At 54.3% G+C, this 40,436-nt stretch carries 31 protein-coding genes and 1 pseudogene; 20 read left to right on the forward strand and 12 right to left on the reverse strand.

The annotated features are described in order from the left end of the window. The first annotated feature begins 162 nt into the window (after positions 1–162). Positions 163–1,722, forward strand: a complete 1,560-nt coding sequence (gene crtH / locus ACWIUF_RS06605) for a carotenoid isomerase (RefSeq protein WP_448571495.1) — start codon at positions 163–165, stop codon at positions 1,720–1,722. Here the strand turns inward: crtH and ACWIUF_RS06610 are convergent. Together ACWIUF_RS06610 and ACWIUF_RS06615 are read right to left on the reverse strand one after the other, a co-directional pair. Continuing rightward, entirely contained in the window at positions 1,717–2,265 is a 549-nt protein-coding gene (locus tag ACWIUF_RS06610; protein ID WP_448571496.1) for a hypothetical protein, read from the reverse strand. The two genes, crtH and ACWIUF_RS06610, sit on opposite strands and share 6 nt — an antisense overlap. A gap of 392 nt (positions 2,266–2,657) precedes the next feature. Next, a complete protein-coding gene (locus ACWIUF_RS06615) occupies positions 2,658–3,386 on the reverse strand; it encodes a lysophospholipid acyltransferase family protein (RefSeq protein WP_448571497.1) in 729 nt (242 codons plus the stop codon). Between the two features lie 1,114 nt (positions 3,387–4,500). On the opposite strand from ACWIUF_RS06615, the gene ACWIUF_RS06620 reads away from it, so the two are divergent. The 6 genes from ACWIUF_RS06620 to ACWIUF_RS06645 all read left to right on the forward strand — a co-directional run bounded on the left by ACWIUF_RS06620 (position 4,501) and on the right by ACWIUF_RS06645 (position 13,941). Beyond that, the gene (locus ACWIUF_RS06620) at positions 4,501–5,268 is read left to right on the forward strand and encodes a hypothetical protein (protein ID WP_448571498.1); all 768 of its coding nucleotides are present in this window, start codon (positions 4,501–4,503) and stop codon (positions 5,266–5,268) included. 56 nt (positions 5,269–5,324) lie between these two features. Beyond that, the gene (locus ACWIUF_RS06625; RefSeq protein WP_448571499.1) at positions 5,325–5,573 is read left to right on the forward strand and encodes a hypothetical protein; all 249 of its coding nucleotides are present in this window, start codon (positions 5,325–5,327) and stop codon (positions 5,571–5,573) included. Positions 5,574–5,805: 232 nt separating this feature from the next. Continuing rightward, positions 5,806–7,035 carry a murein transglycosylase A gene (gene mltA, locus ACWIUF_RS06630; protein WP_448571500.1) on the forward strand — a complete coding sequence of 410 codons (1,230 nt, stop codon included), beginning with the start codon at positions 5,806–5,808 and terminating at the stop codon, positions 7,033–7,035. A 196-nt stretch (positions 7,036–7,231) separates the two neighbouring features. Then, positions 7,232–9,268, forward strand: a complete 2,037-nt coding sequence (locus ACWIUF_RS06635; RefSeq protein WP_448571501.1) for a cation:proton antiporter — start codon at positions 7,232–7,234, stop codon at positions 9,266–9,268. A 591-nt stretch (positions 9,269–9,859) separates the two neighbouring features. Next, positions 9,860–11,578, forward strand: coding sequence for an ABC-F family ATP-binding cassette domain-containing protein (locus ACWIUF_RS06640; RefSeq protein ID WP_448571502.1), 1,719 nt, complete (start codon positions 9,860–9,862; stop codon positions 11,576–11,578). Positions 11,579–11,793: 215 nt separating this feature from the next. Continuing rightward, positions 11,794–13,941 carry a single-stranded-DNA-specific exonuclease RecJ gene (locus tag ACWIUF_RS06645; protein WP_448571503.1) on the forward strand — a complete coding sequence of 716 codons (2,148 nt, stop codon included), beginning with the start codon at positions 11,794–11,796 and terminating at the stop codon, positions 13,939–13,941. Positions 13,942–14,291: 350 nt separating this feature from the next. Here the strand turns inward: ACWIUF_RS06645 and ACWIUF_RS06650 are convergent, their stop codons facing one another. Next, a complete protein-coding gene (locus tag ACWIUF_RS06650) occupies positions 14,292–15,851 on the reverse strand; it encodes a pentapeptide repeat-containing protein (protein WP_448571504.1) in 1,560 nt (519 codons plus the stop codon). 84 nt (positions 15,852–15,935) lie between these two features. Here ACWIUF_RS06650 and ACWIUF_RS06655 point away from each other — a divergent pair, with 84 nt between their 5' ends. The 3 genes from ACWIUF_RS06655 (at position 15,936) to ACWIUF_RS06665 (ending at position 20,025) form a co-directional block, all read left to right on the forward strand. Next, a complete protein-coding gene (locus tag ACWIUF_RS06655; protein WP_448571505.1) occupies positions 15,936–16,820 on the forward strand; it encodes a prephenate/arogenate dehydrogenase in 885 nt (294 codons plus the stop codon). An 81-nt stretch (positions 16,821–16,901) separates the two neighbouring features. Then, positions 16,902–17,924, forward strand: coding sequence for a glycosyltransferase family 2 protein (locus tag ACWIUF_RS06660; protein ID WP_448571506.1), 1,023 nt, complete (start codon positions 16,902–16,904; stop codon positions 17,922–17,924). Positions 17,925–18,219: 295 nt separating this feature from the next. Next, positions 18,220–20,025 carry an iron uptake porin gene (locus tag ACWIUF_RS06665; RefSeq protein WP_448571507.1) on the forward strand — a complete coding sequence of 602 codons (1,806 nt, stop codon included), beginning with the start codon at positions 18,220–18,222 and terminating at the stop codon, positions 20,023–20,025. Between the two features lie 435 nt (positions 20,026–20,460). Here the strand turns inward: ACWIUF_RS06665 and ACWIUF_RS06670 are convergent, their stop codons facing one another. The 5 genes from ACWIUF_RS06670 to ACWIUF_RS06690 all read right to left on the reverse strand — a co-directional run bounded on the left by ACWIUF_RS06670 (position 20,461) and on the right by ACWIUF_RS06690 (position 25,666). Then, positions 20,461–22,008 carry a RecQ family ATP-dependent DNA helicase gene (locus ACWIUF_RS06670; RefSeq protein ID WP_448571508.1) on the reverse strand — a complete coding sequence of 516 codons (1,548 nt, stop codon included), beginning with the start codon at positions 22,006–22,008 and terminating at the stop codon, positions 20,461–20,463. Further along, on the reverse strand, positions 22,005–22,709 hold the full coding sequence (locus tag ACWIUF_RS06675) for a RecQ family ATP-dependent DNA helicase (RefSeq protein WP_448571509.1): 705 nt from the start codon (positions 22,707–22,709) through the stop codon (positions 22,005–22,007). The genes ACWIUF_RS06670 and ACWIUF_RS06675 overlap by 4 nt, the downstream gene beginning before the upstream one ends. 746 nt (positions 22,710–23,455) lie before the next feature. Beyond that, positions 23,456–23,893: an Hsp20/alpha crystallin family protein gene (locus tag ACWIUF_RS06680; protein ID WP_448571510.1), complete on the reverse strand. Its 438-nt coding sequence runs from the start codon at positions 23,891–23,893 to the stop codon at positions 23,456–23,458. 158 nt (positions 23,894–24,051) lie between these two features. Further along, entirely contained in the window at positions 24,052–24,756 is a 705-nt protein-coding gene (locus ACWIUF_RS06685) for an ATP-dependent Zn protease (protein WP_448571511.1), read from the reverse strand. Between the two features lie 40 nt (positions 24,757–24,796). After that, positions 24,797–25,666, reverse strand: a complete 870-nt coding sequence (locus tag ACWIUF_RS06690; protein ID WP_448571512.1) for a M15 family metallopeptidase — start codon at positions 25,664–25,666, stop codon at positions 24,797–24,799. A 399-nt stretch (positions 25,667–26,065) separates the two neighbouring features. On the opposite strand from ACWIUF_RS06690, the gene ACWIUF_RS06695 reads away from it, so the two are divergent. Beyond that, a complete protein-coding gene (locus tag ACWIUF_RS06695; protein WP_448571513.1) occupies positions 26,066–27,007 on the forward strand; it encodes an AEC family transporter in 942 nt (313 codons plus the stop codon). 10 nt (positions 27,008–27,017) lie between these two features. Here the strand turns inward: ACWIUF_RS06695 and ACWIUF_RS06700 are convergent, their stop codons facing one another. Further along, positions 27,018–27,938, reverse strand: coding sequence for a tetratricopeptide repeat protein (locus ACWIUF_RS06700; RefSeq protein ID WP_448571514.1), 921 nt, complete (start codon positions 27,936–27,938; stop codon positions 27,018–27,020). 178 nt (positions 27,939–28,116) lie between these two features. Then, complete coding sequence (locus ACWIUF_RS06705) at positions 28,117–28,905, reverse strand: DUF1868 domain-containing protein (protein WP_448571515.1); 789 nt, start codon at positions 28,903–28,905, stop codon at positions 28,117–28,119. A gap of 31 nt (positions 28,906–28,936) precedes the next feature. Here ACWIUF_RS06705 and holA point away from each other — a divergent pair, with 31 nt between their 5' ends. From holA to ACWIUF_RS06725, 4 genes are all read left to right on the forward strand, one after another. Continuing rightward, entirely contained in the window at positions 28,937–29,938 is a 1,002-nt protein-coding gene (gene holA, locus ACWIUF_RS06710) for a DNA polymerase III subunit delta (protein ID WP_448571516.1), read from the forward strand. A 123-nt stretch (positions 29,939–30,061) separates the two neighbouring features. Continuing rightward, positions 30,062–30,934 (forward strand): S-methyl-5'-thioadenosine phosphorylase, encoded by an 873-nt coding sequence (locus tag ACWIUF_RS06715; protein WP_448571517.1) that lies wholly within the window; start codon positions 30,062–30,064, stop codon positions 30,932–30,934. 158 nt (positions 30,935–31,092) lie between these two features. Further along, complete coding sequence (ubiE, locus tag ACWIUF_RS06720) at positions 31,093–31,902, forward strand: bifunctional demethylmenaquinone methyltransferase/2-methoxy-6-polyprenyl-1,4-benzoquinol methylase UbiE (RefSeq protein WP_448571518.1); 810 nt, start codon at positions 31,093–31,095, stop codon at positions 31,900–31,902. Positions 31,903–32,177: 275 nt separating this feature from the next. Further along, positions 32,178–33,080, forward strand: coding sequence for a COP23 domain-containing protein (locus ACWIUF_RS06725; protein ID WP_448571519.1), 903 nt, complete (start codon positions 32,178–32,180; stop codon positions 33,078–33,080). A gap of 272 nt (positions 33,081–33,352) precedes the next feature. Here ACWIUF_RS06725 and ACWIUF_RS06730 read toward each other — a convergent pair whose 3' ends face one another. After that, positions 33,353–34,087, reverse strand: coding sequence for an aspartyl/asparaginyl beta-hydroxylase domain-containing protein (locus tag ACWIUF_RS06730; RefSeq protein WP_448571520.1), 735 nt, complete (start codon positions 34,085–34,087; stop codon positions 33,353–33,355). 207 nt (positions 34,088–34,294) lie between these two features. On the opposite strand from ACWIUF_RS06730, the gene ACWIUF_RS06735 reads away from it, so the two are divergent. Next, a complete protein-coding gene (locus ACWIUF_RS06735) occupies positions 34,295–35,011 on the forward strand; it encodes an alpha/beta fold hydrolase (protein ID WP_448571521.1) in 717 nt (238 codons plus the stop codon). A 15-nt stretch (positions 35,012–35,026) separates the two neighbouring features. Here ACWIUF_RS06735 and ACWIUF_RS06740 read toward each other — a convergent pair whose 3' ends face one another. Continuing rightward, the gene (locus ACWIUF_RS06740) at positions 35,027–35,986 is read right to left on the reverse strand and encodes a stage II sporulation protein M (RefSeq protein WP_448571522.1); all 960 of its coding nucleotides are present in this window, start codon (positions 35,984–35,986) and stop codon (positions 35,027–35,029) included. 68 nt (positions 35,987–36,054) lie between these two features. Between ACWIUF_RS06740 and ACWIUF_RS06745 the strand changes: the two genes are divergently transcribed. The 4 genes and pseudogenes from ACWIUF_RS06745 to ACWIUF_RS06760 all read left to right on the forward strand — a co-directional run. Further along, the gene (locus tag ACWIUF_RS06745) at positions 36,055–37,047 is read left to right on the forward strand and encodes a hypothetical protein (RefSeq protein ID WP_448571523.1); all 993 of its coding nucleotides are present in this window, start codon (positions 36,055–36,057) and stop codon (positions 37,045–37,047) included. Between the two features lie 200 nt (positions 37,048–37,247). Continuing rightward, positions 37,248–38,051, forward strand: a complete 804-nt coding sequence (locus tag ACWIUF_RS06750; protein ID WP_448571524.1) for an RDD family protein — start codon at positions 37,248–37,250, stop codon at positions 38,049–38,051. Positions 38,052–38,196: 145 nt separating this feature from the next. Continuing rightward, positions 38,197–40,011, forward strand: coding sequence for a translation elongation factor 4 (gene lepA, locus ACWIUF_RS06755; protein ID WP_448571525.1), 1,815 nt, complete (start codon positions 38,197–38,199; stop codon positions 40,009–40,011). Positions 40,012–40,245: 234 nt separating this feature from the next. Beyond that, positions 40,246–40,436: pseudogene (locus tag ACWIUF_RS06760) on the forward strand (hypothetical protein); the annotation flags it as partial.

Here is a 40,436-nt window from a genome sequence, read left to right on the forward strand (position 1 = left end):
CCCCCAACCCCTATTCCCCAACTGCTCATGCCCCAAGCATCCCGCCACGCTCCCTGACGGTCACCCGCCAGCCCCAGCCCCCCAGAAATGTATCGCACTTGACCCCACACTCCGATAAACTCAAAACAAAGAGCAATCCAATCCAATCGCTACTGAATTTGCATGGTCTTCGCTGCTGCTGACATGGCTGACGCCGATCGTTCGCCCCAACCTGCCTCTGGCTCAAATTTTGACGTTATTGTTATTGGTTCTGGCATTGGGGGCTTGGTGACAGCCACCCAGCTAGCGGCGAAGGGGGCCAAGGTGCTGGTCCTGGAACGCTATCTCATCCCCGGTGGCAGTGCCGGGTATTTTGAACGACAGGGTTATCGCTTTGATGTGGGGGCCTCGATGATCTTTGGCTTTGGCCAGCAGGGAACAACCAATCTTTTAACCCGTGCCCTAGCCGCCGTCAATGTCAGCCTGGAAACGATCCCCGATCCGGTGCAGATTCACTATCACTTGCCAGGGGGCCTCGATCTCCAGGTCCATCGGGACTACGAACAATTTCTTACTGCCCTCACGGCCTATTTCCCCCACGAAGCACGCGGGATTCGCCAGTTCTATGATGAATGCTGGCAAGTGTTTAACTGCCTGAATGCGATCGAACTCCTTTCCCTCGAAGAACCTCGCTACCTGGCCCGTGTCTTTTTCCAAAACCCAGGGGCCTGTCTAGGGTTAGTGAAATATCTGCCCCAAAATGTTGGCGAGGTTGCCCGCCGCTATATCAGCGATCCCGATTTGCTCAAGTTTATTGACATGGAGTGCTACTGCTGGTCGGTGGTCCCTGCCGATCGCACCCCCATGATCAATGGGGGGATGGTGTTCAGCGATCGTCATTACGGGGGGATTAACTATCCCAAGGGCGGGGTGGGCCAAATTGCCCAGAAACTGGTGGAAGGACTGGTTAATGCAGGCAGTCACATTCGCTATCGCTCCCGGGTCACACAAATCCTGACCACCCAGGGACAGGCAACGGGCGTCCAACTGGCCTCTGGGGAGGTCTATTATGCCCGTCGGATTGTGTCGAATGCCACCCGTTGGGATACCTTCCCGGACCTGCTGCCCACGGTACCTATGCCAGCGGCGGAGCAAAAGTGGCAGCGTCGCTATCAAAAATCCCCCAGTTTCCTGAACCTGCACCTGGGCATTGAAGACCCCCACGGCCAAGTCCTGCCCCCCGGTACGGCCTGCCACCACATTGTGCTGGAGGATTGGCAGAAAATGGAGGACCCGGAAGGCACAATTTTTGTGTCTATTCCCACTCTCCTTGATCCCAGCCTAGCGCCGCCTAACTGCCATATTATTCATACCTTTACCCCCAGTTGGCTGGAGGACTGGCAGGGGTTATCGCAACGGGAGTATGAACGCAAAAAGGAGGCCGCCGCCGAACGGGTGATCGATCGCCTAGAGGTGGTTTTCCCGGGCTTGATTGTGACCCAGGACTACCAGGAAGTCGGGACACCGCGTACCCACCGCCGTTTCCTGGGGCGATCGGACGGCACCTATGGCCCCATCCCGCGCCGCCAACTGCGGGGCTTGCTGGGGATGCCCTTTAATCGCACTGCCATTCCGGGGTTGTATTGCGTGGGCGACAGTACGTTCCCAGGGCAGGGCTTGAATGCGGTGGCGTTTTCGGGTTTTGCCTGTGCCCACCGTATTGCCACCGACCTAGGGTTATGACAGGAGCGCCTTGCCGCGCAAATGCACTGTCAAAGGTGACCCGCGATAGGTTCCCGCTATCTCTACCTCACAGCCGTCGGGTTGGTCGGGCGGACACTCCGGGCACACATATACGGCTCCCCGATATTTCAAGTATTTACCCTTTGCATCCAGGGTAGCTTCCGAATTGGCACCCGCGAGTTCTGCCCCTGTGGGCGCTATGGTTGGCTCTGGCCCTCGTGCGTCCGTTACCGGTTCGGGGGGGACGGGTGAGTGAACTTCGACTCCCCGATACTTCAAGCATTTTCCCTTGGCCTCAAGGGCGGCGGCGATCGGGGATGCGGTCGGCTCTGCCACGGGGGACGGAAGGGTTGGCGTCAGCGTCAGTGCATCTATCCCAGTTCCGGCGGGGACCGGGTGACCTTCCACCTTGGGGATCGAGGCGAGGGCGCGTTGGGCTGCGATTAACCCAGCCAATAACAAGAGGAGCAACACGGGCCAGGGCACAGAAACTAAACCGACCACAATAATCGCAACGGCAGCGATCACTGCCAGAACAGTCATTAGCGGCATCAAAAAAGACATTTGCGTAACCTCAGTTCTCGCAATGAGGAGTTGGGGGACTGATCGCTGACGCTAGGTTGGAGCTAAGGGGACGACCCCACATCTGACGGCCCATCCCCCAAGGGTGTCCTAACACTCCCAACCCTGAGTGGTCATGGAATCCGGTGGGTTATGGGCCACTAACCGCGTTCGCGTCGCATCTCCGCAGGAGAATTGCGCAATTCATAATGACGTTTTTATCCAAGATTTATTGACTTGAACTGACTCGAATAAGCATTAATCTCTAACGTCAGCGATCGGTGAGTACTTGGTCCCTAACTGCATAGTACTCCGATTCTTGGGCGTGGATACTGAATTTTCTGGAAAGCTTGACAGATCTGCCCTAACCGGGTTCAGGTGCGATCGAGATCCTGAAGCGCCAGGGCCAGATCGGCGGTTAATTGGGCGGCCATTGGTTTGCGGGGACCGGTTGTATAATGGGCCACGGCTAAGGGGGAGCCAATTTTGATCGTGATCCCACAGTGCCAGTGGGGAATAGTGTGCCCGTACTGCAAACTGATCGGCACGACCTGAACGTTGGCATCGGGTTGTAAAGTCGCGGCCTGGAGGGCCAAGCGGGCCAATCCCGGCTTGAGCGGATGCACCTGCCCATCCCGGAAAATGCCGCCTTCGGGGAAAATCACCAACATATCCTGCTGTTGTAGGATCTCAATCCCGTGGCGCAGGCTGCTCACCCCCGGTTTACGGGTATCGACGGGGAATCCCCCGGTCTGGCGAATGAACCAGCCCTGTACCCCCCGCACTTCGTCCGCCGTCACCATAAAGCGTAGGTCGCGTCCGGTGGTGGCCCGTCCCACCGCATAGGGGATGACTAACCCATCCCACCGCGATCGATGGGTTGGCGCGAGGATCACCGGACCCTGACGGGGGATATTCTCCACCCCAATGACTTGGATTTTCCCAAAGTAGCAGGGAAGGACCAAGTGCCGCCCCAGGCGATAGAGAACGGGGAATAGCCAGGGCGAAATATGCGATCGGCTAGGGACTTCTGGCCCCGGGGTCAGGTTGAGGGGCAGGCTCAGTTGAGGGGTGGGTTGAGGGGTATGCAGTTGCATCATCATGGGATCGGTCTCACACATCCAACCATGCCTAGGGGCTGTTACCCCGCGAACGGCAATGGGTTAACAACTCTCAGCGTAATCATCCCTTGGCCCGATCGTGCCCCCCTCAGGACACTTTCTGGACTGGCTCAGCCCCCCAGAGGGGCGCGACTGGCGTTGATGACTGGCAGCCACCACCCTGCCTTAACTGGAATTAGCCGAAAAAATACGCAGGGGTTAAGGGCATTCTATCCCCATTAGCAATGAGGCAAAACAGTCGGCAATTCTAAATACTTATCATTTTAGCAAATCGTGTCTCTTTAGGCAGAAAATTTTTGAGTAAACCTGGCTGTCTCACCTTGGGGAAGGTAGGTTTTCATCACTCGTCTGTGGGAATTCAGCATGAATTCCCAGGCTTAAGCTATCGGAAAGATCAATGCTGAGCCATTCATCTCGTACTTGGTTAACTTTAGTTAAAATCCCTTGAAGCTTCAGGAGCCTACCTTTATAGTAGTAATTGAAGCGAAGAGCTTCCCTGGCAGATAAACCCCTAGTAAAGGAGAAAGGTCAATTTCAGTTCTATCTGTCTCGTCTGACAACACTTCTTCCGAAAACTAATAGATCCTCGATTACAACAACAGGGAGCAAACTTACAGGTTGATTTTTCGCCTAGTAAGTCTCCGGGTAGTTACGGAAAAGGGGGGATTTGACTTAGCGAGTAGGACAGGAGTGTTGTTGTTTTAAGGTCTTTTGAAAATCCTACTCAGGCTTTGGGTGGCTGCTTGGATTTAGAGCAGAATTATTGAGCGCGATCGCTACCGCGCTAAGCAGCGAGTGTATTTTTAGGTGCCAAAGTCGCCAGGAGGGGGAACCATATTGGGAATCTCGATGAATTGAGGTTGGGCGGCGGAGCTACCTCAACTGCTTAATAATTGCGTGGGCACCGTTGCGAAAATTGATAGTTTTCGAGGTGCCCGATTGATCGATGGGTTGATTGACGCAAATTGCCAGTTACGGGGATTCCGATTAAAATCGGTTCAACTCTGGGTGGCGCTGACAAGAGGGGTTACCTTGGCTCTGGTTGTTAGTCCCACTGCGATCGCTAGTGTGACACGACAATAGGTGGGCGAATGATATGGCGATTATTGCGCTAAAAGCCTGGTATCTGCGGGAGTATGAACCCCTACGGGAATTGGAAAAACGCCCCCACGATTTGCGGCTGAGTAAGAATAGCCTGCTCAAGTCGGCTCTGCGGGCTGATTTTTTGGATGAGGTTGAGGCCGTCAAGCAAGCTGACTGGTTCCAGCACTACCTGGAGGGGGGCATTGTCGAGTTTTATATTGAAGGGAGTGGTGGCTATAGTATTGCCAATATCGATCTGGTTAGCCATGAGATCTACTTCACGAAGCGGGAGGTCATGGCCCACCTGGAACCCAGTATTTTCTTTTGTTACCAAACGGATTACCCTGAATCGGGCGATCGCATCCGCGCTGAACTGGCGAAAACCCTCAAAACCCTGAACGAAAAATCCCGACTGCCCCTAATACTGACCGAATCCCATCGGCTGGGGGAAGGTCCTGTGCGCCTGAATAGCACCCTAATGCGGAAAATTCGGACCAGCCTGTTGTTTATTGCCGATACCACCCCGATCGCCCAACTGCCCAGCGATCCGCCTCAGGTGTTACCCAACCCTGCTGTCTGTGTGGAAATGGGCTATGCCCTCCACAGCAAGCATTCTGAGCAAATTCTGACGGTTCAAATGGAGCGACCGGACCTGCCGGGACAGTTCCCCTTCGATTTGCCCAGCCAGCAACGCCTCTCCTTCAAAACAGCGGCGGAGTTGCACCGCACCCTCCCAGAGGCGATCGTTGCCCAACTAAAACGTTACAATTTGTTCCCCTAGTTCCATCCCCCCGGCATAATAGGGGGCGGAGCATTCAAGCAGGATAAACCGTTACTATGCCTAAGCCATCGGAATTCGCTGTGCATCTGCTGCTCAAGGGCGGGCACCGGGAGGAGGTGCGTTTCTCTACGATTCAAGAGTTTCAAAAGTGGTACAGCAGCGAATTGATGCCCAAGGCCACCTCGGATGATTTCATTACGGTGCCCATCAAGAACCTGCAAGGGGAGTATATGGTGGCGCGTCCTTCCAGTATTCTCGCGATTCGGGTGGAGCCGGTCTTTAGTTCCAGTGTCGATCGCTTCTAGGTGCGATCGATTCTAGGAATCGTGACGAGATATTCATACCCCTGTCTCCCTAAACCCGTGGGGGGGGATGGGCGGATTCATATAGGTTGTTGCCGTTGGGATCTTGGGGGATGGGCGGGTTCATATAGGTTGTTGCCTTTCTGTCCAGATTTTGTGGCAACCCGCCCCTACATCAACCTCAGGATGTCGTTAGGATGCCTTGCCAATTAGGTTTGTCTAGGGTTATGGGTTAATGCATTGCTGGCTGTTACAGAAAAGGGATGCCAAGCGGACGATCGCGACGGTGCTGATCGGCTTGACTGTGTTTATGGCAGGCACGCACCGAGGGGCCGCAGAACCGCCGCTCCGACCCATGCCCTTGAGCGCGATCGCGGCTGATCCCGCTGAAGTTCCCTTGGGACAGGATGATCGTCTTTGGGGCCAACCGGGGCAACCGGGCGATCGCGCCACCCTGCTGCGGGCGATCGAGCATAGCCTGCGGTACTTGGCCAGCGATCGGGCGGTAAATGATTACCAGAAGATCGATCGCACGGCCTTTGGGACGACCTCAGCCACAGCGTTAAGGTCACGGGTTCGGCGCAGTCTGCAACGGTTTCGGCACCTGGTGATGACCCAACCGAATGCGACGGCGTTGCAACGGGCGGTGGCCCAGGAATTTGTGCTGTACCAGGCGATCGGCAAGGATGGCCAAGGGACCGTTGGCTTTACGGGCTATTTTGAACCCACCTACCGCGCCAGTCGGGTGCCCACTGCGGAATATCGCTATCCCTTGTTCCGCCGTCCGCCCAATCTGGAGCAATGGCCTAGCCCCCATCCCACCCGCCTGCAACTGGAAGGGGCCGATGGTTTGCAATTTGCCCAGGGGCCGTTACGGGGGTTGGAATTGGTGTGGTTGCGCGATCGCCTGGAAGCGTTCTTGGTGCAAGTGCAGGGATCAGCCCGTTTACAGTTAACCGATGGTCGCACGCTGACGGTGGGCTATGCCGGACGGACGGACTATCCCTACGTGGGCATTGGCCGGGAATTGGTGAACGCGGGCAAATTTACCCTAGAAGAACTCACCCTCCCGCGCCTCGTCCAGTATTTCCGCGACCATCCTGACGAACTCGATATCTATCTCCCCCGTAATCAACGCTTTATCTTCTTCAAAGAAACCCACGGTGCGCCCGCGACGGGCAGTATTGGGGTGCCGGTTTTGGCTGGACGCTCGATCGCGACGGATAAGACACTTTTCCCACCGGGGGCCTTGGCGCTGATCCACACGCAACTGCCGGAGGTTGAGGCGGGGGGTGGGTTGGCGCAACGCTTGGTCAGCCGCTATGTCCTGGATCAGGATACGGGGGGGGCGATTAAGGGACCGGGACGGGTGGATGTGTTTATGGGGACGGGCCAGGGGGCAGGCGATCGGGCGGGACTCGTTAATGCTACGGGGCAGCTTTATTATTTGTTGCTCCGGGAATAGGTGGGGGATGCCTTTGTGCCTTTGTGCCTTTAGTTTGATTGGGAACCACTAAGACATGAAGAACACCAAGAGACGCGAAGGAATTTTGGGATTCTAGGCAAAGATACTAAGATGGATGACAACCGAACACTTGGAGGATACGGCTCAGGGAGTTGAGTGCTGAACGACCGCCAAGATCGTCAACGATTGGCTACGCATGGAAGTTTCCTTCAACACGACCCTGCTCATGGTCTTAACTGTGATTGCGGGGATTAGCGCCCAAGTCCTGGCCGAGTACCTGCGGGTCCCCGGCATTGTTTTTCTGTTGCTGTTTGGTATTTCGCTAGGACCCAGTGGTCTGGGGATTCTCCATCCGGCCCTGCTGGGCAATGGCCTGGAGGTGATTGTGGCCCTGTCGGTGGCCCTGATCCTGTTTGAAGGGGGGCTGAATCTGGAGTTGCGGGAGTTGGGCCGGGTTTCAACCAGTTTGCGCAATTTGGTGACGATCGGGACCCTGATCACCCTCATTAGTGGTGGCATGGCGGCCCATTGGTTGGGGGAATTTCCCTGGCCGATTGCGTTCCTGTTTGCCTCATTAGTGGTGGTAACGGGACCCACGGTGATCAACCCCCTGTTGCGGCAGGTGAAGGTCAACCGATCGGTGGCAACGCTGCTGGAGGGGGAAGGGGTCCTGATCGATCCGGTGGGCGCAATCCTGGCGGTGGTGGTGCTGGATATTATCCTCAATGGCGATACGGAAATCTGGCCGATCGTCAGTGGGCTACTGTTACGTCTGGGGATTGGCGCGGGGATTGGGGCAGCGGGGGGCTGGCTGCTGGGGATTTTTTTGAAGCGATCGCGGTTTTTAACCGAGGGGCTGGCGAGTTTAGTGGTCCTGGCCTGGTTATGGGGCCTCTTTGGGCTGGCTCAAAGTATTCAAGCGGAGTCAGGGCTGATGGCCACCGTGGTGGCCGGGATTGTGCTTCGGGCATCGGAAGTGCCAGAGGAGCGGCTGATCCGGCGGTTTAAGGGACAGTTGACGATTCTTTGCGTATCGGTCCTGTTCATCCTGCTATCGGCGGATTTATCGATCGCCAGTATTTTTGCCCTGGGATGGGGGGGACCGCTGACGGTTTTAAGCCTCATGTTTCTGGTGCGGCCCCTCAATGTCTGGCTCTGCACCTGGACCAGTAATCTCACCTGGCGACAAAAGCTTTTCCTCAGTTGGGTGGCTCCGCGTGGCATCGTTTCCGCATCGGTGGCCTCCCTCTTTGCGATTTTGCTCACCGAACGGGGGATTAACGGGGGCGACTCGATTAAAGCCCTTGTCTTTCTGACCATTATTCTGACGGTTTTCTGTCAGGGCTTAACGGCAGGGGTCCTGGCGAAAATTTTGGGGATTACTTCGACCCAGGCGACGGGCGCGGTCATTGTCGGGTCGAATCCCGTCAGCCGTCTGATTGCGCGGCTGTTTCAAGAACGGGGCGAGTTTGTGGTCCTGATCGATAGCAATGCAGAAGCCTGTCGCGAAGCCGCTGAGAAAAACCTGCGTTCCTTTGTCAGCAGTGCCCTGGATGCGGAAGCGTTGGAAAAGGCGGGGTTGCCCCAAGTAGGGACCTTCCTCGTACTGACCAGTAATGGCGAAGTGAATGCCGTCGTTGCTGAGAAGGCCATCGAAGAATTCCAACCTCCGCGCACCCTGGCTGTCTTACCCCCTGATGTGGATACAAGCGCTAACACCAACAAGTCAAAGGTACGACAAGCCTTTTTACCCGGTCTGTCCCTCAAGATGTGGAACGACTATATGAACGAGGGCAGCGTCAAGCTGGGGGAAACAGTGTTACGGGAGCAGGGCTTTTTGTTCCAACAGGCCCACCTCAAGGCGCTGATCCGCTCCCAGGAGTTGCTGCCCCTTTTGCTGGAGCGGGAGGACCAACTGCAAGTGATGGCGGCATCGGACGAGTGGCGACCGGGCGATCGCATTATTTACCTGCTCCATGATCCCAAGCCGGTGCTGCTGAAACGCCTTTCCGGTAGCAGCAAGCAGGATTTGATCAACCATCAAGCCGACACGCCCCTGGTACTGGAAAAACTGCCGACGGTGGAAGAGGTCCCAATGAGTTTCCCGTTCCAGGATTTGACCGTGCCCAGTCCGCCACCGCCGAATGACTTGGCTGTTCGCGATGGCGAGGAAAATCCTGCGGTTCCATCGGCAGCGCCACCCCCTACACCTGAGGTTAGCCCCAAAACCTAGGACAGCAAAGATAAGGTTTCGCAATGTTGGTAGTCACGACTTTAGTCGTTGCCGGCTAAAGCCAGCCCTACGAACGTTTGCGGCTACTGAACTGGGTTGTTCCCCAAGATGGGTAATGCGCTCTGGCAGAATTGGCTATTGTCCCTAGGCGATCGCCCAACCTGAGGAATTGGAAAACAATGGCCATCACGACAACAATCGCACGATCGTTTCGACCTCAACGCCATGAGGTGCGGATCGGGGTTTCACGGCCCCAAGACTATGAGGTTCTCGACCTCAGGACAGGCGTTTGCCTGGGGCGCTAATCCGTGAGTCCCCTGCCTGGTCTTGGTTGCGGCTTGATCGGGAGACGCGGTCTTGCCCGGTCTTTCCCTCAGTACCCTGTTGCAGACGTTCACGGGTTACCACGATCGCGTGAGCGGCCTTACCTTTATTCCTCCTAATTTTGGTCTACCGGCTGCCTGGAGGACGACGATACCCCTAGCCCCTCACTCGCTGGGAAAAGGCAGCAAAGTCAGGCGCGTAATGTTGCAGAAAGTTTACAATTGAAAAGGTTTTGCCTACCCTTACCCTTCTTCTGGAGACTGTTGGATGCTGCGCCTGGAACATATCAATAAAACCTACCCCACGGGGGAAGTCCTGAAGGATATCAACTGGGAAGTCAAACCGGGCGATCGCATTGGTCTGGTGGGGGTCAATGGTGCGGGAAAATCCACCCAACTGAAGATCATTACCGGGGAGGTTGAACCTACCGCCGGGGCCATTATCCGACCCGCGAACCTACACATTGGCTATCTGTCCCAGGAGTTTGATGTTGACCCTAGCCGCACCGTGCGGGAAGAGTTGTGGCAGGTCTTCACGGCGGCGAATCAGGCCCAGCATCAATTGACGATGCTCCAGCACCAGATGGAACAGGCATCGCCGGAGGCATTGGAAGACCTCATCCACCAGTTAGATCGGGCACAACGCCACTTTGAAGCTGTGGATGGGTATGGTCTCGCAGCCCGGATTGAAAAGATTTTGCGGGAAATGGGGTTTGAAACAGAGGATGGCGATCGCCTCGTGAGTGCCTTCAGTGGCGGCTGGCAGATGCGCCTTAGTTTGGGCAAAATTCTGCTCCAGGAACCGGACATTCTGCTATTGGACGAACCGATTAACCACCTGGATCTGGAAACGATCGAATGGTTGGAAATCTACCTCAAGGGGTTAACGACACCAATGGTGATTGTGGCCCACGATCGCGAGTTTCTCGATCGCCTCTGTACCCAAATTGTGGAAACAGAGCGGGGGGTTTCAACCACCTACCTGGGGAATTACACCGCCTATTTGCAACAAAAAGCAGATCAGAAAGAGGCCCAACTGAGTGCCTTTGAACGCCAGCAAAAGGAATTAGAAAAGCAGCAAGTCTTCATCGATCGCTTCCGGGCCAGTGCCACCCGCAGTACCCAAGCCAAAAGCCGAGAGAAACAACTGGACAAGGTGGAGCGCATCGAGGCCCCTATTGCTGATCTCAAAACCCTGCATTTCCGCTTTCCTCCGGCTCCCCGCAGTGGGCGCGTTGTGGTCAAAATCGACGATCTGGTGCATACCTATGGCGACAAAATTCTGTTCCTAGGGGCGAACTTGTTGGTGGAACGGGGCGATCGCATTGCCTTCCTGGGTCCCAATGGCTGCGGCAAGTCAACCATTCTACGCATGATTATGGGAATGGAGGCCCCCACTGAGGGCAAGGTGGAACTGGGGGAACATAATGTCATACCCAGTTATTTTGAGCAAAACCAGGCCGAAGCCCTCGATCTCGAAAAAACGGTCCTGGATACTATCCATGATGAGGTACCCGACTGGAAAAACGAGGAAGTGAGAACGCTCCTGGGGCGCTTTCTGTTTAGCGAGGATACAGTTTTTAAGCAAGTGAAGGCCCTGAGTGGGGGCGAAAAAGCCCGACTGGCCCTGGCTAAAATGCTGCTGCGTCCAGCGAATCTGTTACTGCTGGACGAACCCACGAATCACCTGGACATTCCGGCCAAAGAAGTCCTCGAAGAAGCGTTACAGCACTATGATGGGACCGCCATTCTCGTCTCCCACGATCGCTATTTTATTTCTCAAGTGGCCACTAAGATTGTGGAAATTCGGGATGGCGAATTCCGGGTTTATCTAGGTGACTACCATTACTATCTTGATAAGGTAGCGGAGGAAAGGGAAAAGGTGCGATTGGCGGCGATCGAGGCGGCAAAGGTGGCAAAGGCAGCGGCTAAACGGGCAAAACAGAAGGAGAAGGAGAAGGCCAAAAAGGCGGCCCGTAAAGGCTAGTTGTTTGTCAATCCTAATGATGGGTTGCAAATAGGCTCCAAGCCCCTTCGACAGACTTAGGGTGAGCGGGACTAACCCGTTGAGGCTTGAGCGGGTCGAGCGCCGCTCATTTTAAACTTGACGCTGTCCTGGGGATAATATATCGAAGCAAAGCAAGGATGAATTTCTCCAAGGGGTAAGTGATGGTGCCTAATCTGTCTCCGAGGGCGACGGCTATGCCGAATTTACCCCGTCAACGCTGGCAGATTGCCCCGGCGCAACCGGAACAAAGGGCAATCCTGGCAGCGGCCACTGGCCTGCCACCGATTCTGGCTCAAGTCCTACTCAATCGTGGGATGGTTGACCAGGCAGCGGCGATTGGTTTTTTAGAACCCGATTCGGTCCCGTTACCCTCCCCCCTGACCGAATTTCCGGACCTGGCCTTGAGTCTAGATCTGTTGAAAACGGCGATCGCGCAAAAGCAATTGATTGCTATCTGTGGGGACTACGATGCGGATGGCATGACTAGCACAGCCTTGTTACTGCGGGCTTTTCGGGAATTCAAAGCCCACGTGCATTTTGAGATTCCCAGCCGGATGGCGGAAGGCTATGGACTGAATGAACGCATGGTGCAAGATTTCCGGACGATGGGGGTTGCCATTATCCTGACGGTGGATAACGGTATTGCCGCCCACGCGCCGATCGCCCTAGCCCGTGAATTGGGTTTAACCGTGATTGTCACGGATCACCATGATCTCCCACCCCAATTGCCGCATGCTAATGCGATTTTGAATCCCAAGCTATTACCAGAAACATCTCCCTATCATGGTTTAGCAGGTGTGGGGGTTGCCTATATTTTGGCCTTGGAACTGGCGAAAAAACTACGCAAAAAAGGGAAGTTAGAAGCGCCCCTTTTGGAATTATTTACCTTGGGAACGATCGCGGACTTAGCGCCGCTAACGGGTGTCAATCGGTGTTGGGTCCAAAAGGGTCTGCGGTTATTGCCTAATTCCCAGTTGGCGGGTATTCAAGCCCTAATTGCCCAGTCTGGGGTGCAGGGAAATCCTCAATGTGGCGACGATCGCAATGCTCAGGGGATTGCTTCTAGTAACAGTCACGGTGCGTTGCACAGTAAAAACAATTGCGCTAATCAACGGCAGGCGTCACTCAAACCAGAGGATATTGGATTTCGCTTGGGACCTCGGATTAATGCCGTTGGCCGCATTGGTGATCCCGCAGTTGTGATTGAATTGTTGACGACCGATGATCCTGAGGTTGCGGCAGAACGGGCCGCTGCCTGTGAGGCCATTAATCAAACCCGTAAGGAGCTGTGCGCCCAATATGAGGCGGCGGCGATCGCGTGGGTGGAAACCCAGGATTTGGAACAGCTTTATCACCAGGAGCGGGTGTTAGTTGTTGTGCAACCGGGTTGGCATCATGGGGTGATTGGGATTGTGGCCTCGCGCCTGGTGGAACGCTATGGCGTACCGGTGTTTATTGGCACCTATGAGGGTGAAAATCAGGAAACTATTCGCGGATCAGCGCGGAGTATTCCGGAATTTCATGTGTTTGAAGCCTTGGAATTCTGCAAGGATCTTCTGGAAAAACATGGGGGACATCAGGCAGCAGGGGGGTTTAGCCTCAAGGCGAGTCATCTCGCAGCGTTTCGCCAGCGATTGCAAGCCTTTGCCTGCCAATGCCTACGGCCAGAACACCTCAAACCGCTGGTGACGATCGATGCCCAGGCTGATTTTGCGGACTTGAGTGTGGATCTGTTGGCCCACATCGATCGCCTTCATCCCTGTGGCATGGCTAACCCGGAACCCATCTTTTGGACGCCGAAGGTGCAAGTTCTGGAGCAACGATTAGTGGGGCAAACCCAAAGCCATATACAAGCCACCCTTGCCCAGACGGTAGATATGGCAACGCCTGGGATGGGCTTGCCAGTTCCTGTACAATTCAAGGCGATCGCGTGGCGCTGGCGAGACTTTTTTCCCTTGCCCCGGCAGGTAGAGGTGGCCTATCGAGTTGGTTTAAATGTCTGGAATCAGCAAACAACCCTACAATTAGAACTGGTGGGAATACGATTGCCAGCGGAAGAGCAGCCAGCTAGACCCGTTGGTTCCGATCTGCCTGCGGATCTGCCCGTGGATTTTTACTATCGCGATCGGCCCTACAGTTGTCGAATTCGGGAACAAAGCAGTGGACGAGAACTGCGTATCCGTAACCAACAGGGCCATGTTTTAAGTGTGACGAAGGGACACAAAATTGGCTATTTAGCAACAGGTCGTGACGATCGGCAAGCCATTGATGTTTCGCAGCCCTTTTTCTTCCAATTAATTAAGACGGCGATGCAAGCGATCGATCAGACTAAGAATCCCTAAGAATGGCCCAACTCAATCGCCCTAGCTAGCTAATGAAACAGGCATTTTCTGCGCTTGTAGTCATGGAGGCATTTAATCATGCAACCCGAAGTTATAGCCATCGTCATTCCGGTTAGGGCAAGGGGTTAAGCCCCTTGTTGATCACAGCCTTTGAAATGTCCTAATGAGTGTGGCTACCGCTATCAACCCAATTCTCCTGGGTTATAGGACACCGAATCTACCCCTGCCATGATGGCATCGTTCTCTGTGTCCTGCCTATAGCTGGGAGCACGGGAAGATGGCAACGCGAGGAAGCCAGCCGCCGGGTTAACCTAAACCTTGGCTCGCTCTGCCATTGGTCTGGGATTAGCTCAGTCATGATCAGGGTATTGCATGGTCTTCATAAAATTAAGGACCTGTTGACCCGATGGTAGGGGTGGGGTCGGCACCTGAAACCGAGTCGTCGTGTTGAGATCGTTGAGCAGGACGGGATCAGTCAGCCGTTTACCAAATAGGAAGTGTTGATGCAACGTCAAACTTTGTTGGCTAATATTGGTCAGTACCGTTTGGGTTGGAGATTGGAAGAACAGCGCCCGTGGCAGGTTTCTAAAGGGCTGAAAATCCGCCACTTGGTTAGCCAGTTGACTCAATTGGGTATTCAGCACTTGAATCCGGCTTAAGGCACGCACACTCAATTGATCCACCCGTTGTGATTGGACGACTTGCAGTAAGCGGGCCAGGTGACGGTGGGTCGCCGGTGCATCCCGGAAGGGCAAGATCGCCAGATAGGCAATCAGAAATAATTGATCATCACTGGGAGCGTTAAAGGTGAGAAAGGTGCGGCGGCGAGTAAGGTTCAGGTTGGGAGGATGCCGCAATGCCGACCAACGTTGGGCAATGTGATGGTAGGCCATTGCCAGGGCCGCATGGGCTGTTGGGGTTAGGTGAGTGTCCACCGCAATTTGGACAGTCGGGACAGTCTGGCTGAAAAAAACCGTGATCTCGTCCTTGTTGAGGGGACGCACCTGGGTACGATCGCCCTGGGGACTGAGGTCTACCCATTCACAGGTGATCCCCTCGGCTCTGAAGCCATAGCGGGAAGTCGCATAGAGCTTGGCTCCGGTGAGGATAGCCCCCCGTAAATCCGCCCCCCCCCAGTCAGTCATCATCAGGTTCGCGGCGGTGAGATCTGCCTGGATGAGGCTGGCATTCAGGACATTCGCATGGCTGAGGTTGGCTTCGCTCAGATCCGCCCCACTCAGTTTGGCTTCACTGAGGTCACTCCAGGCCAGGTTAGCCCCTTGCAGATTAACCCAACGTAGATTCGCGCCCGTGAGGTTAGCCCCACTCAGATTGGCATGGTAGAAGTTCACCTGCTTGAGTTCGGCATAGCGCAAATCGGCACCCATGAGCACCGCTTCAACCAGATTGGCCCCCGTCAGGGTGGCATGGGTCAGGGTCGCGATCGTCAGCACAGCCCGTCGTAAATCCGCTTCTTTTAACAGGCTGCCCATCAAATTAGTCCGGCGCAATTGGGCTTCCCGCAAATCGGCCCCACTCAGATCCGCCAGCCGCAGGTCGGCCTCGCTCAGATCACTGCGAATCATTTCTGTCCGAATCAGATTGGCCTGCATTAGGTTGGCCCCCCGCAGGTTAGCCCGGACTAAATTCGCCACATTGAGGTTGGCGCCTTGCAGATTGGCCTGGGTGAGGTTAGCGCCACTGAGCCGCGCCACATTGAGTTGACAATGGCTTAAATTCGCCCCGGCCAGGTTGGTACCCGCCAAATTACTCAGGCTGAGATTGGCCCCACTTAAATTAATACCGGCTAGATTAGCCTGACTGAGGTTACTTTCCTGAAGCTCAAGGTTCTGAAAGTCCCGCTGGCCAGCGGCATATTGGGTAAGAAGGTCCTCGATCGCGATATCCATAAGGGTTACATTGTGCAGATGCAATACTGATCCTTAGCAACCCCATCCCAGCAAACCCGGTTGTTTCTGCGACACCCTGCCCCTATGCTGAGAAGGCAATTGGGAAAAGGATGCAGACAGATGCGCATTGGGATTGTGGGCCTTGGGTTAATCGGTGGCTCACTAGGGCTAGACCTGCGGGCATTGGGACATCACGTGGTCGGGGTTAGCCAGCGGTTAACCACCTGCGAACAGGCGATCGCACGCGGAGCCGTTGAGCAAGCCAGTCCCGATCCCCGGCTGCTGGCCAACGTTGATGTCGTTTTTCTCTGCACCCCTTTGGGCGTCATGGAGGCGGTGGCTCAGCAACTATGCCCTCACCTCCGTCCTGAAACCATTGTGACCGATGTGGGGTCGGTGAAAGCTCCGATCGTGGCGGCGATCTCCCCCCTCTGGCCGAACTTTGTGGGCGGGCACCCCATGTCTGGAACCGCAGACCAGGGGATTGGGGCAGCCCTCACGGGCTTGTTTCGCGGCAATGCCTATGTCCTAACCCCAACGCCGATCACCCCGGTTGCTGCTGTTGATCGGGTCGCGGAGCTAGCCCGTGCTCTAGGCTCCAGAGTGTATCATTGTACACCAGAAGTTCACGATCGGGCCGTTGCCTGGATCTCCCACCTACCGGTCATGGTCAGCAGCAGCCTGATTGCGGCCTGTGCCCAGGAAAGTGATCCGGAAGTGTTCGCAATGGCGCAAAAACTCGCCAGTTCCGGATTCCGGGATACGAGTCGGGTGGGCGGGGGTAACCCGGAGTTGGGCGTCATGATGGCCAAGTATAATCGCGATGCCCTCTTGAGCACCTTAACCCAATATCGCGATCGCCTTGAGCAGGTGATTGCCACCATTGAGCAACAGGACTGGACTGGCCTTACCGCCCATCTTCAAACCACCCAACAACAGCGCCCCACCTTTGAGTTTGAGTCCCCATAACTGGGCAGATTCCCCCTTTGGTGATCTGGTGGCGACGATCGCTAACCCCGTATACTTTTGAATATTTTTTGAATATTTGTGGTGAATCGTCCTAGCCCGCCCATGAATGCACCGCTCTCCCTGGACCCCTCCGCAGCCACGGCGACCCCGGATACTGCCATGGTGCCAACGGTTTCCGTCGTGGTGCCGATCTATAACGAAATTGAGAGTATCCCCCCCCTGTTGACAGCCATTGCCACAACCCTGCAAGCCGAGGGACTCACCTATGAAATTGTGTGCGTGGATGATGGGTCCCAGGATGGGTCTGCTGAGTTCCTGAAACAGGAGGCCCAAGGACGAGCGGACCTGCGGGCGGTGCTCCTCCGCCGCAACTATGGCCAAACCGCCGCAATGGCAGCGGGCTTTTATTATGCCCAGGGGCAGGCGATCGTCACCCTGGATGGGGATCTCCAAAACGATCCCACCGATATCCCCTTGTTACTGGCCAAGTTAAACGAAGGCTATGACTTAGTCAGTGGCTGGCGGAAAAACCGTCAAGATGCGGCCCTGACCCGCCTGCTCCCCTCCAAAATTGCCAACTGGCTCATTGGCCGGGTCACGGGGGTCACCCTCCACGACTACGGTTGTTCCCTCAAAGCCTATCGGGCGGAACTGGTGGCTGATATGAACCTCTATGGGGAACTCCATCGCTTTCTGCCCGCCTTGGCCTTTATCGAGGGGGCTAGGATCACCGAGCTACCCGTCCGTCACCATGCCCGTCGTTTTGGGCGCAGTAAATATGGCCTAGGGCGGACCCTGCGGGTCATTATGGATTTGGCAACTGTCTTTTTCATGAAAAAATTCCTGACGCGCCCCATGCACGTTTTTGGGTTGCTAGGGTTAGGCTCAATGGCCCTGGGCACCTTACTGGGGCTTTACCTGACGTTTCTTAAACTGGGCCTGCGACAGAGCATTGGCGATCGCCCGCTGTTAATTTTGGCCGTACTGCTATTGCTCACAGGTGTCCAACTGTTCAGTTTTGGGTTGCTAGCGGAATTGCTGATGCGGACCTACCATGAGTCGCAGGGTCGGCCCATCTACCGGGTACGCGAGGTTGTGAACTAGGTTCCGTACCCATTGATGTGGCAGAGAATGGCGTCCGAGCGCCCACTTGAGCCCGTTGAGCCATAAGAATGTATCCTAAATCACTAAATTGGGGTGGCTATGGCGCTATACATTAACATGATTGCTTGCTAAGGCAGCTAGCGGCTGGGCCAAGTCTGGTCACTGGTTGTCATGCGGCTGGGGTTGGCTTTTGGGTTGTCAATCCGATGGGTTGTACAGCATGAAACTGTGAGTGTCAACCCCGTAGGGAAGTGCTTCCCTGGTGTAAGTGTGTTAAGTGTGAGGGATTACGACTGTGCTACAAAAAACCTTCCTGAAATCATTACTGGGCGCACCAACGTTGGTGGGCTTGTCCTTGTTGATGGCCTCCTCAACGCTGGCGGCTGAGTCCCTGAGTCCAGATGAAAGGCTGGAACCGTCGGCTGAAGTGCAGACAGAGGCAGCCGAGGTTCCGGAAACGATGGCCCCGATGTCGGAGGAAGCGGAGGCCGAAGCTCCCGAAGTTCCGGAGGCATTGGATGCGACCAGGCTACCGCTAGTTCCTGCCCAAGGGGCGGCTTTATACCTGGCTAGCCTCCCCCAAACGGACCTCAGCTTGGGGGGTGATCGCGCAGCTTCAGTGGTGAGCCTGGAACAGATTAACCAGTACAGCAGCTTGCCTACGGTTAGTGCCCTGGATCAAGTCACTTCAGTTACCCAATTATCAGACGTGCAGCCCACGGATTGGGCCTTCCAAGCCCTGCAATCCCTGGTGGAGAAGTATGGCTGTATTGTGGGGTATCCCGACAGCACCTTCCGGGGCCAACGGGCCATGACCCGCTACGAATTTGCGGCAGGGTTGAATGCTTGTCTCGATCGGGTGAATGAACTGATTGCTGCGGCCACTGCGGATTTGGCGACGAAGGAAGACTTAGCCACGCTGCAACGCTTGATGGAAGAGTTTGCGGCTGAGCTAGCCACGATTCGCGGACGGGTAGAAAACCTGGAAGGTCGGGTAGCCCAGCTTGAAGGCACCCAGTTCTCAACCACGACCAAGCTCCAGGGGGAAGCGGTGTTTGGGCTTGCCGATGCCTGGGGGGGAGGTAACCTCAACATTGACGACAATCAAACGGTCTTCCAAGATCGGATTCGTCTTGCTTTCGTCACTAGCTTTACTGGTAAGGATGCCCTCTATACCCGTTTTGATGCGGGCAACGCCAAGTTCTTTGAAAACCTGGACCAAGGGGCGTTCACCTATAGCTTCGACAGCGATAACGATATTGTTTTAGGTTGGTTGGCCTACTATTTCCCGATCGGGGAAAAGATCCAGGTCTATCTGCCTGCGGCCTATCCCCTCTGGGCTGACTTTGTACCAACGATCAGCCCCTACTTTGATGGCTTTACTGGGGCGACACGCGCCATTTCCAGCTTTGCAGAATCCAGCCCCATTTATAAGATTGGTCTAGCGGCTGGCGGTGGGATTGGGTTCAACTATAACCTGTCGGAGAAGGTGACCTTCTCTGCGGGGTACTTTGGTGGGAATTCTTTTAACCCAGCACCGAAGAATGGTTTGTTCAATGGCGAATATTCCATCCTTTCCCAGCTAACCTTCAAGCCGAGTGATGCCTTCCAGATTGGTTTGACCTATGGCCATGCCTATTTTAATGGGCTAGCCGGGGATGGCAGCGATAACGTCATCTTTGATCTAGGCGTTGGGACTGCGAATGCCAAGGACCCTGGTTTTGGTACGGCGGTTACCAATTCCTACGGGATTCAGGCTTCCTACCAGTTTTCCCCGCGTTTTGCGGTGAATGCCTATGGGGGGTATACCAACGTTCAGCAAACGGGTGGTCCGGGTGATGCGGAAATTTGGTACTACGCGCTGGGTTTGGCTTTCCCCGATTTGGGTAAGGAAGGGAACCTGGGGGGTCTATTGGTGGGTGCGGAACCCTATGTTGGTGGTGTAGATGACACGGCCCTCCACATTGAAGGGTTCTACAAGTTCCAACTGAACGACAACATTTCCATTACGCCCGGTCTGATTGTGATCACGGCTCCCTATGGGAACAAGGACAATGACACGGCGGTAGTGGGTGTCGTCCGGACAACGTTTACGTTCTAAGTCGGTTGCCCTAGATTGCTGTTCTAGGGGTAGTCTATGCTGAGTGTAGGGGCCAGATGGCCCCTGCTTTTTTTGACGCTAGACTGAAACGAGTCCCTATTTGAGTTGTTATGCCCGCCGCCCAGTCTGCGCTAACCCTCAATACCCCAGCGATCCCTCCCCTGGAAAGTGGCGATCGCTTAACCCGTCCTGAATTTGAGCGACGTTACGCGGTTTCTAGGGTTAAAAAAGCAGAATTGATTGAAGGCGTGGTGTACGTGGCTTCGCCCCTACGCCATGAACAGCATGGCAAGCCCCACAGCCGTGTGATCACCTGCTTGGGGGTCTATCAGGCCCAAACCCCTGGGGTTGATTTGAGTGATGCCCCGACGGTTCGTCTTGACCACGCTGCAAGCCGGACTGCAATCTCCGGCCCACCAAGCCTTTGTCCAGCAGCTAGCGGCCCAGTTGCCACCAACTACTCACTAGCCGAATTTCGCCGTAATTATAAAGGCCCCGTAGGTGGTCAAACACATCCCGTAGCGAGTCAGGGCCGATCGCCTCTAGGGCCGCAATAATTGCAGCTTGGCGATTGGGGGGAACTAACGGATCGATATTGGTTAACTTGCCTGCCTGAACTAAATCGCTGAAATGGGTGTAAATCGTAGCCAGTTTTAATTGACGTTGGGCTGCGATCGCCTCAACCCCTAGCCCCTGCTGATACAACTGCCAGGTTTCCTGAACCGTTCCTGATAAAAAGGCTGGATCGGGCGGCGTGTCTGATGCGGGGGGCCGTGCTGGGGAGAGGGTTGCGGGTGACGGTTCCGGATGGAGGCCCTGTTCCCGGCAATAGGCTTGAATTTCCGCTAAAAACGGATCACCGTATTGGCTTAACTTACGACTGCCCACCCCAAACACCTCGGCAAAGGCATTGCGGGTCAGAGGACAACGGTTGGCCATTTCGCGCAAACTGGCGTCAGCAAATACGACATAGGGCGGAACCCCTTGCTCATCGGCTAAGCGCTTGCGCAATTGACGTAACCGTTCAAATAGTTCAGCCGCCTTAGGTTCGGGAATGGCTGGAGGAATTGCGGTCGTTTTGGGTGTTTTGATGGCAAGTGGCTGAGCAACGGTGGGTGCGATCGCAATATGGACCGATCGCTGTTTGCGCAGCACTTCCCAGCTTTTCTCATTCAATTTCAAGATCCCATAGCCATCGGTGGTCATTGTGAGGAGGCCCTGGTGGATCAGCGATCGGCCTAGGGTTTTCCATTCTTCTGCCGTATGATCTTTGCCAATGCCGTAGGTTGATAAGGTTTGGTGTTGATTACTGAGAATTTTTGAATTCTTCGATCCCCGCAAGACATCAATAATATAGTTCATGCCAAAGCGTTCACGACAGCGGGCCACACAGGACAGGAATTTCTGTGCCTCGATCGTCCAATCGACTAGCGGTTTGGGATAGCGACAATTATCGCAGTTCTCACAACCGCTCGGAAAATCTTCGCCGAAATACCCCAGTTGAATCGTCCGGCGACAAACGGTACTTTCCGCATAATCGAGCATTTGGCGCAACTGCTGACGGGCAATTCGTTGTTCATCCGGATCGGGCTTCTGGTCGATCCCCCACTCCACCGTCTTCAGGTCCCCATAGCTGAAATACAACCGACAGTGGGCAGGCTCGCCATCCCGGCCAGCACGACCTGATTCTTGATAATATCCCTCAATATTTCGCGGTAAATCAAAGTGAAAGACAAACCGAACGTCAGGTTTATTAATGCCCATCCCGAACGCGATCGTGGCGACAATAATGCGCACATCATCCCGAATAAATCGGGTTTGATTTTCTTCCCGTTGTTGAGCGGGTAATCCGGCATGGTAGGGAAGTGCCCGAATGCCACAATCATTTAGATAACTCGCAACGGTTTCAACCCGCTTACGACTGAGGCAGTAGATAATTCCTGCCCCTGATTGTTGCCGGATCGCCTGCACTAGGTCTTTCAAGCTTTGGCGGGTACTTGTGGCTTTTTCTTGTACCTTGTGGCTTTTTCTTGTACGTCATAGTAAAGATTCGGTCGATTAAAGCTGGCAACATGAATTAAAGGCTGACGCAGGGCCAATTGCTGCAAAATATCCTGCCGCACCCGCTCGGTGGCGGTGGCCGTTAGGGCGGTGACTGGAACCTGGGGATACCGTTGGCGCACCTGGCGCAGTTGGCGATATTCCGGACGAAAGTCATGGCCCCATTCGGATACGCAATGGGCTTCATCGATCGCTAGGCCAGCAATGCCAAACCGCTCCTGAACCGGGTCTAACAAGTTTTCCAGAAATCCTGGCATTAACAACCGTTCTGGGGCAACATAGAGCAGTTGGATATCCCCCCGTAACAGGGCCGCTTCCCGCGATCGCGCCTCACTTCCCGTAATACTGCTATTCAAAAACGTTGCCGGAATCCCATTATTGCGTAAAGAGTCCACTTGATCCTGCATCAAGGAAATCAGCGGGGAGACGACGATGGTTACCCCCCCCCTCAGCAACGCAGGTAATTGATAGCAGAGGGATTTACCACCCCCCGTTGGCATGATTACCAGCGTATCCCGATTTTGCAGAATCGCCTCAACGATTGATCGTTGTCCCGATCGAAACTGCTCGTAGCCAAAGTAATGTTTGAGGGCCTGTTCTAGGTCTAGGGACGGCTGAGTCACGATCGTCGCTGGAGAACAATGATTATGATCCTATTAGTTTAGCGTAGATATTAAAAATGACTACAACTAGGTTTCATATAAGCTTCACAGAACCTATGCTTTTGCTGGAGTTTAGAGGACGTTTTAAAAGGAGGATCGCGGTTAAAACCGCGACTACAAGCCTCGACGCTTGGCTGACGCTTTCCGTTTGTAGTGATGACTTTAGTCGCCACTACAACTTGTTTCTGGACTTTTCAAACACCCTCTTAGACTGCTTTTAAAAGCTATTCTCTACGTCAAGTCTATGTTAATCAATGAGTAAAACAGTTATTAATCCAGTATTAGAAGCAATTTTTAATACATCTAAAGTAACAATTTAAGCTAAGTCGCCTGCTCAAATTGAGCGATCGCAAACCGCCTTGCACTTTCCTGAAAAGTTGCCTACTAAACGGCTGCTGGAACCCATTCAGCCCGATAGAATGCATCTAAAGTAATAGAGTGTATCAAGGCGGGAAATCTTTCCAGATCATAATCAATACACTCAGGGAGCCAATATTGATTGCGCCCCCACGCATTAATTCAGTTAACTGATGCGTGTTATGTTCACGCTGTCTTTTCCTAGGAGATAGGACGGGATACACTGGTAAGTCATAAAAAGATTCATTAAAAGGGGGAAAGGGAACGTTGCCATTCTCTTTCCCCGCTTCAGCTATCTAGGCATCAGCGTTGACGGTTCGCCAACTTACACCCCTGATGCCTACCTCACCCTAACCAAGATTGACCTTGACAACCTTGTTACGTTCTTCTTCCACTTTCGGTAACGTCAATGCCAAGATGCCATCCTTGTATTCTGCTTCAACGCTTTGGTTGTTAATGCGACCGGGCAACGGAATCACCCGTTGGAACTTGCCATAGCGGAATTCACTGCGGGTAATCCCCTTTTCTTCCGTCTTCGTTTCGGAACGGCGTTCGCCACTAATTGACAGTGATTCCGCCGTCGCTTGAATGTCCAGATCACTGGCTTCCATGCCGGGAATTTCCAGCTTCACCCGATAGGCTTCCGGGGTTTCTTCTAATTCAACTGGTGGCACAAAAGCTGTCCCAAAGCCGTCATGGGGTAGGGTGATCAGGCTGTCGAACAGGCGGTTCATTTCATGTTGAACTTCTTCCAGTTCACGCAAGGGATGCCAACGAACGATTGCCATATTTACCTCCTTCATGCATTTCCATTGTGGCTCTAGTACTAGCTTAGCTAGCCCCACGGGTTGTATAGGTTCGGTTGTGTACCCAAACTGAAGTTAGGATTACCGTACCCGTTCTACAGACACGATCGCGCTAATATCCTGATTATCTAGGCAGCTACTTAATTAATATCCGCGATTGTTGTCTGGGCGATCGCTTGGGCCATGATCTGCTGACACTCGGCCACCGTTGCCCGTGCGTCCAGGGCCAAGACCAATGCCTCCAGAGCATCGCGGTGGGTTTGCAGATGTTGCCGGACCTGATGCATGGCCCAGCGTTCTTGATAGGCGGACTCGGCATTGGTTTGAGGTAGGGCTTGCCAAAGAAGCGCTAGTCGTTGGCGATCGTCACTGCCCCCGATCGCCTGTCCATAGACCAATTCTTCAGCAGCAATTCCTGCCAACCAAACCTGGGCATAGCGATTGATCCAGTGGACCGCCAGCGTACCGTCACGAAGTTCGGCCTGCAACGGACCATCATCAAAGCGAATCCCTCCCTGACCGGGCTGTCCCTGCCGAAAGGCGTCCCAAGCACTGAGGCTATACCCCGTCACCGGGATCTGGAGCAAATAGGCCACGAGGAAATGGCCAGCCTCATGGTACAGAATGCGTTGACGATAGGACGGCGAGCGGCGGGCGATCCAGTCCCGCAGCAACCCTTGCCCCTGTCCTTGTAGGCCCACCGCGTCAAAAGCAACTAGCCCCAGCATCGTGAGGACTGCCGTTGCTGGGACTACGGGTGCCAGATGGATGACGGGTCCCCACAGGGCTAGCATGGTTAAGCCGAAAATCGTAATCGCGAACAGATTCAGAACGGGTTGGGGCATGGTTTAGACTGGGGCGATCGTGCCATGTTGGCTGCAGTGCCTACGGATTAGTGGCCGCCTCTTGGTTTAACTGGCGGGCCTTATAGAAAGTTTCCAGGCTGTCGCGATCGCCCACAAACCGCCAATGCCACGGTTCATAGGCCACTCCCTGGGGATTGTTCTCCGGGAAAGACAACTCAAAGCTGTAGTAGGCAGCATTCGCCTGGAGCCATTGGAAGGCGGCGGTTGCCTCAAAACTGACCTGAAGGTTGGTCTCCGGTTGATTCCCATCCCCGATGTCGATCGCGTAGCCCGTATGGTGTTCGCTGTGGCCCGGTGGCGCACTGACTTCGGCCCGTTCCGTGGGATTTTGTCCCCGCTCAGCCTTGACATCAAAAAACAAATGTTCCTGATCTTGTTGCGAGCGATAGGCTGATAGGGGCACCAACTCAACCCCCGCTGCCCGCGCATCTGCCTGCATCGCCAGGAATTTTTCCGCCGCCGCTGCCCGTAATTGGAGGCTGCCGTCTGCAACGATCGCTTGCAGGGTTGCCGGCGGTGCTTCCGCATAGGCCAGATGGCCCAACAACACATCCGCATTGGGGGATGCTGCTGCGGTATCAGGAGCCGCTGCTGCGGTCTTTTCTCCCCGCGCCGCAGACAGAGGCCCTAGGGAAGCCCATTGGGGGACTAGATTCAAGCCCACCCCGAAGCCAAAGGCTACCACCCCTAGGGAGAATAGGCCCAAGAACAGGAGCAACCGCCGCTGGCGCAATCGGTGGGGGGGCCGGTGAACCCCTTCCCGTAGGGCTTCGGGGATATCATCGGGTAGGGCATCAGCCCGGAACGCCCGCAGGTGGTCTAGCGGGACCAATGCCTGCTCTAGATCGTTATCGGCGTCATCGGTAGCCTGGGTTTCGTGCATACGCATGAGGTTATCCAAGATATTACCCCCTCGATCGGCGAGAACGGACTGGTGGGCGTCATCGGTATAGCACCTAGTGGTGTGCATCCCTGAAACAACAACCCAGCGACTAACAAATTCTAATCAAGCCTCTGCCAAAATGGGGGCTGAATCACAGAATATTTGGGGCACAATTCGGAACAGACGATTTGCAGTACGCAATTTCAACCCGATTGAACCATCGACTGGCAGCACACGGTTTGGCTCGGTGCCTGGCTAGGCTGAATCATAGAATCTTTAGATCTGGCGCACTCCGTTTGGCGCTGGCACACAACATGGCTTTGTGCAGGACTAGGCCGTATTCAGGTCCGTTTGCGTTGGCCCGATCGTGGCTCCCAGTGTTGGCTTCCCCGGTGAGGTGGTGTTTTGGTTTATAAGCTCTTGATACTCTATGCCCAACTCGGTGGGGGGGTCTGCCTGGGTCTCTTGTTGGGTCGCCTGTTGCCACCGTTGGTGCCCTACCATCTGGGTAAATTCCTCTTTTGGGTGGGGGTGCCGCTGAGTATTGTCGGCTTTTTACAAAAAGCGAATCTCACGGGGGCTGTCTGGTTAGCGCCGGCGATCGCTTGGGTGTCGATTTTGCTGGGGGTAGTCCTGGCCTGGGCCTGGTTGGAGCGGGCAACGCTTCTGGGGCGTCAGGAGCGGGGGGCAGCCGTGTGGAGCAAGCCAGAGCGCGGTAGCTTCCTCCTCACCGCGATGGTGGGGAATACGGGCTATCTGGGCTATCCCGTCAGCCTCTCCCTGGTGGGTCCCCAATACTTTGCCTGGGCCTTGTTCTACGACATGATCGGTACGCTGCTAGGGGCCTATGGGTTGGGGGTTGTGTTGGCAGCCTATTTCGGACGCGGTGACCACAGCCTTGGCCCCCTGCTGCGATCGCTGATCTATAATCCCGCCCCCTGGAGCTTGGGATTAGGGTTGATGCTCCGCCAAGTCTCGCTGCCACCCGTGTGGGTGCAGGGATTGTTGGGGGCTGCCTGGACGATGTTGGCCCTGTCGTTGCTCTTGATCGGGATGCGTCTGAGTGAGTTATCCTCCTGGCGTAGCTTACGGCAGGGCTTGCAAAGCCTCAGCATTAAGATGCTAATGGTGCCCCTGCTGGTGGGAATTGCCCTATCGTTGGCGGGGGTTACGGGTGCGCCGCGCCTCATCCTGGTTTTGCAAGCTGCCATGCCGCCAGCCTTTGCCACGCTGGTGATTGCTGAAGCCTACGATCTCGATCGCCCCCTAACCGTGACCTGCTTAGCCGTCGGCACGGTAGCGTTGCTGCTAACCTTGCCCCTCTGGTTATGGCTTTTTGGGGTATAGGACCATCACACTATTCGGTGGCTGGGGTTTCCTGGGGTGATCCTTGAACCGGCGTCTCGATCGCGGGTAGGGAACCCGGTGTGTCGCCAGTCGGGCGGTCAGCAGGCGCTTCAGTCCCTGCCTGGGGCGTTTCCCCCCGCGCCAGTTGGTTGATTTGATCCTTGAATTGGGCTGGTGCCAGGGTAACGGCCTTAGCAAAGAGGGCTTCGGCCTCCTGGGTTTGTGCCTTCTCCTTCAGGACGATCGCCTTCGCGAGGACGGGCCGGAAGTCCTGATCATTGGCCTTAATCGCCGCATCGTAGGCCGTGATCGCTTCATCTAACCGCTTTTGCTCAGCATAGACCTGCCCCAGGATCAGATGCACCGACACCGTATCAATACTCCCCGGCTGAATCTGGTTGGCTTGGGTCGCGAGTTGTAAAGTGTCTTGCAGAAGGCCGATCGCCGCTTCGGGCCGATTTTGATCCAGCAACAACTTCACCAACCCCTGCAGGGCCTCGGCATTACCGGGGTGAGTATTCAACACCGCCCGGTAGGCTTGGGCGGCGCCTTCCGTATCCCCCGTATATTGTTTTGCCTGCCCTAACAAGACCCCGTAGCGGGTTTCCTCCGGTTGGAGCTTGGTTAACTTTTCTAAAGGGGCAATCACCCCTGGAATGTCTTGCAATTGCAGGCGAATTTCCAGTAAGCCCCGCAGAGCCGTTTGGTTATCAGGCTCCCGTTGCAAGACTAGCTCGTAGCCCTTGGCTTGGGCTTCTAGTTCATTGGTTTGCGCCTGGGCATTGGCTTGGGCACTGGCGGCGGTCTCCGCTTGGCGGGCATCTCCCTGAAAGGCCCCAATGAAGGGGATTAGGGAAAATCCTAAAAAGGCCATCAATCCCAGAATCATGACCGTGTTGACAATCCAGCGGTTGTTTTTCTTCTCGGTCATGGCTTTGCCTCCAAAAGTTGCATGATACGTTACTTTGAATGACTTGGACGCCGATCAGGGAAGTGATTAGGTTTGGGCAAGGGTCAGGACGGGAGCGCTGACCGGAAACAAGGGTAAAAGCAGGGGGGGAACGGGTGCCAGGGGGATGAACCGCGCGGGTCGCTTCAGTCAGGGTCACTTAAAAAGTAAATACTGGCCAATCCGGTTCGCGATCATAACGGGTCATGTCATCAAATTTTCGTAACTGGGCTTCTCTGACGACAAATTCTGGCAAACCTTGATCGAGCCATTGTTGATTCAGGTTAAATAGGGTGGTACACAATTGCTGACGATCGAGGTCAGGCGCAATTTCCCCTAAATAGCCCAGGGTAATGTGGGCGGTGAAATGATACTGCTGATCGACCCCTAAGCTGATCAGCTCTTGCCGCTGATATAGCCATTGTCGGAACTGGATTAGGCGATCGTAGGATTGGGCATCCTTCGGCACCAGGCACAGGCCGATCGCTCGCGGCATTAACTGGCATCCTAACACTTGCCACACCGGGGCGGGGCCTGGCGGCAGGCTGGCTTGGGCCTGGGTAAAGATGTTGGCTAGGGTGGTTTGTAGGCGCGTATCGTAGTCGGGATCAGCCTCGCTGGCGTAGCGATAGGCACTGTCCCACAGCAAATCGGCAACCGTCAGATGCAGGCTAGCTAAGGGCAGGGGGATAACCAGTCCCTGGGGCAAGGCCGCTAGTAACTGCTCCTGCATGGCCGCTAATTGGGCATAGAAGCTGGCATCGGCGGGGACTTCTGCCCAGGGGGGGGTGATGATCGTATAGCCCGGAAATGGGGTAGCCCAATAGGTGCCATCCCCGGCGGCTTGGAATTTGGGTGATTCCTGGATATTTTGGGCCTGGGAATGATAGGTTTCCAGCACCGTTAACCGAATCACCCGGTTACAGTAATCCTGATATGTGTCGTCCAACGCTCAATGCCTCGTACACGAAAACACTTCTATGCCAATTTACCTCTACTGGGGTGAAGATGAGTTTGCCATGCAACAGGCGATCGTCAACCTGCGCGATCGGGTGCTCGATCCTGACTGGCAGAGCTTTAATTACGATCGCATCCCCCCTGACCAACCCAACGCGATCGTCCAGGGGCTGAACCAGGCCATGACCCCTCCCTTTGGTGCGGGCAGTCGGCTGGTGTGGTTGGTAAATACCCCCCTAGTGGGTGGTGGCAGCAAGGGGGACCTGACCGATGCGGTGTTTGCCGAGTTGGACCGGACCCTGCCCCAGATTCCGGATAACAGTGTACTGCTACTCACCACCCCCAATAAGCCCGATAATCGCCTCAAATCGACAAAATTACTGCAAAAATATGCTGCAATTCAGGAATTTTCCCCGATTCCCCCCTGGCAGACCGAACAATTGGCCCAGCGGGTCCGTCAAGCAGCCCAGGGGATAGATCTGCAACTGACCCCCGCCGCGATCGCTTTTCTCGCCGAGGCGATCGGCAACGACACCCGGCAACTGTTCACCGATCTGGAGAAACTGCGCCTGTTTGCGGGTGCCCGGTCGCAACCATTGGACGTGCATGATATCGATGGGTTGATTACCAGCAGCACCCAAAACAGCCTGAAACTGGCTGAAGCGATCCGCCTGGGTAATACTAGCCAAGCCCTAGGGTTAGTCGCTGACCTGATCCAGCGTAATGAACACGCGCTGGCGATCGTTGCCACTCTGGTCCGCCAGTTTCGCACTTGGCTTTGGGTCAAGCTCATGACCACTACGGGCGAACGGGACGATCGGGCGATCGCGGCGGCGGCAGACATTAGCAATCCCAAACGCATTTACTACTTCAAACAGGAAGTGCGATCGCTGTCGTTGGAACAACTTCAGGCCACCCTGCCCCTCCTATTCGAGCTAGAACTGAGTCTGAAGCAGGGAGCCGAGGACCTGCCCACCTTGCAAACGATGGTGGTGCGGTTGTGTGCGGTATGTCAGTCCCGGTGAACACAGGGTGTCCCGCAAGACTGCCTAGGGGCGATCGCGATCGCCAACGCGAGGGGAGGGAATCCAGGTATTCTAAGGAAACCTTAGTCAATTCCGTTGATCCGTTTACCCGCAAGAGAGACCATGACCCAGGCAACGATCGGTATTATTGGCGGCAGTGGGCTGTACCAAATGGCGGCACTGACGGAGGTGGAGGAGGTGCGGCTAGAAACCCCCTTTGGCAGCCCCTCTGATGCCCTGATGGTTGGCACTCTGGAGCAGGCACGGGTGGCCTTTCTTGCCCGTCATGGTCGTCACCACACGCTGTTGCCGTCGGAGATTCCCTATCGGGCCAATATCTACGCCATGAAGCAACTGGGGGTGCAATATTTGCTATCCGCGTCCGCTGTGGGGTCCTTGCGGGAGGCCGTGAAACCCCTGGATATGGTGGTCCCGGATCAGTTAATCGATCGCACGAAGAACCGCGCATCCACCTTCTTTGGCAATGGCATCGTGGCCCACATTACCTTTGGTGACCCGATCTGTCCCCGATTAGCAGGGGTTTTGGCGGATGCCGTGGCCAGCCTGGACTTACCAGATGTCACCCTCCATCGCCAGGGGACTTATCTCTGCATGGAAGGTCCCGCTTTTTCTACCAAGGCCGAGTCAAAGCTGTATCGCAGTTGGGGCGCAGACATTATTGGCATGACCAACCTACCGGAGGCGAAGCTAGCGCGGGAAGCGGAAATGGCCTATGCGACGTTGGCCCTAGTGACGGATTACGACTGTTGGCATCCGGATCATGATAGTGTCACGGTTGATATGGTGTTGGCAAATTTGCGCCGTAATGCGACCAATGCTCAAAAAGTTGTCCAAGAGACGGTGCGGCGGCTGCACCTTAATCCGCCTCCCTCGGATGCCCATACGGCTTTGCAATATGCGATCCTGACTCCCCTCGATCAGGTGCCCGACGCCACTAAGGCAAAGCTAAACTTGCTATTGCAGAAGTACTTGTAACCTTGCTCACGCGTACAGTAAACATTCAGTTTCGCAACGTTATTCGCAATGTTCGTAGTAACGACTTTAGTCGTTGCCGGCTAAAGCCAGCCCTACCAACGTGGCAGAATTTACTTGCCGATCGACTAGGCTCTTTTACGAGGTTCTAATGTCTGCTTATGTCTGCCCCATCGCCTGCGATCCCACAGTGTCCTCTAGGGGAAATTGCTGCCCCTGCTGCAACGCCAACTTCCACCCTACCCCCTTCAGAATTCTCCCCCCCGCCTGCTGCTGAGCGATCGCCGCATCGGATTCAAGCCATCTTTAATCAAATTGCCCCGCGCTACGATGCCCTCAATGATTGGCTGAGTTTGGGTTTGCATCGTGTTTGGAAACAGATGACGGTGAAATGGTGTGCGGCGCAACCGGGGGATACCTGTCTGGATGTGTGTTGTGGTAGTGGGGATCTGACCCTATTGTTGGCAAAACGGGTGGGCAGAACGGGGCAGGTCTATGGCTTAGATTTTGCGGCGGGCCAATTGGCGATCGCCCGTCAACGCCACGATCGCACTGCCCCCCATCTCCCGATCCAATGGCTCCAGGGGGATGCCCTAGCCTTACCGTTCCCGGATCAACATTTTGATGCGGTTACCCTGAGTTATGGCTTGCGCAACGTGATGGATATTCCCCGCAGTTTGCAGGAATTGCGGCGTGTCCTCAAACCCGGTGCCAGGGCAGCTATCCTTGACTTCAACCATCCCCAATCGCCCCAATCCCAAGCCTTCCAAGCCTGGTATTTAGCTACGATCGTCGTGCCCGTCGCCCAATATTGGGGGCTGGGGGAGGAATATGCCTACATTGCCCCCAGCCTCGAACGGTTTCCCACCGGAGCCGAACAGGTGCAACTGGCCCAAGCGGCTGGCTTTGCCGATGCGGTTCACTACCCGATTACCGGCGGACTCATGGGTGTTTTAGTGGCGACGCGTTAAACAATCGATCGGAATGGGGAACCCTAGGCGGCAGATCGGCGTCTATAACGGATAGACACCTGGCAGCCATGCCTGCTGGTAGGACTCAAGTCCTGACTACCAACTTTGCGAGGGTATCCTGAGAAATCTCCTACTGGTAGGATGCAAGTCCTGACTACCAACTTTGCGAGGGTATCCTGAGAACTTCTCTAGGGGATCGAGATGTGGCGTTGAGGAAGTGGCTCTGTTAAAGCAGACCGTATTACACACCGTTGAACGTTAGCGAGGAAAACCCAATGGCAGATATGCGCACGCGTCGGGGCAACCGCCTGACCGCTTGTTTGGGAAGTGCCGCCCTGGTGGGTACTGTGACGATTCCGGTTCTCGTTGGTTCCCCGGCGATGGCCGCGCCTCGCCTCCTCGACTTGATTAACCAGGTGGTGGAGTCCGGCACCCTCCCCCCACCCCCGACGGGTGCTGATGCGCCGGTCACAACCACCCCACCGGCACCGAGTAGTGATGACCCCACCACGGCAGGGAGTGAAACCGAGGTTCCCCCGGTGACAGTGAGCGACTCGACTCGCTTTACCTGCCAGTTCTACAATGGGCAATATACGGTGATGTATCATCCGGAAAGTCAGCCAGATCAAGCCTATCCCTGGGCGACACCGAGTACCTTGGGTGGGGGGTGGTCACCGGAACGGCGGTGTAATGAGATCAGCCGCCGACTTGAGTTTTATCGACCTGATGGGTTATTGGAACTGCGCACGGCGATCGAAAATAACTACGATACGGTGTGTGTCACAACCCAGCAAAATCCTACCTGTCGCATTGTACTGACCGTGCCCCCCGGCCAAAGTCCGGAAATCACCCGCGATCGCGTCTTTCAAAACCTGACGGTTGCGGATAGTGGCCAGCCCACCCAGGCGGTGACCACTTTTGTTGAAGGGCAGGAAACCAATGGTCTGATCAACCAGATTGGCCATCTACTCAACATCAATTTGCCGACTAGCAATGGTAACGGCGCAACGCAGCCGCGTGAAAACATCCGCACAGCGACGGGCGATATTAACCTGCGTCCCTTCCTCGATCGTCAGGATGGTGGCACGGGTTCCTATCTTCGCGGAGGTATTCGGCTCAACTCAACCCACTCCGGTTCTGGAAGTGGGACCCAACTGAACCCCAATAATTTCCGCTAAAAACTTAGGTTCAGTCGATCACACAGGGTTGACGCAAGCGCAAAGCTCATTGAAAAGGGGTAGGGTTAGACTTAGTTGCTCACACATTGAACATGGAATAGCTGTCTCGACTGTCTGGGTGGCGGGCAGGATGCCTACCCCATACCTTTCGTTCGCGCTTAAAATTGGGGACTTGTCGGTTGGTGTCGAGTTGGCGAGATCCAACACGGTTACTTGCTTTGTTGGGTTGCACGGTGTTTGACCCAACCTACTCAATTAGGCTCGACGGACTACTAACTGGATTTGGCCACGGTTTCAAATTGTTTTTCCCAATGTTCATGGTTGGCTTTTGCTGTCTTCACCAAGGGAGACAGGACCAGAATTTGCGCAACCGCCCAATTCAATAGGGACATGGGGAAACGCATGGGACGGGCGATATCCAGGAAAAGAACCGCTCGGTAGCCATCGGTCTCATTCCACACTTCATGATAAAATGTATCGTCAAAAAGTAAGCATTTACCTTCTTCCCAATAAGCCATTTGATCGGCCACACGAATGCGACAGGCTTCCTTGGGTTCGGGCACTTTCAAGGCCAGATGGCAGCGGATAAGCCCCTTATGTTTACCCCGATGCTCAGGAATATGTTTACCAGGGGCGAGAATTGAGAAAAAAGCAACTTTTAAGCCGGGAATGGATTGGATAATCTTCCAGGTTTCGGGACAACGATCGCAGTTTTTCTGGGCTACATAGCCAAAGGCGCAAAAGTAGTAGGTCTTCCAGCGATCGTCCTGGGTGATGCGGTACTGGCGGGGCATGATGTCTTGGAAATTGGGCAGGCGATCGACATCTTGAAGAATATGATCTAATTCTTGACGAATCAACTGCCAGTTCGCCTCTAAGGTGTTGACCCAGGGGAATTGTTCACGGGTGAAAAAGGCAGAATCCCCAACTAATGATGCGTTTGCTGCCCATTGTTCTAGTTTTTGCCCCAATGAACTTTTGACGAATGGGGTAATCAGGTCCTTCACAGTTCCTCCTTGGGGGCTATCGATTATGCCAGTGTTATTTCATCCAGGCATATTTCGTGCAGGCATTTATTGTAGAGGGCGAGTGAGCATTGGTAAAGTCTGGCGGACGGGTGCGGGTGGTGCCACGGGGAGCAGTGGTTTGCGTTAAGGTGGGATGGATTTGCCCGATCGGACATGGGTGATTTGGCGTGAGTGGGGGGCTATTCAATGAGTACGTTTGTTTTGGTGCATGGGGCCGGATCAGGGGCCTGGAATTGGTACAAGGTGATCCCCCGGCTTGAACAGCAGGGCCATACGGTTATTGCGCCTGATTTACCAGGGTTGGGTAAGGATAAAACGCCCCTGGCGGAGATTTCTCTGGCGGCCTATGTCGATCGTGTGTGTCAAGTGCTGGATGCCCAGGCCGAACCCGTGATTTTAGTCGGGCATAGCTTGGGGGGAGGCGTTACCACCCAGGTGGCGGAGTATCGCTCGGATCGGATTAAGCTGCTGGTTTATGTGGCGGGCTATCTTTTGGAAAATGGTCAAAGTATGCTGGATATTACCCAACAGGATACGGAAACGCTGTTATTAGCGAATACGATTTTTTCAGAAGATCAACTGTCGGCGACGTTTCGCTCGGAAGCTTTGAAAGCGATTGGTTATGCCGATTGCTCCGATACGGACATGGCTTTGGTGCGATCGCTCTTGGCTCCCCAAGCCGTGGCTCCCCTGGCAACACCGGTAACAACCACAGCAGCTAATTTTGGCCGTGTACCACGGGTCTATCTTGAATGCCTGCAAGACTACGTGATTGGGCCATTAACGCAGAGAAAAATGTATACAGCGCTCCCTTGCCAGTCGGTGCTCTCAATGGATACCAGCCATAACCCGTCCCTTGCGGCTCCAGAAACGCTGGTGAATCATTTACTTTCTCTTATTTAAGGGCTTATTAAGGGCTTATTTAAGGTCAGAAGCCCGCAGGCAGTAAAGGATTAGCGCACTGAATAAGCAGATTCCCAAAAGATATTTCAGGGGAGAGGGAACGATCGGGCTGGGGGAGAAAAAACCCTCAATCAGACCGGCAATGATCAACAGGGGGATAACGCCATAGGTTAATTGAGCAGCTTGTTGACCATATAGCTTGAGGGCATCCCCGCGCTGATAACGACCGGGGAATAAGAGTGCTCGTCCGATTAAGAGACCTGCTCCCCCCGCGATAAAGATAGCCGGTAATTCGAGGGCACCGTGGGGGAAGACAAAGGCCCAAAAAGGATAGGCTAAATGATTTTGGCTGACGAGGGTAGCTACTGCCCCAATATTTAAGCCATTCAAAAAAAGTAGGTAAACTGTATAAATCCCAAAGGTCATGCCCCCCGCGATCGCGGCAAAGGACACGCTCAAGTTATTGGTCATGATTTGGCTGGAAGCTAAGGGTTCAATGCCGACGATCGACCCCATCCAGAGTTCGCCGCGATCGCGCACTTTACTGATGAGGGGTTCCGGTACCAACAACCCGATAAAACTGGGATCTTGCCAGGAATACCACCAGGCGATCACGCCAGCGAGGAGGAAGATGGCGGTAGCGAGGGCAATGTAACTGGCGGTTTGCTGGATGACCCGTGGTAAACCCCAGCGATAGAAATTCAGGACCGCTTGCCAATCCTGGCGACGAGAACCTTGGTAGATTTGGCTATAGGCACGGGCCGTGAGTCCTTGGAGATCTTGGATCAGGGTTTGGCTAACCTGGGTGGTTTGGGCACGGGCAAGATCGGCGGCCACGGAACGGTAAAGACTGGCCACTTGCTTAATCTGGGTAACGCCCATAGACTTAAGGCCACGTTGTTCAGCTTGTCTGAGCAGTGTTTCTAACTGTTGCCAACTGGGTTCTCGCCGCGCAATCCATCGTTTGATATTCATCGTCAGTTATATCCTGGCTAATTGCTTGCTAACTTCCTGCTGTAATCGCCGTGTGATCGGTTTGCCCTATGTCCCCAACTCCACCGCCTGCTGCCCCCAGTCGTCCCCTCAATGTGGGTGACGTGATTAATGCCGGATTTCGGCTCTATGGTGCCCATCTTAAGCAATATTTAGGAATTTCCCTTCGCGCCACCCTCTGGACTCTCCTCCCTGTCCTCGCTCTCATCCCACTCCTGCCGATCGCGCTGGGGCTATTAGCGCCCCTTTCTGAACCTTCCCCGATGCTAATCCTGGGATCTTTACTGGCCCTGCTCCTGTTTCTGGTGCTATTCGTTTACGGACTTGCCAAATCCTTAACGAATGCGGCTCTCATTACCCGACTGGCTTTTGGGGAATTGCTGGGTCAACCCGAAAGTGTGGCGATCGCCCAGCGGCAGGTTCAACCTAAAATGTGGAGATTTTTGAGCGCTGTCTTCTGGCTATTCTTGATATTTATCGGTGTTGCGATCGCTGTGCTGCTCGTGAGTAGCCTCTTTTTGGTGATTCCCCTGATCATTTTAATCAGAATGACTGGCGGTACCATTGAAGGTAATGTTGTCGCTGTGATTGTCCTAATTCTATTAGGTTTTCTAATGCTACTGATATTTTCAATTTTTTGGGTATGGTTATTGGCAAGATTTTGGTTCCCTGAGGCTCCCCTTGCCGTTGAAGATTCCCTAACGGCATTAGCCAGTATCGGTCGGTGCTGGAATTTAACCCAAAACTATACATGGCGTATTGTCTTAATTATTAGTGTCGCTTTTTGTGTCACAATCCCTATCAGCTTAATTGTTCAGATATTGACCAATATCTTGCAACAATTCATGCTCGCTTTCCTCGCGGAAGATTCACCAGCCTTTGCTGCCATAACTATTTTATTGGGTAATATATTGGGAATTTTAAGTGGCATTTTTATCTTGCCTTTTTGGCAAGCCATTAAGGCTGTTGTTTATTACGATCTTCGTGCTCGGAAAGAAGGTTTAGACTTGCAATTACGCGATCGCAATTTTGATTCATTATAGTTTATTATAGTTTCATGATTACCTTACTGACAGAGTCAATTCTCGGATTAAATTTTACATCGATCAAGAAACTCTACTACAGCAAATATAAGATTTTGAGACGTTCGTAGTTACGACTTTAGTCGTTGTAGGCTAAAGCTAGGACTACAAACCTGACAGGATTGAGGTTTCGGGTACCACATCAGCATCAGAAAAAAAACATGAGATTTTCACGAAAAATTATTCTAAAAACACCAGAAAGCGTTAATTTAGAGTTTACTCTTGCTGGCATCGGCAGCCGCGTCTATGCCCTGCTCATTGACTATACACTTTGGTTTTTAGCATTAGCGAGTTTTATTATTATTGGCACATTATTAGCTGCCCAAATTGTCGATCTAGTTGTCCAATTGGGAGGGGGGAATGACATTGGACTATGGCTCATTGCGATCGGCCTGTTGATCTGGTTTGCCATTTATGTTGGTTACTTTGTCCTGTTTGAAACCCTATGGCAAGGCCAAACCCCTGGTAAACGTATTGCCAAAATTCGCGTCATTCAAGATACCGGCCAACCGATCACCCTCTATCAAGCTACCCTCCGATCGCTCCTCCGCCCGATCGACGATCTCCTCTTCCTTGGCTTTTTCCTGATCGTCCTCAGCCCCAGGGAAAAACGCCTAGGTGATTTAGTGGCGGGCACGATCGTGATTCAGGTCGAACGTCCCCTTGGCATAGAAACGCTCAAAACCTCCGACATGGCCCAACGGGCCGCCACCCGCCTCCTCAACACCGTGGATCTCAGTCCTGTCCTACCCGATGACTTTGCGATTATTCGCGACTACCTCCAACGCCGATCGCTCATGACCCCCCAAGCCAAAGATCGCCTCACCCACCAACTTGCCGATCAACTCCAAGCCATTTTGGGCATCGACACCTTACCCCCCGGCTTAACCGACGAAGTTTTCCTAGAAGCCATCTACATCGCCTACCAACACAGCGATCGTCCCCCAACCGACCAAGAATACTAAACCCACCTTAGTGTTCCTTTGTGTTCTTCGTGTCTTAGGGGTTCTCCCCCTAGTCCAGAGCCGATCCCCCGGAAAGGGAACCAAAGCCTTAAAATATGTTAAGCAGACTGACTCTATGATCCCCTGGGGATTTACCTGAAACCCTATGACCCACGTCCCTGTTGCCCAAATCCGCAACTTTTCGATTATTGCCCACATCGATCACGGTAAATCCACCCTCGCCGATCGGCTCTTGCAAGCAACCGGTACCGTCGCCGATCGCGAAATGAAGGCCCAGTTCCTCGACAACATGGAATTGGAGCGGGAGCGGGGGATCACCATCAAGCTGCAAGCCGCCCGCATGGACTACCAGGCCCAGGATGGCCAATCCTACGTCCTCAACCTGATCGACACCCCCGGCCACGTCGATTTTTCCTACGAAGTCTCGCGATCGCTGGCCGCTTGTGAAGGTGCATTGCTCGTCGTCGATGCCTCCCAGGGGGTCGAAGCCCAAACCCTGGCGAACGTGTATCTGGCCCTAGAGCACGACCTGGAAATTATTCCCGTCCTCAATAAAATTGATTTACCGGGGGCCGAACCCGATCGCGTTAAGCAAGAAATCGAGGAAATCATCGGTCTCGACTGCTCCCAAGCCATTCTCGCTTCGGCCAAGGAAGGCATTGGGGTACCGGAAATTCTCGAAGCGATCGTCCATTTAATTCCGCCGCCACAGGATACCGTCGCCGACCCCCTCCGGGCATTGATTTTTGATAGCTATTACGACAGTTATCGCGGGGTTATTGTCTATTTCCGGGTTATGGATGGCACCCTCAAGAAGGGCGATCGGGTGCGCCTCATGGCCTCTGGCAAGGAATATGAGATTGACGAATTAGGGGTTCTGGCTCCCATGCAAGTCCCCGTTGATACCCTCCATGCGGGCGAAGTCGGCTATCTTGCTGCGGCGATTAAAACCGTCGAAGATGCCCGGGTTGGCGACACCATTACCCTCGCCCACAAACCTGCCGCTGAACCCTTACCCGGTTACACCGAAGCCAAACCAATGGTTTTCTGTGGCCTCTTCCCCAGCGATGCAGATCAATTTGAAGACCTGCGGGAAGCGCTGGAAAAACTAAAACTGAACGATGCTGCCCTGCATTATGAACCAGAAACGTCAAGTGCGATGGGGTTTGGTTTTCGTTGTGGTTTCTTGGGCTTGCTGCACATGGAAATTGTCCAGGAGCGTTTGGAACGGGAATACAACCTGGATTTGGTCACCACGGCCCCTTCGGTGATCTATCGGGTAACGCTGTTAGATGGGGAGGTTATTTATATCGATAATCCCAGTAAACTACCTGACCCCCAATATCGCCAAAAGATCGAAGAACCCTATGTTCAGGTCGATATGATCACGCCGGAAACTTACGTGGGGGCATTGATGGAATTGGCCCAAAGTCGGCGGGGGGTTTTCAAAGATATGAAATACCTTACCCAATCGCGCACGACCTTGATTTATGAAATCCCCCTGGCGGAAGTTGTCACTGACTATTTCGATCAGATGAAATCGCGATCGCGCGGCTATGCCAGTATGGAATACCACTTCATTGGCTACCGCGAGGATAATCTGGTTAAATTGGACATTCTTATTAATAATGATCCGGTTGATCCCCTGGCGACGATCGTCCATCGGGACAAAGCCTACTACGTGGGCAAGGCCCTAGTGGAAAAACTGAAGGAAGAAATTCCCCGCCACCAGTTTAAGATTCCCCTGCAAGCGGCGATCGGCAGTCGCGTTGTGGCCAGTGAACACATCCCTGCCCTGCGCAAGGACGTGTTAGCCAAGTGCTATGGGGGGGATATTTCCCGGAAGAAGAAACTGTTGCAAAAGCAGGCCAAGGGTAAAAAACGCATGAAGGCCCTGGGTTCGGTGGAAGTGCCCCAATCAGCCTTTATGGCGGTGTTGAAGATCGATCGATCGCAGTAATAATGGCCCTGCCGCTGACTGTGTCTGGAACCCGGCGTTTGATCCGTGGGAGAAGAGGGTTGTCATTGATAGCGTTTTGCGATCGGTATATTTCTCGTCGGTGTGGGCGCGGGTGCGCCTCAACTGCCGACTACAAACTGGACGCTCAGCTTAATGCGCCTCCGGGAGCGACTAGGCTGCTATTTGCCTGAATACTCTGTGCTACGATCGCGCCAAATGGAGGAGAATGACGCTATGCCGATGCTGCCCGCTGATGTCAAAAACCTGTTGGCTGACCTGATGCAGCGCTACCAGGCGCGGGTTGATTACCTAGCCATTCGCCTAGAGGAATTGGAAGATACCAATATATTGCTGCGAGGCAATCGGGTTGAAACCCTCAGTGAAGCGGTGGCGATCGGGGGTCAAGTGCGGGCCTGCTACCGGGG

The organism is Trichothermofontia sp., from assembly GCF_053493415.1.

Bases quoted from the DNA above. Each gene is read 5' to 3' on its own strand.
- crtH (WP_448571495.1), top strand. From the start codon at position 163: ATGGTCTTCGCTGCTGCTGACATGGCTGACGCCGATCGTTCGCCCCAA.
- ACWIUF_RS06610 (WP_448571496.1), bottom strand. From the start codon at position 2,265: ATGACTGTTCTGGCAGTGATCGCTGCCGTTGCGATTATTGTGGTCGGT.
- ACWIUF_RS06615 (WP_448571497.1), bottom strand. From the start codon at position 3,386: ATGATGATGCAACTGCATACCCCTCAACCCACCCCTCAACTGAGCCTG.
- ACWIUF_RS06620 (WP_448571498.1), top strand. From the start codon at position 4,501: ATGGCGATTATTGCGCTAAAAGCCTGGTATCTGCGGGAGTATGAACCC.
- ACWIUF_RS06625 (WP_448571499.1), top strand. From the start codon at position 5,325: ATGCCTAAGCCATCGGAATTCGCTGTGCATCTGCTGCTCAAGGGCGGG.
- mltA (WP_448571500.1), top strand. From the start codon at position 5,806: ATGCATTGCTGGCTGTTACAGAAAAGGGATGCCAAGCGGACGATCGCG.
- ACWIUF_RS06635 (WP_448571501.1), top strand. From the start codon at position 7,232: ATGGAAGTTTCCTTCAACACGACCCTGCTCATGGTCTTAACTGTGATT.
- ACWIUF_RS06640 (WP_448571502.1), top strand. From the start codon at position 9,860: ATGCTGCGCCTGGAACATATCAATAAAACCTACCCCACGGGGGAAGTC.
- ACWIUF_RS06645 (WP_448571503.1), top strand. From the start codon at position 11,794: ATGCCGAATTTACCCCGTCAACGCTGGCAGATTGCCCCGGCGCAACCG.
- ACWIUF_RS06650 (WP_448571504.1), bottom strand. From the start codon at position 15,851: ATGGATATCGCGATCGAGGACCTTCTTACCCAATATGCCGCTGGCCAG.
- ACWIUF_RS06655 (WP_448571505.1), top strand. From the start codon at position 15,936: ATGCTGAGAAGGCAATTGGGAAAAGGATGCAGACAGATGCGCATTGGG.
- ACWIUF_RS06680 (WP_448571510.1), bottom strand. From the start codon at position 23,893: ATGGCAATCGTTCGTTGGCATCCCTTGCGTGAACTGGAAGAAGTTCAA.
- ACWIUF_RS06685 (WP_448571511.1), bottom strand. From the start codon at position 24,756: ATGCCCCAACCCGTTCTGAATCTGTTCGCGATTACGATTTTCGGCTTA.
- ACWIUF_RS06690 (WP_448571512.1), bottom strand. From the start codon at position 25,666: ATGCGTATGCACGAAACCCAGGCTACCGATGACGCCGATAACGATCTA.
- ACWIUF_RS06700 (WP_448571514.1), bottom strand. From the start codon at position 27,938: ATGACCGAGAAGAAAAACAACCGCTGGATTGTCAACACGGTCATGATT.
- holA (WP_448571516.1), top strand. From the start codon at position 28,937: ATGCCAATTTACCTCTACTGGGGTGAAGATGAGTTTGCCATGCAACAG.
- ACWIUF_RS06715 (WP_448571517.1), top strand. From the start codon at position 30,062: ATGACCCAGGCAACGATCGGTATTATTGGCGGCAGTGGGCTGTACCAA.
- ubiE (WP_448571518.1), top strand. From the start codon at position 31,093: ATGTCTGCCCCATCGCCTGCGATCCCACAGTGTCCTCTAGGGGAAATT.
- ACWIUF_RS06725 (WP_448571519.1), top strand. From the start codon at position 32,178: ATGGCAGATATGCGCACGCGTCGGGGCAACCGCCTGACCGCTTGTTTG.
- ACWIUF_RS06735 (WP_448571521.1), top strand. From the start codon at position 34,295: ATGAGTACGTTTGTTTTGGTGCATGGGGCCGGATCAGGGGCCTGGAAT.
- ACWIUF_RS06740 (WP_448571522.1), bottom strand. From the start codon at position 35,986: ATGAATATCAAACGATGGATTGCGCGGCGAGAACCCAGTTGGCAACAG.
- ACWIUF_RS06745 (WP_448571523.1), top strand. From the start codon at position 36,055: ATGTCCCCAACTCCACCGCCTGCTGCCCCCAGTCGTCCCCTCAATGTG.
- ACWIUF_RS06750 (WP_448571524.1), top strand. From the start codon at position 37,248: ATGAGATTTTCACGAAAAATTATTCTAAAAACACCAGAAAGCGTTAAT.
- lepA (WP_448571525.1), top strand. From the start codon at position 38,197: ATGACCCACGTCCCTGTTGCCCAAATCCGCAACTTTTCGATTATTGCC.